The 57671-nt window shown below is 30.0% G+C and carries 49 protein-coding genes (2 of these 49 only partly in view); 47 read left to right on the forward strand and 2 right to left on the reverse strand.

Features of this window, described 5'->3' with window-relative positions; translation table 4 throughout:
* The 11 genes from prdC to SALLE_RS01130 form a co-directional block, all read left to right on the forward strand.
* A protein-coding gene (gene prdC / locus SALLE_RS01080) for a proline reductase-associated electron transfer protein PrdC (protein WP_342768165.1) crosses the window boundary here: on the forward strand, positions 1 to 349 show its 3' end. Its footprint begins 968 nt before the window's first position; the window shows 349 of its 1317 coding nt (coding positions 969-1317); its start codon lies off the left edge, out of view; it ends in the stop codon at positions 347 to 349.
* Between the two features lie 43 nt (positions 350 to 392).
* Positions 393 to 2261 carry a D-proline reductase (dithiol) proprotein PrdA gene (gene prdA, locus SALLE_RS01085; RefSeq protein ID WP_115557795.1) on the forward strand — a complete coding sequence of 623 codons (1869 nt, stop codon included), beginning with the start codon at positions 393 to 395 and terminating at the stop codon, positions 2259 to 2261.
* A gap of 12 nt (positions 2262 to 2273) precedes the next feature.
* On the forward strand, positions 2274 to 2486 hold the full coding sequence (locus tag SALLE_RS01090) for a CBO2463/CBO2479 domain-containing protein (protein ID WP_115557796.1): 213 nt from the start codon (positions 2274 to 2276) through the stop codon (positions 2484 to 2486).
* 35 nt (positions 2487 to 2521) lie between these two features.
* Positions 2522 to 3238, forward strand: coding sequence for a D-proline reductase (dithiol) protein PrdB (prdB, locus tag SALLE_RS01095; protein ID WP_115557797.1), 717 nt, complete (start codon positions 2522 to 2524; stop codon positions 3236 to 3238).
* Positions 3239 to 3405: 167 nt separating this feature from the next.
* Positions 3406 to 4428: a proline racemase family protein gene (locus SALLE_RS01100; RefSeq protein ID WP_115557798.1), complete on the forward strand. Its 1023-nt coding sequence runs from the start codon at positions 3406 to 3408 to the stop codon at positions 4426 to 4428.
* A gap of 14 nt (positions 4429 to 4442) precedes the next feature.
* A complete protein-coding gene (locus tag SALLE_RS01105; RefSeq protein ID WP_115557799.1) occupies positions 4443 to 6077 on the forward strand; it encodes a sulfite exporter TauE/SafE family protein in 1635 nt (544 codons plus the stop codon).
* A 6-nt stretch (positions 6078 to 6083) separates the two neighbouring features.
* Entirely contained in the window at positions 6084 to 6827 is a 744-nt protein-coding gene (locus SALLE_RS01110) for a hypothetical protein (RefSeq protein ID WP_115557800.1), read from the forward strand.
* Between the two features lie 28 nt (positions 6828 to 6855).
* Positions 6856 to 8733: a selenocysteine-specific translation elongation factor gene (gene selB / locus SALLE_RS01115; RefSeq protein WP_115557801.1), complete on the forward strand. Its 1878-nt coding sequence runs from the start codon at positions 6856 to 6858 to the stop codon at positions 8731 to 8733.
* A 164-nt stretch (positions 8734 to 8897) separates the two neighbouring features.
* Positions 8898 to 10727: an ABC transporter ATP-binding protein gene (locus SALLE_RS01120; protein WP_115557802.1), complete on the forward strand. Its 1830-nt coding sequence runs from the start codon at positions 8898 to 8900 to the stop codon at positions 10725 to 10727.
* 289 nt (positions 10728 to 11016) lie between these two features.
* Positions 11017 to 12513 carry a glycoside hydrolase family 1 protein gene (locus tag SALLE_RS01125; protein WP_115557803.1) on the forward strand — a complete coding sequence of 499 codons (1497 nt, stop codon included), beginning with the start codon at positions 11017 to 11019 and terminating at the stop codon, positions 12511 to 12513.
* A 1-nt stretch (position 12514) separates the two neighbouring features.
* Positions 12515 to 13138: a hypothetical protein gene (locus SALLE_RS01130; protein WP_115557804.1), complete on the forward strand. Its 624-nt coding sequence runs from the start codon at positions 12515 to 12517 to the stop codon at positions 13136 to 13138.
* A gap of 30 nt (positions 13139 to 13168) precedes the next feature.
* Here SALLE_RS01130 and SALLE_RS01135 read toward each other — a convergent pair whose 3' ends face one another.
* Positions 13169 to 13540, reverse strand: coding sequence for a hypothetical protein (locus SALLE_RS01135; protein ID WP_115557805.1), 372 nt, complete (start codon positions 13538 to 13540; stop codon positions 13169 to 13171).
* Positions 13541 to 13673: 133 nt separating this feature from the next.
* Between SALLE_RS01135 and SALLE_RS01140 the strand changes: the two genes are divergently transcribed.
* The 5 genes from SALLE_RS01140 (at position 13674) to SALLE_RS01160 (ending at position 18261) form a co-directional block, all read left to right on the forward strand.
* Positions 13674 to 13907 (forward strand): hypothetical protein, encoded by a 234-nt coding sequence (locus tag SALLE_RS01140; RefSeq protein WP_115557806.1) that lies wholly within the window; start codon positions 13674 to 13676, stop codon positions 13905 to 13907.
* Between the two features lie 220 nt (positions 13908 to 14127).
* Positions 14128 to 15135, forward strand: coding sequence for a DUF3137 domain-containing protein (locus SALLE_RS01145; protein WP_115557807.1), 1008 nt, complete (start codon positions 14128 to 14130; stop codon positions 15133 to 15135).
* Positions 15136 to 15249: 114 nt separating this feature from the next.
* The gene (locus SALLE_RS01150; RefSeq protein WP_115557808.1) at positions 15250 to 16254 is read left to right on the forward strand and encodes a DUF3137 domain-containing protein; all 1005 of its coding nucleotides are present in this window, start codon (positions 15250 to 15252) and stop codon (positions 16252 to 16254) included.
* A 79-nt stretch (positions 16255 to 16333) separates the two neighbouring features.
* Positions 16334 to 16948 (forward strand): LemA family protein, encoded by a 615-nt coding sequence (locus SALLE_RS01155; protein WP_115557809.1) that lies wholly within the window; start codon positions 16334 to 16336, stop codon positions 16946 to 16948.
* Positions 16949 to 17073: 125 nt separating this feature from the next.
* Positions 17074 to 18261 carry a DUF2130 domain-containing protein gene (locus SALLE_RS01160; RefSeq protein ID WP_115557810.1) on the forward strand — a complete coding sequence of 396 codons (1188 nt, stop codon included), beginning with the start codon at positions 17074 to 17076 and terminating at the stop codon, positions 18259 to 18261.
* 801 nt (positions 18262 to 19062) lie between these two features.
* On the opposite strand, the gene SALLE_RS01170 is transcribed toward SALLE_RS01160, so the two are convergent.
* Positions 19063 to 20595 carry an ABC-F family ATP-binding cassette domain-containing protein gene (locus SALLE_RS01170; RefSeq protein ID WP_115557812.1) on the reverse strand — a complete coding sequence of 511 codons (1533 nt, stop codon included), beginning with the start codon at positions 20593 to 20595 and terminating at the stop codon, positions 19063 to 19065.
* 101 nt (positions 20596 to 20696) lie between these two features.
* Between SALLE_RS01170 and SALLE_RS01175 the strand changes: the two genes are divergently transcribed.
* The 31 genes from SALLE_RS01175 to SALLE_RS01325 all read left to right on the forward strand — a co-directional run.
* Positions 20697 to 21392 carry a hypothetical protein gene (locus tag SALLE_RS01175; protein ID WP_115557813.1) on the forward strand — a complete coding sequence of 232 codons (696 nt, stop codon included), beginning with the start codon at positions 20697 to 20699 and terminating at the stop codon, positions 21390 to 21392.
* An 84-nt stretch (positions 21393 to 21476) separates the two neighbouring features.
* On the forward strand, positions 21477 to 22517 hold the full coding sequence (locus tag SALLE_RS01180; protein WP_115557814.1) for a ribose-phosphate diphosphokinase: 1041 nt from the start codon (positions 21477 to 21479) through the stop codon (positions 22515 to 22517).
* Complete coding sequence (gene pth / locus SALLE_RS01185; protein ID WP_115557815.1) at positions 22518 to 23078, forward strand: aminoacyl-tRNA hydrolase; 561 nt, start codon at positions 22518 to 22520, stop codon at positions 23076 to 23078. It begins immediately after the preceding gene.
* Positions 23079 to 23084: 6 nt separating this feature from the next.
* Positions 23085 to 24377 carry an adenylosuccinate synthase gene (locus tag SALLE_RS01190; RefSeq protein ID WP_162807975.1) on the forward strand — a complete coding sequence of 431 codons (1293 nt, stop codon included), beginning with the start codon at positions 23085 to 23087 and terminating at the stop codon, positions 24375 to 24377.
* Positions 24377 to 25684 carry an adenylosuccinate lyase gene (gene purB, locus SALLE_RS01195; protein WP_115557817.1) on the forward strand — a complete coding sequence of 436 codons (1308 nt, stop codon included), beginning with the start codon at positions 24377 to 24379 and terminating at the stop codon, positions 25682 to 25684. The genes SALLE_RS01190 and purB overlap by 1 nt, the downstream gene beginning before the upstream one ends.
* Entirely contained in the window at positions 25668 to 26213 is a 546-nt protein-coding gene (locus SALLE_RS01200; protein WP_115557818.1) for a phosphoribosyltransferase, read from the forward strand. Before purB ends, SALLE_RS01200 begins: the two co-directional genes overlap by 17 nt.
* A complete protein-coding gene (metG, locus tag SALLE_RS01205; protein ID WP_115557819.1) occupies positions 26214 to 27734 on the forward strand; it encodes a methionine--tRNA ligase in 1521 nt (506 codons plus the stop codon).
* 116 nt (positions 27735 to 27850) lie between these two features.
* The gene (gene mnmG / locus SALLE_RS01210) at positions 27851 to 29725 is read left to right on the forward strand and encodes a tRNA uridine-5-carboxymethylaminomethyl(34) synthesis enzyme MnmG (RefSeq protein WP_115557820.1); all 1875 of its coding nucleotides are present in this window, start codon (positions 27851 to 27853) and stop codon (positions 29723 to 29725) included.
* An 18-nt stretch (positions 29726 to 29743) separates the two neighbouring features.
* Entirely contained in the window at positions 29744 to 31198 is a 1455-nt protein-coding gene (locus tag SALLE_RS01215; RefSeq protein WP_115557821.1) for an APC family permease, read from the forward strand.
* 119 nt (positions 31199 to 31317) lie between these two features.
* Positions 31318 to 32028, forward strand: a complete 711-nt coding sequence (gene rsmG, locus SALLE_RS01220; protein ID WP_115557822.1) for a 16S rRNA (guanine(527)-N(7))-methyltransferase RsmG — start codon at positions 31318 to 31320, stop codon at positions 32026 to 32028.
* 36 nt (positions 32029 to 32064) lie between these two features.
* Positions 32065 to 32835: a ParA family protein gene (locus SALLE_RS01225; protein WP_115557823.1), complete on the forward strand. Its 771-nt coding sequence runs from the start codon at positions 32065 to 32067 to the stop codon at positions 32833 to 32835.
* Positions 32825 to 33703 (forward strand): ParB/RepB/Spo0J family partition protein, encoded by an 879-nt coding sequence (locus SALLE_RS01230; RefSeq protein ID WP_115557824.1) that lies wholly within the window; start codon positions 32825 to 32827, stop codon positions 33701 to 33703. The genes SALLE_RS01225 and SALLE_RS01230 overlap by 11 nt, the downstream gene beginning before the upstream one ends.
* Positions 33693 to 33878, forward strand: coding sequence for a DUF951 domain-containing protein (locus SALLE_RS01235; protein WP_115557825.1), 186 nt, complete (start codon positions 33693 to 33695; stop codon positions 33876 to 33878). The genes SALLE_RS01230 and SALLE_RS01235 overlap by 11 nt, the downstream gene beginning before the upstream one ends.
* A 2-nt stretch (positions 33879 to 33880) precedes the next feature.
* Positions 33881 to 34978, forward strand: coding sequence for a redox-regulated ATPase YchF (gene ychF, locus SALLE_RS01240; RefSeq protein ID WP_115557826.1), 1098 nt, complete (start codon positions 33881 to 33883; stop codon positions 34976 to 34978).
* A 79-nt stretch (positions 34979 to 35057) separates the two neighbouring features.
* Positions 35058 to 35522 (forward strand): 2-C-methyl-D-erythritol 2,4-cyclodiphosphate synthase, encoded by a 465-nt coding sequence (gene ispF, locus SALLE_RS01245; protein WP_115557827.1) that lies wholly within the window; start codon positions 35058 to 35060, stop codon positions 35520 to 35522.
* A 1-nt stretch (position 35523) separates the two neighbouring features.
* Positions 35524 to 36975, forward strand: coding sequence for a glutamate--tRNA ligase (gltX, locus tag SALLE_RS01250; protein WP_115557828.1), 1452 nt, complete (start codon positions 35524 to 35526; stop codon positions 36973 to 36975).
* A gap of 8 nt (positions 36976 to 36983) precedes the next feature.
* Positions 36984 to 38195 carry an HD domain-containing protein gene (locus SALLE_RS01255; protein ID WP_115557829.1) on the forward strand — a complete coding sequence of 404 codons (1212 nt, stop codon included), beginning with the start codon at positions 36984 to 36986 and terminating at the stop codon, positions 38193 to 38195.
* Between the two features lie 26 nt (positions 38196 to 38221).
* Positions 38222 to 38701, forward strand: a complete 480-nt coding sequence (gene rpoE / locus SALLE_RS01260) for a DNA-directed RNA polymerase subunit delta (protein ID WP_115557830.1) — start codon at positions 38222 to 38224, stop codon at positions 38699 to 38701.
* Positions 38702 to 38755: 54 nt separating this feature from the next.
* Positions 38756 to 40348 (forward strand): CTP synthase, encoded by a 1593-nt coding sequence (locus SALLE_RS01265; protein WP_342768167.1) that lies wholly within the window; start codon positions 38756 to 38758, stop codon positions 40346 to 40348.
* A gap of 58 nt (positions 40349 to 40406) precedes the next feature.
* The gene (gene fba, locus SALLE_RS01270) at positions 40407 to 41297 is read left to right on the forward strand and encodes a class II fructose-1,6-bisphosphate aldolase (RefSeq protein ID WP_115557832.1); all 891 of its coding nucleotides are present in this window, start codon (positions 40407 to 40409) and stop codon (positions 41295 to 41297) included.
* Between the two features lie 127 nt (positions 41298 to 41424).
* Positions 41425 to 41721 (forward strand): 50S ribosomal protein L31, encoded by a 297-nt coding sequence (rpmE, locus tag SALLE_RS01275; RefSeq protein ID WP_115557833.1) that lies wholly within the window; start codon positions 41425 to 41427, stop codon positions 41719 to 41721.
* Positions 41722 to 41800: 79 nt separating this feature from the next.
* Complete coding sequence (locus SALLE_RS01280; RefSeq protein WP_115557834.1) at positions 41801 to 43660, forward strand: hypothetical protein; 1860 nt, start codon at positions 41801 to 41803, stop codon at positions 43658 to 43660.
* Positions 43661 to 44605 (forward strand): DHH family phosphoesterase, encoded by a 945-nt coding sequence (locus tag SALLE_RS01285; RefSeq protein WP_115557835.1) that lies wholly within the window; start codon positions 43661 to 43663, stop codon positions 44603 to 44605.
* Positions 44595 to 45194, forward strand: coding sequence for a thymidine kinase (locus SALLE_RS01290; RefSeq protein ID WP_115557836.1), 600 nt, complete (start codon positions 44595 to 44597; stop codon positions 45192 to 45194). Before SALLE_RS01285 ends, SALLE_RS01290 begins: the two co-directional genes overlap by 11 nt.
* 9 nt (positions 45195 to 45203) lie before the next feature.
* Positions 45204 to 46286, forward strand: coding sequence for a peptide chain release factor 1 (gene prfA / locus SALLE_RS01295; protein WP_115557837.1), 1083 nt, complete (start codon positions 45204 to 45206; stop codon positions 46284 to 46286).
* Positions 46287 to 47135 carry a peptide chain release factor N(5)-glutamine methyltransferase gene (gene prmC, locus SALLE_RS01300; protein WP_115557838.1) on the forward strand — a complete coding sequence of 283 codons (849 nt, stop codon included), beginning with the start codon at positions 46287 to 46289 and terminating at the stop codon, positions 47133 to 47135.
* 10 nt (positions 47136 to 47145) lie between these two features.
* Positions 47146 to 48621, forward strand: coding sequence for a hypothetical protein (locus SALLE_RS01305; RefSeq protein ID WP_115557839.1), 1476 nt, complete (start codon positions 47146 to 47148; stop codon positions 48619 to 48621).
* Between the two features lie 40 nt (positions 48622 to 48661).
* Positions 48662 to 49168 (forward strand): L-threonylcarbamoyladenylate synthase, encoded by a 507-nt coding sequence (locus SALLE_RS01310; RefSeq protein WP_115557840.1) that lies wholly within the window; start codon positions 48662 to 48664, stop codon positions 49166 to 49168.
* A 98-nt stretch (positions 49169 to 49266) separates the two neighbouring features.
* Positions 49267 to 50649 (forward strand): hypothetical protein, encoded by a 1383-nt coding sequence (locus tag SALLE_RS01315; protein ID WP_115557841.1) that lies wholly within the window; start codon positions 49267 to 49269, stop codon positions 50647 to 50649.
* Positions 50650 to 50687: 38 nt separating this feature from the next.
* Positions 50688 to 51317, forward strand: a complete 630-nt coding sequence (locus SALLE_RS01320; RefSeq protein ID WP_115557842.1) for a hypothetical protein — start codon at positions 50688 to 50690, stop codon at positions 51315 to 51317.
* Positions 51318 to 51349: 32 nt separating this feature from the next.
* Positions 51350 to 57671: the 5' portion of a hypothetical protein gene (locus tag SALLE_RS01325; protein ID WP_115557843.1), read on the forward strand. 3521 nt of this gene lie beyond the right edge of the window; 6322 of the gene's 9843 nt are visible here — the first part of the coding sequence; it begins with the start codon at positions 51350 to 51352; its stop codon lies off the right edge, out of view.

A 57671-nucleotide genomic window follows, 5' to 3' on the forward strand; every position in this document is an offset into this window, starting at 1 on the left:
AAAATTTGGTTTAATTGGGTGCGAATGTGGTGCTCAATTACCAGAGCTAAGAGACTTAGCTCAGCTTATGAAAGCAGAAGTAGTGGGAGAATTAAATTGTAAACGTATGGAACCAGATGAAAATGGTCGCTTACGTTGTAACTTGCCTGGAATTTGTCCAGGGCAAGCCCCTACAGTATTAAAATTAAAAAAAATGGGAGCCACAACAATCTTAATTGGAACTTGTGAGTCCCGGACTAATACCGTGGCTAGGGTCACACCAAATATGGGATTAAAATTAATCCATAAATCTGACTTTACTTTAAGAGCGACAGGTCATAGCCTTTATCGAAGAATTGATAAAGCTTAGGTCTTTTGCAAAAGTAAGTTATAAAAGAAGGGAAGTTGATTAAATGTCAATGGACAAAGAAAAAGCTTTAAAACTTAAAGATAAAAAAGCTTTTACTTGTTGTCGCTTTGAAGCGGGTTCAACAATTGACGCCTCAATTCTTGAAGATCCAGCATTATTACCAGATTTTGTTGATTCAGGATTGATAAGTGTCAGTGATGATATGCTAACAATTGGTCAAGTTTTAGGAGCTAAACTAAAGGTCACTGTTGATGCTTTAACTCCATTAACTCCAGCTAATGTTGAAAATTATTCAAGTGTTGAAGAAGCACCAAGCACAGCAACACAAACTGTAGCACAAAGTTCAGACCAACCAACTAAATATATCGCCCCAACCAACTCAGTCAATGATGGAATGGTGCGAATTAATATTGGTTTAGGTACAAATATCAATATTGAATTCCCAATGGGTTCAGCTTCTGGAAATGTATCGGGTATTGATAATATTGTAAAAAATATGTCAGAATCAAATAACTCAAATCCAGTATCGGGAAATAAAACTTGTGAACCAAAAGTATTAAGAACATTAAAAAAAGAATACGTAAATATTAAAGAAGTTAAGATTGGCAAAGCTTTTGAATTAAAGGATGGAATCTTGACAATCGATAAAGGAATAACTCAAAAATGTTTAGCTAAGGGTGACTTGGTAACTAAGTTTGATTTTGAAATAATTACTCAAAAAGATTACTCAAAAGATTCAGATACAATTATGGATGTCCAACCAATTGCGGCTAAAATTGAGGATGAATTAGGTAGTGGAGTGACTCGAGTTTTAGATAATGTTGTTATTGTCTTAACCGGGGTGGATGAAAACGGAAAACAAATTGGAGAGTTTGGTTCAAGTGAAGGTCCATTAGATCGCAACATTATGTGAAATCGTCCCGGAGCTCCTGACTTTGGTGATATATTTATAAAAATAAATACTGTCATAAAAGCAAATGCAGGAATGGAACGTCCAGGTCCTCTAGCAGCTCACTTAGCAGCGGATGTCTTAACTCAAGAAATTAGAAAAGTTTTAACAGAGGCTAAAGGATTAACTGTTGTTAAAACTGAAAATTTAGAACACAAACGTAATTTTGGAAAGCCAAAAGTTGTTGTGGTAAAAGAAATTATGGGTCAAGGAGCAATGCATGATAATCTAATTTTACCAACCGAACCAGTTGGTACAATTGGGGGAGTTCCCAATGTTGACTTAGGTAATTTACCAATTGCAATTTCACCATTAGAATTACTAGATGGAGGAGTTCATGCCCTAACTTGTATTGGACCAGCTTCAAAAGAAACTAGTCGTCACTATTTCCGTGAGCCTTTAGTTGCTCAAGCACTAGTTGATGAAGAGATTGATTTTGTAGGTTTAATTTTAGTTGGTTCACCTCAAGTAAATGGAGAGAAATTTTATGTTTCAAAACGTTTAGGAATGATGGTTGAGTACATGGGAGTTGATGCAGCCATTATTACCACTGAAGGATTTGGTAATAATCATATCGACTTTGCATCACATCATGAAGAAATTGGTAAGCGTGGAGTTAAAGTTGTTGGATGTACTTATGCAGCTCAACAAGGAGCCTTGGTTGTTGGAAATCAGTACATGGTGGCCATGGTTGATAACAATAAATCAAAACAAGGAATTGAAAATGAAATTCTTTCAAATAATACTTTATGTCATGAGGATGCAATTCGTGCACTAGAAATGATTAAAGCTCAAATTGATGGAACCGAAATTCAAGAGGCAGAACGTAAGTGAGATCCAAATATTAAACAAAACAATATTGATCAAATTAAATCACAAGCTAATTTAAATTTTGAATTAGTTAAAAATGAGCAAGTTTTAGAGAAATCTCGTAAGCGTGCTGAAATTTACGAAAAAGAATAATTAAGGAGAACTATGTTAATCGATTCAGACCAAGCACGTTTATATCAAGGTGTCATTACAAAATTTGATGACGTCTCAGTTTCAATAGATCTATTAGGTCGAATGGGAGAAATGCGCTTCCCCTTAAGAATGATTATTACCGACTACCCTTTAAAGGTTGGTCAGTTAGTATCAATCTCACTGAGTTACCCTCAAGTAATTAGTGATGAAATTTATCAAAAATAATTTTAAAAATTTTTTACAAGAAAGGAGAATCTAATATGGGAATCAAAGGATTAAAATCTGAAATTTATGTACCAATAACCCCACCACCAGTTTGAGCTGAAGTTAAAAAGCCGCTAAAAGAAATGCGTATCGCTTTGGCAACTGCGGCTGGAGTTCACCTAAAAAAAGATAAACCATTTAATCTAGCTGGTGATACTTCATACCGAATTATTCCAGGAGATGCACCGGTTAGTGACATGATGGTATCTCACGGTGGTTATGACAATGGTGATGTAAATAAAGATATCAATTGTATGTTTCCAATTGACAGAATTCGTGAATTAGCTAAAGAAGGTTTTATAAAAGAAATCTCACCAGTTAATGTTGGATTCATGGGAGGTGGAGGTAACCAACATGTGTTTACCGATGAGACCGGACCAGCAATTGCTAAAATATTAAAAGATGAAAATGTTGACGCCGTTTTGCTAACCGCAGGCCGGGGTACCTGTCATAGAACTGCAGTTATCGTTCAAAGAGCAATCGAGGCATTAGGAATTCCTACTATCATCATTGCAGCACTACCACCAGTATGTGCACAGAACGGCACACCAAGAGCGGTTGCTCCCCTAGTTCCTATGGGGGCAAACGCAGGTGAACCTAATAATAGGGAAATGCAGTACAATATTTGTAAAGAGTCATTAGAATGATTGATTAAAATAGATCAACCAGGAAAAATAATTCCACTTCCTTACGAATATCACGCAAACATCTAATTAATATTTTTAAGGAGAATCAATATGCTTCAAATCAAAACTTATCTCAAATTTAATCCAGAAATCAGTAATGCTTTCTTTTGATTTTTTGAGTAAGCTAGATTTGAAGCATTTTTTATTCTAAAACTTTAGTAATAAAATTACTAATTTAAAATTAGGAGGAAAGTATGAAAATTAATAAAGGTGCTATAATGACAGTTGAGTCACACACTGCTGGTGAACCAACTCGAATTGTCTTGTCAGGAGTACCCTTACTTAAGGGTAAGAATATGTCTGAGAAAAAAGAAGACTTATTAAAAAATTATGATGATTTTAGAAAACTATTAATGCATGAACCTCGCGGTCACAACGATATGTTTGGAGCTTTATTAGTTCCTCCATGTAATCCTGAGGCAGACTTTGGTGTAATTTACACTGAATCTGGGGGTTGTTTGAATATGTGTGGTCATGGAAGTATTGGACTGGCAACTGTTCTTGTTGAAAATGGAATGGTTGAAGTTAAAGAACCAGTTACAGAAATTAAACTAGATACACCCGCTGGTTTGGTAACAGCCTATGTGGATGTTAAAAATAGTGAAGTTCAATCTGTGAGAATAAAAAACGTGCCTTCATTTTTATATAAAGAAAACATTGAGGTAATGGTCCCAGATTTTGGTAAAATAAAAGTGGACATTTCATTTGGTGGTAGTTTCTTTGCTCTAGTTGATATGGAGCAGCTAAAGACAACTAACGAAATGAAAAATGTTGACTTCTTAGTTGATATTGGAATGAAAATTCTGAATGCTTGCAATGAGCAAATAAAAGTTATTCACCCAATCAATGAGCATATTAAATCAATCGATTTAGTAGAGATGTATGAGAAACCAAATTCTCGCCATCCAAAAAATTATTCAAATTGTGTAGTTTTTGGAATGGCACAATTTGACCGATCACCTTGTGGAACTGGCACTAGTGCTAAAGTTGCTACATTATTTAAACGCAAGGAATTAAAACTAAATGAGGACTTTGTTTATGAATCAATTATGAAAACTAAGTTTATTGGTAAAGTTTTAGAAACAACTAAGGTTAAAGAATTTGATGCAGTAATTCCTGAAATTAAAGGTAATGCTTATATTACTGGATACGCAAATTGAGTTCTCCAACCAACCGATCCATTTCAAGAGGGATTCAATCCTAAAACTCACAAATAGAAAAGGGTGGAATTATGAATGTAAAACAGAAAACAGTTTCTTCAGAACCTGATTTTGAAAAAAAGCTCTTTTCCTTTGATAAAAAAATCGATGAGGTAAGTTTTGAAATTGATAATTTAAGCGAGTTATTAATTTCTAAACGTACAGCTTTTAAAAATGATTTAAAAGAAAATAAAGCTCTTAAAAAAAATAATCAAATGAATGAAACTGATTTTGAAAGCAGGAAAAAAATTCTTATTGAAACATATAGCAGTGAAGTTAAAGAAATAAAAACTAAGCTGGATTTATTAATTAATCAAAATGCAGCTGAGTATGAAAAAGTTGTTCAACTTAAAAGCGATCCGCAAAGTGCTGTATTAAAAAAACAGTTTCAACAAGAATATGTCGCTCTCAAGTCGGAATATAAGTTAGCAATCATAGAAATTAAGGAAAAGAAATTAGCTAATAAGGAATTAGAAAAATCAGCAATCACTGAGGTGAAAGAAAAGTTTCTACCCCAACTTGCTGAGAAGCGAGATAAAATTCTGACAACTAAAAAAGCAATTTCAGCTAAACTAATAACAATTTTATTTGTAACTATTGCCCCGGTGGCTTTGTTGATTACCTTATTGGTTAACTATTTGGTTTACTATCCATTAACAAATCTGGATGAGAACGGTAATCCCACAGCGTATGATTTTAGCAAGTATGAAAGTATTGTTGCAGTTGTTTTAGCAGCTATTCTTATAATAATATCAATTGTTTTTGGTTATTTCTTTGTCAGAGATGCCACAAAGCGATCAGTATCAGAAAGAAAAAAATCTTTTGGTAAGTCTGCTGTAATCGGTTTAGTTACTGATTTCTTTGATACAATTGGTGTTGGTAGTTTTGCTCCAACTTTGGTAATGATGCAAGCAATGGGGGTATCGGATAACATTAAAAAAGTTCCTGGAACTTTAAATGTCTCCCATACAATCCCTGTAGCAATTGAGGCTGCTGTATTTATTGCTGCTGTTGATGTTGAGATAATTACTTTATTAAGTTTAATAATTTGTGCGGTAATTGGTAGTTATATCGGTGCTGCGCTAGCAAATAAATTTAATTCGCTTTGGATTAAATTAATTATGGGAATAGCTTTATTTATAACCGGAATTATGATGATTCTAACCCATAATGATGTTCAAGCTATTAAATCTATGGGTCCGGGAACTAATGGATTAGTTGGTGATGGTATTCCGGCTTGAAAACTTCCAACTGCAATGATTATTTTTGTAATACTAGGAGCATTGATGTCGCTTGGAGTTGGACTTTATGCTCCTGCAATGGCAACTGTTGTTTTGATGGGTATTAACGCTGATGTCGCCTTTCCGATAATGATGGGGAGTTGCGCATTCTTGATGCCGGTAGGATCATTTAAATTTATTCAAGATAAAAATTATTACCCAAAAGTTTCCATTGGGATAACTATTGGGTCTAGCGTAGGAGTTCCTCTAGCTTTCTTAACAGTATTTGTTGGTCTACAAGTTGGATTAGGTTTAGATAAAACTCAATTTATTAATGTTTTATTATGAATTGTAATTGCGGTTGTATTTTATGCTTCAATTACAATGGTGTATGACTTTTATAAAACTAAAAGGAAGTTAAACTTTCAAAAACTACAAATAGAATAGGTAAATATGAAAAAAAATAAAAAATCATTACGAGTGAAGCAAGCATCAAATTTATTTGCAAAGCATCGCAGTGCAATCTGAATTCAGTTGTTAACAATAATAGTTCTGCTAATATTTTTACCATTTGCAAAGGATTTTATTGCTGTGTTATTTTCAACATATGTTGCGTGATCTGCTCCAGTAACGGTTTTTTATTTTTTATTTTTCAATTTAGCTTATGTTGCAATTTACAATGTTTCTAAAAAATCTCTAGTAACTAATTTAATTGCAGGTTTCTTAATATTATTAAGTGGGACTATGGCAATTTTATTTATACCAACAAGTAGATTTCAAGCAATTATGTTTTCCTTAGGAATTTATTTGAGCTGCATCCCGATGGTGGTCGCTACCTGATTTTCATTTATCAGAGGTAATCAAGTTGATAAATATTTAGGATTTAAAGAAACACTTTTTGACTTAAAAAATTTTAAGTTTAAAGTAAATAACCAAGATGTAAAATTAGAACTTTATATTGGAGTTGGCCATGTAAATGTTGAAATTAATAAGACAAGAAGGAAATTTAATGTTTCAAAAATACATAGTTTAGAATTTAAGTGCGCTTCAGTTTTTAATAAACCAGGAACAATAAGTTTCGCAATTGGTGAGGACATTTTTAGTTATTCTTACTATTCTGCTTTAGAAGATGCAATTATGTTTGCTTTGGCATATAATTTAATTCGCGTTCAACCAAAAGCTTTTGAAAAAAAGTAGATAATTAGATTTAATAAGAGGTGAAAATATGAAAGAAATTTGTTTGGGAGTTCTGGGACATGTAGATCATGGTAAAACAACTGTGGTTCAACATATAACTAATAAGGATACAGATCACTTAAAAGAAGAAAAAAAACGTGGCATGTCAATCAATATAGCTTTTTCATTTTATCAAGCTCCTAAAAAATTAATTGGATTTATTGATTTACCAGGTCATGAAAAATTTATTAAAAATATGATTGCCGGAGCTAGTAGTGTCAATGCAGGATTATTAGTAGTGGCTTGTGATGATGGAATGATGCCTCAGACATTTGAACATTTGCTTATTTTTAAAATATTTAAAATAACAAATCTAATCGTTGTTTTTACCAAAACGGATTTAGTCGGATTAGAACAAATTACTAAAATCAAAAAAGACGTACAAGATTATTTGAAAGAAAATTCATTTAAAATTTTTGACTCAGTGGAAGTTAGCAATAAAAATCCTGACTCATATGAAAAACTTAAAATAGTTTTAGATAATTTTAGTAATTGATTTTCTGAAAATATTCCTGATAAAATAAATTATTCAAATAACTACCGCCTAGATATTGATAGGTCATTTACAATTCAAGGAAAGGGCACTATAATTACTGGAACAACCAAAACTGGAACAGTTTGTGAAAACGATGAACTAGAGATTCTTCCTAAAAAAATTATTGTGAAGGTTAAAGAAATTCAAGTTAATGACCAAAGAGTCGCCAATGCTAAAACCGGTCAAAGAACGGCGCTAAGAATTGGAAATATAAACTTCAACGAAATAAGTCGAGGAGATATTATTGCAACTCCAGGAACTTTGCTGAAATCAAAATTGATTGATGTCTATTTAAATTATGATAAGACTAACATTTCAGAATTAAAAAATAAAAGTAAGGTTAAAGTATTTATTGGAACTAAAAATTATTTAGCAAAAGTAAAAATACTTGTTAACAAAAAAGCGATGCCAGGAGAAATGGTTTTTGCACAATTAGAATTTAGTGAACCAATATATTTTCAATTGGAGGATATTGGATTAATAAAATTAATTTCTGAAGAAAATATATCCGGAGGATTTGAAATATTAAGAGTTAGCAGTAAAAGTGTTAAGTCTAAAAACCAAGATTATTTAACCGAACTTGAGAAAATCAAATTTGGTGATTTTATTGAAAAAACAATTATTGAAATTAAAAATAATCCTGATAAAGTTGTTGACCTTTTTCAATTTGGTCTGAGAGAAACTAACATCAGTCACGAAGAGTTGATTATTTATCAAAACAAAGTTATACATATTAGTAATTATTTTGATTTACGTGATAAAATTTTATTTCAAATTAAAAAATATCATGCAAATAACCCTTTGAAAAAAGGAATTAATTTTCTGGAAATTAATTCAACACTAAAAGAAGAGGTTAATAGCAAACACCTTAATTTTATTTTGTATCTAATGATTCAAGACGGTTTAATTAAAGTAGAAAACCAAATGTACTCTCTGAAAAATTTTGAGTTAAAACTAACTAAAGAGCAACATGCAATAAAGAATTTGATTTTGAGAAGAATTAAGGATTGAGATTTGAAGCCAAAAGAAATATCAGTTATTAAAGAAAAGGTAGTTGATACAAAAACATTCAAGGAGATGTTGAAATACCTAATTTCAAATAAAAGTATCGTTCAATTGGATGAAAATAACTTTATTACAGCAACAAATTATCAAAAAGTTATCGATAAAGTTGACCTTTTCTTTAGCAAAAATAAATCACTAAATATTGATGAAGCCAAAACCTTGCTTGATCTAAACCACAAATATGTAGTTTTAATTTTAGAAAAAATGGACTACGATAAAATAACACTGATTAAAAATGAAGTTAGAGTAAGGAATTTGATTTTATAAAGTTAGAAAAGCTGATAAGAATCAAAATCTCTCAATTGATGTTGGGAGATTTTTAAAATTCATTAAAATTATTTTTTCTTTGTGAAATACAATTGTAATTAGTTAAATAATAATTTAAAATATACTAAATAAATCATAAAATACATTATGAGAAGGAGAAAATAATGGCAAAATTTGTAAATGATAAGGCCTTTACTTATTCAAAATTTAAAGGTTTTTTAAGGCCGATTTTTGTTGCGGTTAAAAAAAGTCCGTGACTTTTTACATTTATAGTTCTTTCAGTTGCTTTTGATGCCATTGCCTTCTCATTCATTCCTAAATTCTTGCAAATGATGATTCAAAAAGTATTGCTAACAGCTCAGCACGAAGTTGACCCAAGTGTTAGTTTAACTCAAGATTTATTTGGTTGAAGCGTTACCATCCCTTGATTAAGTTGATTATGAGTAATTCTTGGAATTTTCGCATTTATGGTTGCTTGTGAGTATTTTGGTAACTATACTTCAGCTTTGTTTGCAAAACAAATTGAAATAAACCTAAGAATTGAATGCTTAGAGCGATTGGTAAAACAAGATGTAAGTTATTACTATGACCACCAACTGGGTTTAATTATGTCAAGAGTAATTGGTGATACAGAAGGAGTAGGATTAGGATTAAATGACTTCTTTTTAAATGCCGTTTACTTAATTTCGATGTACATCACAACTAGTTGTTTAATGTTAACAATGGATGTTCCAATTGCTCTAATCGCAATATCATATACAATGATAATTTTCATCGCAACTTGAATAATATTTATTTATTATCGTAGAGCTATTTTTGTTTCAGTAGATATTAGACAATCTATTGATACCGAACTAACAGATCGCTTGATGAATGTTAGATTAGTTAAGGCCAATGGGACTGAAAACTATGAATCACAAAGAGTAATTGAAAACCATGAACCATATAATAAGGCAGCAAACAAAGTGGTTCGCTTACAAACCACTTTACAAATGTTTAACGGATTTGCGGTTTCAATTCTATCAAGTATTATGGTTATATCTGCTTTTTTACTTTATAGTTCAGATCCCGATAAGGTTGTTAACTTAATTGTTGGATTTACAACTTCAATTTTCGCCTTAGCAGCACCAATTTCGTATGCAACTATGACATTCAGAGGGGCTACCAAGGCTGCGAACTGTGCCATGAGGTTATCTGATATTATTGATCCAGTACCATTAATAATTCCTGATCCTAACGGAATTAAAATTGATAAAATTAAAGAAGTTAAATTTGAAAATTTAGGTTTTGCATACCCAACTAAGCCAGATCGTCAAATTTTACCAAATATCGATTTTGTCTTTGAGAAAAACAAAAGCTATGCTTTTGTTGGTGAAACCGGGGTTGGAAAATCAACTTTTGCTCAGTTACTGTTAAGATTTTATGATCCTACTCAAGGAAGAGTCTTAATTAACGGTATTGATTTAAGAGAACTACATTTACCAAACTATCTAAGCAAGGTTGGTTATGTCGAACAAGAACCACAAATATTATATGGGGATATCTATTATAATGTTGCTTATGGATTAGAAAATGTTACTAACGAACAAATCGAAGAAGCCTGTAAAAAAGCTCAACTTGATAAGTACGTCCAAACTTTACCAGAAAAATACCACACAATTTTAGGTGAACACGGATTAATGTTTTCTGGAGGCCAAAAACAAAGACTAGTAATTGCGCGACTATTCTTAAAAGATCCGCAATTGTTAATTCTTGACGAAGCTACGAGTGCTTTGGATAATATTGTTGAACACGAAATTCAAATGGAATTAGAGAAATTGATGAAAAATAGAACTAGTGTTGTTATTGCCCACAAACTAAGTACAATTAAAAATGTTGATCAAATTATTGTTTTAGATAAAGTTAAAGGAATTGCTCAGATTGGAAGCTTTGAAGAACTTAAAGACGTTCCAGGAAGATTTAGAAAACTATACCTAGCGGGACTAATGGAATAAAAAAATCTAGGAAACTAATTTAAGTTTCCTAGATTTTTAATTTAAAACCACCGCTAAGACAACTAGAATGATAAAAATAATTCAGCATACCACAAATGATGATATGATAAAGTTTCTGTGTCAAAATTTAAACTGCTGACGCATTTTATCGTTAAACCTAATGATTGTTCAAACCAAAAAAGGTAAAAGAAAAAAAATTGCCGCAAAAATTGCATAAATTTCCATAAATACCTCATTTCTATATTATTATATAAGAAATGGGTAATTAATCCAATTAGAAAGAGGAATTATGAAAAAAAGAGATTTTATATTTAGTGCATCAACAAATGCATTTCAAATTGAGGGAGGAAGAAATTTAGGAGGAAGAACTGATTCAATTTGAGACGAGTTTACTAAGAGAAATTTTGTTATTCCACCAGTTGGTGTTGCTGGAAGAGAAATTAATTCAATCGAAATTGCAGCAGATTTTTATCACAAGTATAAAACAGATGCTAGAATTATGAATAAACTTGGACTTCAAGGGCTGGTTTACAATATGGATTGAACAAGAATATTTCCAAAAGATGGAGAAACTATTAACCCAGAGGGGATTAAATGACATGATGATGTTTTTAAAACCTTAGTGGAAAACGGGGTTCAACCAATTCCGATTCTTTATCACTGAGACACACCACTTTGAGCTCAGCTACAAGGTGGCTTTGAAAATCGCGAAATTATAGAATGATTTAGAAATTATGTTAAAGCCTGCTTTAAATATCTAGGTAAATATACAGATATTTGATTTGTAAATGATGAAAATTCGACTTTTACTTTAAGTGGTTATTTATCTGACTATATGCCGCCCGCTAGAAAAGACAAAACTGCTTTTGTAAAAGCGTTGCACTTTTTAAACATGACTGCAGCAATAACTAAAGAAGAATTTGTAAAGGCAAAAGATAAAGGTTATCTTTCAAAAGATGCAATCCTGGGAATTGATCATGATTGAAATCCACCAATTCCTTTAAGAGAAAATAATCCTGAAGATATCAAAGCTTGTGAAGTTTATAATCAATGATTCAAAAATTTATACTTAGACCCTAATTTAAAAGGTAGTTATCCAGAGGTATTTTTAAATTGAATCAAAAACGAAAAAATTGATTTTGTAATTTCAAAGGAAGATATGGAATTTATGAAAAAAAATCCAATGGACTTTATTGGTTGAAATTATTACCGTCCATGTTACATTAGTGCATACAGTTTTGATGATAAAACAATTAAACTGCAAAAACCTAGTGAAGAGTTTTTTGTAAAAGAATTTAAACAATTGTATCCTGCAAAAGATGTTAAGTATACCGATTGGAATTGAATCATTGATCCTTCTCGTTTAGTCTCCGGAGCATTAGAATTAAAGGCTGAATATGGAGATTTACCGTTCATGATTATTGAAAACGGTATGGGAGATTTTGATGACAAATCACAAGATTTAATCATTGATACAAAAAGAATTGAGTTTTTAAAAATTCATATTGCAGAAGTTATGAAAGCTAAGGATGCTGGAGTTAACTTTATTGGTTACTCACTATGAACTTATTGTGATATTTTTTCTCCAAGTGGTGGATATCGAAAAGATTACGGACTTGTTAGTGTTGATTTTAACTCTCCAATTAGAGAGCGTAAACCTAAGTTGAGTTATGCTTGATATCATCAAGTCATCAAATCAAAGGGGAAAGATTTAGATATTGATGATGTAAAACTTAAAAAAGATCTAAAAAATATTTTAGAAGGTTGAGATTTATTTTACAAATAATATGGCAAAAGAATTAAAGAGTGTTAAAATTTTAGACCAAAAAGTTATTGAAGAAAATCAAATTGAGTTTGAAAAAAATAGAGAAGAAATTAATAAACAAGTTTATACATCTGTTATTGAAGAGAGGGCTAGAGTTAAAAAAATAATTTGCCGAGCAAAAATTAAAAAAGAAATTGAAAGTGTTTTTCATCAATACTTAAATATAACAGCCAAGGACTTACACCCTAATCTAGAGGTTGACCAACTTGAGGAAGGCGGGTTTTATGTTACAAGTAAAAGCAAAAATCGTATTACTTTTTTAGTCAAAAAACTTGAGATAAATAAGGAAATAATGGTTGAATGATTTTCAAAAGACCAATGATTTACCAGAACTATTGTTTTTTCGAGCAATTCAAAAAATAATGTTACAAAAATAAAGTATATGGATATTAGCAAAGGTAAACGAAGCATAGCTGGATTCATGGAAAGACATGTTGCTGGAGTTTATACCAAAAGACAACAACTAGCTTTTATAGTTAGTATGTTTCAATTAAAAATTGATCTAGGAATTTATCCAAAAAGTAAAATCCCAGCTATTGAAAAAAGAATGGAAAGAGCTTTGAATTACTCAAGAGAACTATATTAAAATGAAAAAAATTCACTTTGGTGAATTTTTTTAATCTTCAAAAATGTCGCGCATTCTGTTTTTCATTTTACTTTCGTATTCACGCATTTCATCGGCACTAACTTCTTTACCGTTGATTACGTATTTAGAATTACCATTGTCTTTGAAATCCATATTTCTAAATTTATCAAAACCTTGCATCATGTCGCCATTTTTTCTTTTATAAGCTTCATATTCTTCGCCAGTCATCTTTTTACCGTTTACTGTAATTTCTTCTTTAACTTCTACGTTACGTGAATTTTTACCCAACCCACTCCCTAGTGGGTTGTTGCTAAAAAAATCTCCTCCAAATGAATTATTGTGTAATAAATCATCAATCTTTTCACTAGAAACTGCTTTTTCTTTATTTTTTTTCTTAAACATAATTAATACCTCCTATACTACTTAATTATACTTGTTTTTGAACTTTTAATTCTTTTAAAATGAAATTGATTTAACTTTATAAATATATTTATTAAAATATTTCGATTGTTAAACAAAAAAATAACTGGTGAAAATGAAAGAGGCAAAAATTTTAGAAAATTACGTATCAAATGATGTAAAGAAAAAATATAAAGAATTTGTCGGTAAATTTAAAAAGCCAAAGCATAGTTTTAAGAGTTTTAAAATTAAAAAAACTTTACGACCACTAGTTAAAATTATTTGCAAAAAAGTTAGAAATGAAAGCAGAGATTTTTTTGATTTGCTCAGTTATCTTGATGCCATGGGTCTATTTACAAATCAGGACTAGGTTGAAGAAAGTTTATAAAATAAATTTTAACAATATATAAGAAATTAATATGGTCAAGTATTGGTGCTTATTTGCAACTTTTTTAGCATGATTAAATTTTAAGCAAATTTTTTAAAATAATAATAAATATATTTATTGTATAAAATAATATAATACTATGTGATAAAATTTACTAAGCATATGTTTAAAATGCAAAATAGAAAGAATTTTTTGAGAAAATATGGAAGAATTAAAAAGTGGTGATTTGCTAAAGCAAATTAAAGAAGAAGTTTATAGCAAATTTGAAAATTATAAATTAAAAAATAAAAAACCTAATACAAAACTTTCTATCGCACTTTGAATAATTCCTGCAATTTTATGACCAGTTGGATCGGTATTATGATTTTTTGGATTGTTTTTGTTTCAATCGATTTTATTACCAATTGGCACCGCAATGGTTTTTATTTCTATTCCATTATTTATATCGGCCGTGATTTACACGATTGTTGTAAATAAAAATAAAAGCAATTATATAAAGCCTTTTCTTGAAGAGTTTGAAATTTCCTCATATTATAAATTAGAAATGAAGAGACTCTTTGGTGAATACTTAAGTGATTTGCGTATTGAAAAAAATTTCTTGACAACAGTATTAAAATTAGGTCCTTTTTTATATGCTGATGATCCAAAAGTTAAAGAGGTAATGACTTTTTCATTGGAAGGTCAAAAATTTTCCTATGGAGTTGTTACTTCGCGAAAGCTTGTTCGCACACGCCATGGTTGAAGATATTGATATTTCCACCAAACATTTATAGTTGCTAACTTTACTAAAAGTTTTTTAGAATCACCAACAAATATGTATTTTTCAAGAACCCCATTTTTACTTCTAGATGATGCTAAAAAAATTGATTTTGAGTCACCAGAATTCAATGATTATGCAAATGTTTTTTCAAGTGACCAAATTTTTGCACGAAAATTTATAACACCAAAGAGAATGTCGAATATATTGGAGATTAGTAAAAATAATAATAGAGCAAAGTTGGAGTACTTGTTTTTTCACAAATCTGCTTTGGTAGGTGAGGTAAAGACTTTTAAATCGTATCATTTTAAGTACCATTCCTTTACTTCTTTGAGTAATATTTCAAAAATTGATGAATTGGTCAATCAAATTTATAACAAGGTAACATGTGAGGTCTCTGACCTTCGCGATGTCTTAAAATTCTTTCAGGTGATGGGATTATTTCCAGACTAAAAATAATTAAAGATATATACATACTTGTTTTTAAAAATAATAATACAATATGATAATATTAAAAAAATGGTAATTAATTAATAAATTTTAAATAGAAGAGGTTTTAACAACGAAATGGAAGATTTTAATAGTAAAGATTTTTTTAAACTAATCAGTCAAGACGTTAAAAGTGCTTTTGAAAAATATAAATTAAAAAATAAAAGACCAAAAGTAAAAATTGTCACAGCTCTTTGAATAATTCCTGCGATTTTAATTCATATCATGATTATAGTATTCTTTTTTTCATGAATATTAGCGTCTTATTTTGGAATTCAAGTCGCTGTATGAATGTTCTTAATTTCTATTCCTCTATTTATAGCGGCAATTACTATGACATCTTCAATATCAAGAATTAAGCATGATTATGTAGCGCGCTTCATTAAAGGATTTAATATTTCCAAATACTATAAATTAGAAATGGACAGACTCTTTGGCGACTACTTAACTGATTTTAGTTTTAAAAAGAGTTTTTTGACATCGGTTTTGAAATTGCGACCATTTGCATTTTCAAAGCGTTCAAGGGTTAGAGAGGTAATGACTTTTTCCTTAGAGGGCCAAAAATTTTCTTATGGAGTTGTTAGTACGTTGATTCCATCACAGGGTAATTCCCATATAAATCGCTATATAGGTCAGACATTTATAGTCGCAAATTTTACCAAAAATTTTCTTGAATCTCCGACAAACATGTATTTTGCAAAAGACCCATTTTTACTTCTAGATGATGCTAAAAAAATAGATTTTGAATCTCCGGAATTCAATAATTATGCCAATGTTTTTTCAAGTGACCAAATCGCTGCTAGAAAATTTATAAATCCAAAAAGAATGTTGAATATCTTAGAAATGAGCAGAAAAAATAATAGAGCAAAACCAGAATATTTATTTTTTCATAAATATTCCTTAATTGGAGAGTTTAGGACTTTCAGATCAAAACATGATGAAGATCACGATTTTACTTCGTTGGAATTTGTTGAAACCCTGGATGAAGTAGTTGGTCAAATATATAACAAGGTAAAAAATGAGGTTTCTGATCTTCATGATGCTTTAAAGTTTTTTCAAATTATGGGATTATTTCCAGACTAAAAATTATTAAAATAATCAAAAATTCATAGAATATAATTATTAAAAGTGCTAAAATTTCATTATAGAAGAGGACAAAACAATGGCATATAATCCAACACCAAATAACACAATAGTAATAGCTAAAACTAGTTTTTTAAGTAAATTTGTAGTTTATTTATCTTTTATTTTAACGCTAACAATTACTTTATGAATTTACATCGGTACAAAAAACAATTTTATTCGCCAAGAGCAAGAAATTAACGAAACAGCATCAGGAATTGATGTTCAATTACAAAGAAGAGCTGACGCTCTACAAAAACTTGTGGAAACAACAAGATCTGCAATGAATTATGAAAAATCAACATTAGAATCAGTTGTGGCTTTAAGAAATTCAGGTAGAATTGACCCAAAAGATTTTGGAGAATTTGATGCTAAAACCTCAAAAGTATTAGGTCAAGTTAACTTAACTTTAGAAAGATACCCAGAATTGAAAGCTAATGATAATGTGAAAAAACTTCAAAGTGCAATCGTTGATTGTGAAGATAATATCGCAGCTGCTCGTCGTTTTTATAACACAGCAATCAGAAACTTCAACTCTTCTATTCAAGCTTGACCAGCAGTTGTTGCAGCAAGTAATTTAAAATTAGAAACAAGAATGTACTTTGAAGCTTCTGAACAAAGTCGCCAAGATGTAAAAATGGATTTAGGATTCTAGGAATCCTTTTTTTATTTCATTTTAATGATATTATTTAATTGTAAGAAATAATTGAGATTTTTTAGGGTGAGAAGTTACCTTTCCCTAAGACGCTACAATTTTCTTATAAAAGAAAGAGAGAAAAAATGACTGGATTTATTTTTACCTGCCCAAACTGTGATTACAAAATTACAGAAAAAGATTTTCAAGAAAATGAAAACATATTATCAAACTTAAAGGAAATTTTTAGAAAGCATGAGCAAGATTATATAAGCATTATTGAGAAAACCTTAACTAAACAATTAGGAGAGCAAAATGAATTAATAACAAAACAGAGACTTGCTGAAGCAGAAAATGCCTTTGAAAAAGCAAAGCAAATTGAAATTGAAAAATTAAAAGATATTATTAGCAAACAAAATAATGATCTTTCCAATTTAGATTTAAAACATAAACATGATTTAGAAAACCAAAGTCATAAATTAGAGAGTGAATCTAATCAAGAGATTTCTAGACTGATGACAAAACTTGCAACTCTTCAAATGGAACTAGAGTCAAATCAAAACCTTGTAAAGCAAGCCAGACTCGAAGCTGAACAAGAGGGACTTAAAAAATTAGTGGAAATGGAAAAAAGCCTTAACAATGAAATTTTTAACCTTAATAACCAAATAACTGATTTGAAGCATGCCAACGATCTTAACAAAGTCATTCAAAATAAAACAAAAGGGGAAAACTTTGAGCATGAAGTTGAAGCTGAATTAAGAAAAGTTTTTGAACCTCAAGACATAATTGAAAAAATTACAGCAATGGACAAAAAGGCTGACTACCTGCAAACTATTAGAGAAAACGAAAAAGAAATTGGCAGAATTGTTTATGAAGTAAAAAATGCAGAGTGAAGTAATGCTTGGGAAAAAAAACTAACAGAAGATATGGCGCGCCAAAAATCTAAATATGGTATTTTGGTTTCGACTTCTTTTAATAAAAAGTATTCAGGAATACCGTTTAAAAGATCTGATGAAAATCCAAATATTTATTTAAGTGATCCAGAAAGTTTCATTTTTGTGGGACAAATTTTAAAAACTATTATCTTCGCTGAAAATAAATTTGTGGAAGAAAAAGATTTTGAAGGGCACGAAGAAAAAATAAAAATTTTTAATCAGTGAAAAGATACTCAACTACCAGTGCTAAGTAAATTATTTAACGACAGCTTTGAAAGAATTAAGAGCGCTGAATCAGGAATTGCTAAACAAGTTGACGAAGTTAGAATTGCGCGAGAAAAAATGCAAAGTCACTGAATTAAAAATATTAAAGATTATTTAGAAAAATTAGTTTTTTAGGCATTAGAAAAAACTTCGACTGAGAGTCGAAGTTTTTAAATTATTATAAATTTTTTATTTAATGCTAAAAATAAAATTGGTCCACATAAAATAAAATTAAGAATACCCGCTACTTAAAGCAATTTTTTCTTTTGTTGAAAATGACCGGTACCAATTAATATTGCAGAAAGTAATTCTAAAATAGCTGCAATCGCAAATATCAAAAACCATCATTCGAATAGACCCAAAATTCAAGGTACCAAAATTCAAAACACCTGCATCATTAGGACGATAAAAATAATAAATTCAAACGTAAGGGTATCGCTATTTTTTCAAATAAAAATCCTCCCATTAATAAACTCTCTGTCTTTAATATTTTTTTCAATTATTAATAATGGTATTCCAATTGGAAAAATAAAATAAGATAAAAAATAAAACTTTTCAATAAATCCATTTCTGAAATCTAAAAAACTAAGTATTGCAAAAATAAATATAATTGTTAAAACCGTAATTATTAAAATTATTATTGATGCTTCTCATAATTTTAAGGCGATCAAATTCGGAATTATTAGCCAGGGTAATAAAGTTATTATTAATAAAAATATGACTGTTAAGTTAATAGATTCCAAATAAGACTTGCACTTTAACAATTTAAAACCTCCTTAAATATTTTATTTAAATAAAAATCAAGTTCACTCACAGTTTAATCCTTAATTATAAAAATACAATAGTAGAAGGTTGTTTTTATAATAATAATTTTCCATTTTTATTTAAAAGCAAAACCCGACTAAATAGTTAGTCGGGTTTTGTGATATTTTTTAATTAAATTAATTTTTCAAAATCAAGAATTTTGTCGGCTCATTTGGTTGAAAAATTAATGTCGTGAGTTGTAAGTAAAACTGTACCCTCAAATTTTTGAATACTTTCTAGCAAAGCTTCTTTAGCTAAAACATCAATATGGTTTGTAGGTTCATCTAATATTAAAAGACTGCAAGGCACTAGACTGGCTTCTGCCAATCTAACCTTGGTCTGCTCTCCCCCAGACAAAAGACTCATCGGGTTATTCATTAATGCACTTTTTAGCCCAAATTTTGCAATAGTTCCACGAATTACTGATTCAGTCATGTCTTCGTGTAAATTTTTTAAATATTGGACAGGAGTTAAATCGGTATTTTTTTCAACTTGTCTAAAGTAAGCAACCTGAACTCCGTTTCCTAATTCACAAGTTCCGTTAACTGCCGGAATTTCGTTAGCTAAGGTTTTTAAAAAAGTAGTCTTCCCAATCCCATTATATCCACTAACGATACATTTTTCACCTTCGCGTAACTCAAAGTTTAGTGGATGGATTAAGGGAAAGTCATAACCAATTTCTAAGTCAGTGGCTTTAACAATAACTGCACTGGCTGGTCGTTTGTATTTAAAACTAAAGTGAGGCTTGGCTTGTTGATTTAGTTCCTTCATCACATCCATTTTGTCAAGTTGTTTTTGACGAGATTGTGCAGATTTGGCAGTAGAAGCTCTCGCTGCATTCTTAGCAACATAAGTTTCCAATTTCTTAATGGTTTTTTGTTGACCCATATATTCTTTGGTATATTGTTCTTTTCTTAATTCAGATTGCTCGATGTATTTATCAAAGTTACCAACATAGCGATTAATTTTTAAGTTTTCAATTTCATAAATTATATTACAAGTTTTATTAATGAAATCACTATCATGGGATACCATAATAAATGCTGGTTCAAAAGTTTGTAAAAATTTAGCTAATCAGTCAACTTGCTCAATATCTAAAAAGTTGGTTGGCTCATCTAAAAGCAGATAGTCATTTTCGCTTAATAACAATTTAGCTAAAAGGACTTTACCACGTTGACCCCCAGAAAGGCTGCCCATTTTCTGTTCTAGTCTTTCGTGCTCGATTCCCAGACCATCAACTAAACTACGAATTTTTTTACCTATAATTTCAAAGTCATTTAAATCTAAGTGTTCTTGAAGTTTTAAGGCTCTAACTAATTCGTCTTCTTTATACTCAACCGCCATGTCCTCGTAAATTTTGGCAATTTGTGCTTCAATATCAAATAATTCTTTGTAAGCACCTTCCAAATAGGCGTTGACAGTTTGTTCCCCGTCAACTTTTTGATGCTGATCTAAATAACCAACTGTAACTCTGGGGTGAACTTCAATATTTCCGTGATCGGGTACAATTGAATTGTTGATAATATTTAAAAGAGTGGTTTTACCAACCCCATTGGCCCCGACTAAAGCGATATGCTCGCCTTTATTAATTCTTAAAGTGGCATTTTCATATAATTTTTTACCACCATTAGCGTGGGTTAAGCCTTCAATGTATACTAAACTCATTATTATTTTCTCCATTCATATAAAATATTCATAAATCTAACCGTATTATTATATACTAATAGTAGTGGTAAAATAAAGGTCAAATCCACTATTTTGCAAATATGAATGAAAAGACAGTTTATAAGAATTTTAATTTTAAAACTCAAAGTTATCAAAGTGATTTGAAAGATTTTGATAGTGCAACAAAACTTAAACCCCAAGAATTAAAGTCTATTTTGCTAGAAATTTTTGAAGTTCAAAAGGAGTTATTAGTGCAAAATCAAACTATTAATCAAAGAAATAACTGATTAATAACATTTTTGGCGAGTCTTATTAGCTTTATTGTGGGATTCTGCCTAAATATATTTTTGAATATTTCATTTACAAATTGAGTAGCCTGATTTTTAATGGCGGCTTTAATTTGCTTTGGCGCAATAATCGCCGGTCTTTTAACTTTTGGATCAAAAGGTTATAAAGAGTTTGATAAAATCACTAAAAATCTTGATATCTTCATTCTTAAATTAAGAGGAAATTTTCAAGAAAAGTTAAACCCTTACTTATTTGAGGACCTAAAAACATATAAAACAATGATGAATGGAATTCTTTTGAATAATAAAGAACTAAGCAACATAGTTGATGGTTTGAATAAATATAAAAATCAAATGGAGTTTAAGGAAAATGGTAAAATATCAACCAAACAAAACCACTTATTCTTGCAAAAAAACGCTTATATAGTTTATCGAGATTGCAAAATTCAAGTAAATGACTGAAAGATTACCTTAATGTTAGTTGAACGATATAACGAATTATTTAACTAAAATAAAATTATTTTTTGCCTGAAAGTGTGCTAAAAAAGACTATTTTTAGGTTATATTTATATTAGAGAGAGAGATTCCTTTAAAATGTCCAAAGAAAAAAATGAAATCAATATTTTTGGTTTGTCAGCAAGCCAAGAATTAACAAACGAAATATGCAAAATTCTTGAAATTGAGCAAAAAAGAGCAAAAAAAATAGTTTTTGCTGACGGAGAAATCCTAATGCAATCAGAGGATTCGGTACGAGGTAAAGAGGTTTATGTCATCCAATCAACTAGCCAACCAGTAAATGAAAACTTGATGGAGTTATTGATTGCTGTTGATATGTTCAAGAGAGCTAGTGCTCAAAAAATTAACGTGGTAATCCCGTATTTTGGTTACGCTCGCCAAGACCGAAAAGCTAAAGGACGCCAACCAATTACAGCCAAATTAGTGGCTAATTTAATAGAAAAAGCAGGGGCTGACCGAGTAATTATTGTAGATTTACACTCTGCTCAAACAATGGGATTTTTTGATATTCCAGTGGATAACTTTCACTCTGCACAGACAATGGCAAACGAGATCATCAACACAATTATTGAAAATAATTTAGACCAAAATAAATGTATTTTAGTTTCCCCAGATCATGGTGGACTTACTAGGGTACATGAAGTTGCAAAATATACAGCAGGTCTTACAAATGGTATCGCGGTTATTGCTAAACGTCGACCTGAACCTAATATGGCAAATGTGGAATTTGTCCTTGGGGATATTCAAGATAAGGTTTGCTTTATCGTTGATGACATGATTGATACTGGGGGAACCATTGTTGCTGCTGCCACTGCTTTAAAAGAAAATGGAGCTAGAGCAGTATATATATTTGGTGGTCATGGATTATTCAATGGAGAAGCTGTTAAAAAAATAACATCAGCAATTGACTCTAAGGTAGTAGAAAAAGTTGTGGTGACAAACACAATTGAAATTCCAAAAGAAAAACGCTTTGAAGGTTTGAAAATTATTTCAGTAGCAAATCTATTGGCAACCATGATTAAAGCGTCGGTATCAAGAGACTCATTATCAGAGGTTTATGGTGATTTCCAAGAAGAAACTTTATCAAGAATTAAAAAGTTTTTAAAGGCTAAAAAATAAGTGAAAATAATTTTTGGCTTAGGAAATCCAGGAACTCAATATTTACAAACCCGTCATAATGCAGGATTTCTCGTATTAGACCAATTAATAGAATATTATAATGCAGAATCAATTGGGCAAAAATTTAAATCCGAAATTTACTCAACTCAGATACATGGTGAAAAAGTATTATTTGTTAAACCACTAACATTTATGAATCTTTCGGGAGAAGCGGTTCTCCAAATCATGCATTTTTATAAAGTTGATTTAAATCAAATTGTCATAATTCATGATGAAAAAGATTTCCCAATTGAAAAGCAACAATTTAAAAATTCTGGTAGTGCTGCTGGCCATAATGGTCTAAAAAATATCATAACTCATTTTCATACAACCGATTTTCAAAGATTAAGAATCGGAATTGGTAATCCTGAACCCGGCTGAAAAATAGTTGATTGAGTTTTATCAAAAATGAGTACTGAAGAAATTAAAAAAATGAATGAGATATTTAATTTTAAAATAAATTGGGTCAAAGAATGAATCTCAGGAACGGATTTTAAAAATATAATGAACAAATACAATTAGGAGGTAATTATGGAACAGTATAAAAGTTTAGTCATTGTAGGATCTCAATGAGGTGATGAAGGAAAAGGAAAAATAACAGATTATTTTGCCCAAAAGGCAAGTATGGTTGTTCGTTTTTCTGGAGGAGATAATGCTGGACACATTATAGTTAGCGAAGGTGTCAAGCACAAGGTTACTATCGTGCCATCAGGTATTTTGAATCCAAAGGTAGTTAATGTAATTGCGAACGGAGCCGTTGTTAATTTACCCAGATTAGTTTCAGAATTGGAGATTTTGAAAAAAGCTGGAATTGATACAAAAAATTTATTTTTATCGAACCGTGCACATGTTGTTTTACCTTATCATATTGCAATTGATGAGCTACAAGAAGAATCTCGTGGTGTTAATAAAATCGGAACAACAAAAAGAGGAATTGGACCAACTTACCAAGATAAAGTAGACCGTCTTGGAATCAGAGTTTGTGATTTATTTGATAAAAATTTTAAAACTAAACTAAAAGAAATTGTGGAGTTTAAAAATAAATTAATTACTAAGGTTTATGATGGAAAACCGTTAGACTTTGAAACTATCTATAAAGAATTAATGGATAATTTTGAAATAATTAAGGGTCAAGTTGTGGAAACATCTACTTTAATTGAAACAGCAATTAAATCAAAACAGTACGTTTTATTTGAAGGTGCTCAAGGAGCGCTTTTAGATATTGATCACGGAACTTATCCATTTGTTACCAGTTCAAATACAAGTGCCAATAATGCATCTCTAGGTTCTGGTATTAATCACAACCTAATCACTACAAGTTTAGGAGTTGTTAAAGCTTACTGTACAAGGGTTGGAACCGGAGGTTTTCCTACTGAATTAAATAATAAAATTGGAGAAGGCATAAGAGAACGTGGACATGAATATGGTTCAAATACAGGAAGACCCAGAAGAGTTGGTTGACTTGATATTGTTGCCTTAAAATATGCAATCCGCACAACAGGTCTAGATAAAATTTTTATTACTTTACTTGATGTGTTATCAGGAGAACCGGTTGTAAAAATTTGTACTAACTACTTACTGAATGGTGAAAAAATATTTACAATCCCTCCATTGAATGGTGATTACCAAAAATGCGAACCTGAATTTATTGAAATGCAAGGATGAAAAGAAGATATTACTAAAGTTAAAAATTTCTCAGATTTACCAACTAATGCTCAAAACTATTTAAATAAAATTAAAGAACTTTGTGGTATTAATATTGTTGGTTTCTCAGTTGGGCCAGACCGATTACAAACCATTTTAATGGAGTCAGAGTTTTAATGGTAAATCGCTATGAAGTTGCAGCAATTGATAAAATTTGAAATGAGAAAAACAAGTTAGAAACTTGGTTGCTTGTCGAAAATAAAGTTGTTGAAGCTTGATCAAAACTTGGTGTAATTCCGGCTGCTGATTGTGAAAAAATAATTAAGAAATCAAAAATTGATCATAAACGAATGTTAGAAATTGAAAAGGAAACTAAACATGATGTCGTGGCCTTTACAAGAATGTTATCTGAAAATTTGGGTTCGGAGAAAAAATGAATTCACTTGGGGTTAACTTCAACAGATGTAGTTGATACAGCTCAAAACTATTTAATTGCCCAAAGCAATATTATTTTAAAAAATAGTTTGGACAATTTGCAAAATGAACTTTTAAGTAAGGCTTTAGAAAATAAAGAGGTTCTTATAATGGGTCGAACCCACGGAATTTATGGTGAACCAACTTCACTGGGATTAAAATTTCTGCTTTGATTTGAAGAAGTAAAGCGCCAACAAGAAAGATTTTTATTAGCCCGTCAACAAATTGAGGTTGCTAAGATTTCGGGAAGCATGGGTAATTATGCTAATCTTGAATTAGAAGTAGAAACATTTGTTGCTAAAGAATTAAAGCTTGGAATCGACTCATTATCAACACAAGTTACTCAAAGAGATCGTCACGCATTTTTAATTTCAGTATTTGGAAACATTGCCTCAACATTAGAAAAAATTGCAATTGAAATTCGTAGTTTTCAAAGAAGTGAAGTTCAAGAAATGATGGAAGGTTTTGCCAAGGGACAAAAAGGTTCTAGTTCAATGCCGCATAAAAAAAATCCCATTAGTTCTGAAAACATTTCGGGATTAGCGAGATATATTCGCACATTTGTAAGTATGGGATTTGAAAATAATCTTCTATGACACGAGCGAGATATTTCTCATAGTTCTAACGAAAGAATAGTTTTACCAGACTTATTTCATAGTATAATTTATGCAGTAGAAAGATTAACTGAAACAATTAAGAATTTATTTATAAACAAAAAAAGAATGCAAGAAAATATTGATTCGCAGAATAATATTTTTTACTCTCAACCAATATTAACCCACATTATTAAAGAAACAAATTTTTCTAGAGAACAAGTTTATGACTTCATTCAAAATTGTACCTTGGAAACTCAAGAGAAGCAATTAAATTTTAAAGAAGTATTAATAAAAAATGGTGTTGAAAAATATATCAACAATTTAGATTTTGAAAAATTATTTGATCAGAATTATTTTTTAAGAAACGTTCAAAAAATTTATGAAAGGATTTTAAACCATGAAAGAAGTAACTAAATTATTAACTGTAATAACTGAAGATGAAATCAAGAGTGCCATTGCTAATGAAGCAAGAAACTTATCAAAAGCTTTTGAAGGCCAAGCTTTAGTAATAGTTGCAAAACTATCGGGAGTATTTATTTTCATTTCAGATTTAATCCGTCAATTAAAAATTGATGTTGGAGTTCAATTTGTTGTTAACTTAAGCGAAGATGTTAATAACGAAATTAAAAAAGAAAAAGTTAAATTTGATATCGGGATTCAAAATAGTTTAAAAGATAAAAATATTTTAATTGTTGAAGATATCCTTGATGCTGGAACTTCGATTCAAGCGCTATATGATTTTGTGGCAAAAGATAAGCCAAAAGAAATTCGAGTTTTAACACTTCTTGATAAATTTAAAACAAAAAGAAATATTAGTTTCGACTATAATACTTTATTTAAAGTTGAAAATGATTTTTTTGTAGGTTATGGTTTAGATTACAACGAAAGTTATCGAGGTCTAAGAGATATTTATAAATTTACAAACGAGAATGAGGGCAACTAAATGAGTAAAACTTTTTATGTTACAACCCCAATATATTACGCCAGTGGTGACTTGCATATCGGTCATACCTATACTACAACATTAGCAGACATTTTAAATCGCTTTAAAAAATCAGTTGGAATGGAAACGTTTTTTCTTACTGGTTCAGACGAACATGGTCAAAAGATTGAAACTAAAGCCAAGGAAGCGGGAATGAAACCCAAGGCGTACGTTGACCAAATTGTTGAAAAATTTAAAAATCTTTGAGGGCTTTTGGATATCAAATATGATAAATTTATTAGAACAACGGATTTGGAGCACAAAAAATCTGTTCAACAAATTTTTACAAAATTACTTCATAAAGATTTAATTTACAAAGGAAATTATGAAGGACTTTACTGTGTAAGTTGTGAAGAATTTTTAATTGCAGACCAAATTGATGAAAATGGATTGTGTAAAGTTTCCCAAACAAAACCTAAAATGTTATCAGAGGAAACTTATTTTTTAAGAGTTTCAAAATTTTCAGATTTTTTAACAACTTTATTTGATAATGATTTTCTAACTCCTGACTCAAGAAAAAATGAAATGTTTAAAAATTTTATTGAACCAGGATTGGAAGATTTATCGGTTACAAGAATTTCTTTAAAATGAGGAATTCCTACGACAGAAAATCCAGAACATGTTATTTACGTTTGATTAGATGCTCTATCAAACTATATTACTGCATTGGGATATGCACAAAAAGATGAAACACTTTTAAATAAATTTTGATCGGCGGATACTGAAATTGTTCAGTATGTGGGAAAAGAAATTACAAGATTTCACTCAATTTATTGACCAATTATTTTAAATGGTTTGGAATTGAGAATGCCGAATAAATTAATTTCTCATGGATGAATTTTATCAAAAGATACCAAGATGTCTAAATCTTTAGGAAATGTGATTGATCCTATCGCTATAATTAATGGTTTTTCCAGTGATGCTTTAAGATTTTACATTGCAAAGGAATTGCCGACTGAAAGAGATGGTAACTTTACAGAGGAATTATTTGTTGAGTGCTTTAATACTAATTTAGCTAACAATGTTGGTAACTTAATTTCAAGAACAAATAATATGATTACAAAATATTTTTCAGGTATTATTTTGGAAAAAACAAACATAGAAAATCACTCGCTTATTATATCTGGTAAAAAATTGATTGATGATTATATTTCTGACATGAACGACTACCAAATCAACAAAGCAGTTGAAAAAGTTATGAAATTTGGTCAAGATTTAAATAAATTCATTGAAGAGGAAAAACCTTGAGTTCTAGACAAAGAAGGTCAAACTGAAAAGCTTGCAGAAGTATTAACTATTTTACAAAAAAATATTACAATTATTTCTCATTTGCTTGCACCAATTTTAACTAAAAGTTATGAAGAAATGCTAAGCCAAATTGGATATAATCAAAAATTATTAAATCTACAAGAACTAAAGAAAAACGATATAGAATTTGATAAAATCACAAGTCGAAAGATTATTTTCGAAAGAATAAACTAAAATTCAAATCAAGAATTATCTTGGTTTGAATTTTTTAATACTATTCTTAATTTTTTCAATTATAATTAAATTAGTTAATTTGATGTCAAAGATTTTATTAACAAAAGGAGAAGCTTATGGAAAAAAATATTTTTGACATCATCGTTATTGGGGCTGGTCATGCCGGAGTTGAGGCTGCCTTAGCTGCTGCTAGATTAGGAAAAGATGTCGGTCTGTTTAATTTATACGAAGATAAAATAGCGGCAATGCCTTGCAATCCTTCAATCGGAGGACCAGCAAAAGGGATTGTTGTTAGAGAAATTGATGCTCTTGGTGGAGAAATGGGAAAAGCAGCTGATGCGACTGCATTGCAAATGAAATTGCTTAACTCATCGCGAGGTCCCGGAGTTTGGGCATTAAGAGCGCAATCAGATAAAATTGAATACTCAAAGTACATGCAAAAAATAGTAAAGCAACAAAAAAACTTAACAATGATTGCTAAAATCGTTGAGGACTTTATTATCGAAGAAAATCAAATAAAGGGAATCGTAACTGATAAAAAAGAAATATTTTTAGCAAGTGTAGTAATCTTAACAACTGGTACTTACTTAAAAAGTCAAATATTACGCGGACAAGAAAATTATACAGCTGGTCCAAATGATGAAAAAACAACAACAGGAATTAGCTCAGCTTTGAAAAAGGCTGGGTTAGATTTGATGCGTTTCAAGACTGGAACGCCTCCAAGAGTTAAAAAAAGTTCAATCAATCTAGCAAAACTAACCGTTGAACCAGGAACTGATATGCCTTTGAGTTTTAGCGAAAGCACAAAAAATTACTTGAAAATTAATGACCAAGAAGTTTGTTATTTAATTCATTCAACTCCAGAAACAAAAAAAATTATTCAGGATAATTTGGAATTCTCAGCAATGTACTCAGGAGAGGTTCGCGGAGCTGGTCCAAGATATTGCCCAAGTTTTGAAGACAAAATTGTGAGATTTTCAGACAAAGATCAGCACCAAATATTTTTAGAACCAGAATCAAAATCGATGGACACATTTTATGTTCAAGGATTTTCTACTTCAATGCCAATAGCAATTCAAGAAAAAATGCTAAAAAGTTTGCCTGGTTTTGAAAATGTGGAAGTTGATAAATGAGCTTATGCGATAGAATATGATTGTCTAGATCCAATGCAACTAAATTTGAGTCTTGAACTTAAAAAAATAAAAAACCTATTTACTGCGGGACAAATAAATGGAACAAGTGGTTATGAAGAAGCTGCAGGTCAGGGACTAATTGCGGGAATTAATGCAGTTAGAAAGTTAAATAATGCGGAGCCATTAATTTTAGGAAGAGATGAAGCTTATATTGGAGTTATGATTGATGATTTGATCAACAAAGGTACTATTGAACCATACCGTCTATTAACAAGTCGAGCCGAAAGAAGATTGCTTTTAAGAAATGATAATTCAGAACAGCGTTTAAAAAAATACGGTTATGATATTGGTTTAATTCCTGAATTAGAATGACAAAATTTTTTACAAAGCGAACAAGTGAAAGCTAATGCGGTGGAAGCTTTAAAATCAAATAGATTTGGACCAAAATCAGATTTAGCGATTGAATTAGCCACAACAAATCAGGCTAACTTAGTTAATGGTTTGAGTGGTTATGAAATATTAAAACAACCTGGTGTAAGTATTCAAACTTTGGTAAAATATATAAGTGAATTAAAAGAACTATCTCTAAATTGTCTTCAAAGCGTTGTTATAGAATGTCGATTTGAAGGATATGTTAAAAAAGAACAGCAAACAGTTGAAAGATTAAAAAAATTAGAAGCTAAACAAATTCCACTAGATTTAAATTATGATTTAGTTGAAAATTTAGCAATTGAAGCAAAACAAAAATTAAAAAAAATTCGACCACTTTCGATTGGTCAAGCTAGCAGAATTTCGGGTGTGAATCCAGCAGATATTCAAATGTTACTATTTTATTTAAAAAAACAGTACAATAAATAATTTAGAAAAGGGGTTTTTATGTCGAATCTTACCAAAAAGCAAAAGTCCAATAAAAGAACAAATAAGGTATTTGAATTTTTAACTTTGTTTAGTTTGGTTTTCGGCCTAATGGTAGGATCTGGTATCTATTTAAAAAACAGGAATACCGCAGGAGGCGTTTTAGGAGAAGCGGGACAAAATCCTTATTTAGCGATTACAATGTGATTGGTAATAGGATTGGTTTCCACTTTAATGATTTTAGTTTTCGTTGAAGCGGCTTCATCTACAAAAAATCAAGGTCACTCAACAATTCAGACTTGAGGTTCAAAATTTCTTGGTAGAAGAGTGGGTTCTTTCTATGCAATTTTTTTCATAATGTTTTATGTGCCTGTTCTCTCGGGAATTGGGGCTTTGTTCTCTGTTAAGACAATAATTGATGCAACAGATAAATTGGTTGGTGAACAGTGACTAAGTCACGAAGGTAAATTGGCAATTCAAGGAAGCTTTGCTATTTTAATGATGATCGGATTCATGGTTTTAAATATGTTAACAACCAAACCGGGTCATTTGATTCAAACTATTTTTACATTTTTTAAATTTATTCCTCTTGCTATTGTGATAATCGGTGGATTTATTCTGAATTTTCAAGGAAATGACAATGCTTTTGATAACAGCAGCGGGGAATGGAAAACTGAATACTTTTTCTTAACGATGGCTCCAATATTGTTTTCTTTTGATGGGTTTATCTTTGCCGCAGCCCTTCAAAAGGATGTTGAGCACAAGGAAGTAGTAGCTCCGGGATTATTTTTTGGAGTACTTGGAGTATCATTGTTCTATGTTTTAATCTCGATTGCAATTTTCTTCGGTAGTGTTGATGGAAATGTTTTTACACTTTTTGATAACCTATTTCAAAAGGCTCCTGGTTGATCTTTCTTCTTTAAATCAGTAGTTGCTTGTACTATTATGACGATTGTAAATGGATATAGTATAGTTGGACCAAAGGGGGTTCAAGCAAGTATGGATGATAATTTAATATTTAATAAGAAAGATAAAATTGTTTCCCATAGAGTTGCTGCTGTCATTCAAGGGATTATAAGTTTGTCTATCGTCTCTTTATTGATTACTTGCTCGGTTATTATAAATAATAATCTAATTGATATCATTGATTTCACTTCAAATACTATAACCGTGATGGCTTTTACGATTTATCTATCGGTTTTAATCGGAGTGCTTGTTAATAGAAAAACAAAAAGGGTTGAAGTAGAAAAGGTCAAAGGAGTTTACTGATTTGCCGCTTTTCCAATTTTGTTCTTAACGGTTTCGATGAGTTATGTCTATTTTGATTTATTCAAAAAATTTAGCAGTGTTGAAACAATGTTTGACCCCCTATTTTTCATATTTTCTTTAGTAGTAATGTTTATTTTGTGGGGGGCAAATGAAAAGCTCTTAAAAAAATATAACAGCCAAAAAGAAATTTCAAAATTAGTTAAATAATCAACTTCTAATTATTAATATTTTAAAAGTCCAAAAGGGGCTTTTTTTCATTTTTTTAAGATTTATTCGATTACTAATAATTGTTGGTAATATAATGTTTTTTTTGATAAAATTAAATTATGAGTAAATTTGAAAATTGAGGACTGTTTGATAAAATTTTAAACGTCCAACTGAGCGAAAAAATAAAAGAACAATTAAATAAATATTTTGATTTTTTAGTTAGTGAAAATCAGAAATATAACTTAACATCAATAACGGATTCAGAAGCCGTTTATCAAAAGCATTTTTTAGACTCGCTCTTTTTTTCAAATAACTTTTTACTAAAAAATCAGAAAATTTGTGATATTGGAACGGGAGCGGGATTCCCTGGGGTAGTTTTAAAAATATTTTATCCCGAATTAGAAGTTCACTTAGTTGAAAGTAACAATAAGAAAATTCATTTTTTAAATGAGCTTATTAAAATTTTAGATTTAAAAAATATTACAACTCATTACGAACGAGCAGAGGATTTTTGTATTAAATTTAGAGAACAATTTGATGTTGTGATTTCAAGAGCGGTTAGCGAATTAAATGTACTTTTAGAATTGGGATCTCAACTTATCAAGATTTCTGGTAATTTTATTTGCTTGAAGGGTCCTAGAGCAGAAGAAGAAATTAAAAATTTAAATAATAAAGAAAAAGAATTAGGTTTACAATTCGAGTCAAAAGATTTACAAAATGATGATTATTTAGGAACAAGAATAAATTTGGTTTACAAAAAAATTAGTCACACCCCAAAAAATTATCCTCGTCAGTATGCTCAAATTAAAAAGAAACCGTTAGGAAAATAAGATATAATAAGTATGTTATGTAAGAGAGGATAAAATATGGGAAAGATAATTTCGGTTGCTAACCAAAAAGGTGGAGTGGGTAAAACTACTACATCAATTAGTCTTGCGTGTGGTCTAGCAATGCAGGGCAAAAAGGTCTTATTAATAGATTTAGACCCACAATTTAATGCTTCAACTGGAATAGGGGTTGATATTGATAATTCAACCAAAAGTATGTACAATGTTTTAATTGGCCAAGAAACCTTGGAAAATATTATAATTAAGAATCTTAAGCCGGGAGTGGATCTAGCACCCAGTTCAATAGATTTGGCTGCAGCAGATCTTTACCTTTTAGAGCAAAAGGATAATAATCAAAATATTTTAAAAAAACAATTGGAAAATATTAAAGATAATTATGATTTCATAATTATTGATTGCCCACCAAGTTTGGGTTTAATAAATAGAAACGGTCTTTCAAGTAGTGACTCTGTTTTAATTCCAATTCAAGCCGAACATTATGCCATGCATGGTGTGGCCCAGCTTTTAAGAACAATAAAAAAAGTAAAAGAAACAATAAACCCTAGATTAACAATTGAGGGAGTTTTAGTGACGATGTTCGATTCTCGTACTAGACTGGCACATGATATTTTAGAAGAAGTTAGAAAAACTTTCGATACAAAAGTATATAGTTCATATATTCCAAGAAATATCAGAATCTCAGAGTCTTCCCTAGAAGGTAAATCAATTTTCGAACACGATCCAAAAGGTCCTGGGGCATTAGCCTACGGCGACTTTGTCAGAGAGGTAATAGAACAAAATGGCAAATAAGAAATATAAATTTAAAGGATTGGATGAAATTTTTGGCGAAAGTGTTAGTGACATGGTTAACAATATTGAGGGAAATCCCAATAATACAACTGTACCTAAGACAAAAGTTTTACTAGATAATTTAAAAGTAAACCCCTTTCAGCCAAGAAGAATTTTTAATGATACTGAAATTAATGAATTAGCTGAGTCAATAAAAATTCATGGAATTATACAACCAATTATTGTTAGAAAGCATAAGAATGATTATGAAATAATTGCTGGTGAAAGACGAAGCCGTGCTGCAAGAATTGCTGGATTAGTAGAGGTTCCTGTCGTAATATTGGAAATTGATGATAAGCAAATGCAAGAGTTTGCTATTATTGAAAATATTCAAAGAGTTGACTTGCTAGATATCGAGGAAGCCATTGCTTACAAAAAATTAGTAGATATTTTAGGTCTAAAGCAAGAAGAAATTGCTCAAAGAGTGGGAAAATCAAGAAGTCATGTCGCTAACATAATGCGTCTTCTAAATCTGCCACAATATGTTCAAGATGCTTTAATGGCAAACGGTATTTCGATGGGTCAAGCCAAACCGTTATTAACAATTTTAAGCCAAGAAGATAAATTAAAAACTATTTTCGAAGAAATCATGGCTAAAAATTTAACTGCTCGTGATGTTGAAAATTTAGTAAAAAAAGCGACATTTAAAAATGAATCATCAGAAGAGCAAAAAGAAAAAGATGTTCATTTAGAAGCAGTTGAAAAAATTGCGATGCGAAAATTGGGAACCAAGGTTACTATTGATAGTGGCAAAATTACAATCCGCTATGAGGGTAATCAAGATCTAAATCGAGTTCTAGAAATATTGGGGTTAAATAATGAAATTTAAAATCGGAGACATTGTCACTTTAAGAAAGCCTCACCCAAGTAAAACTGAAAAATGAGAAATAATTAGAGTGGGCATAATATATAAATTAAAGAGCCTTTCGGTTGAAAATTTGATAATAGAGTTAAAACCAAAGGTTTTTGAAGGTAATGCCACAATAGTAGAAAGTAGTGAATAAGTATGAGTTTAAAAGTTGGTATTGTTGGTTTGCCTAATGTTGGTAAATCGACACTTTTTAATGCAATAACAAATTCAAAAGTTGAGGCCGCTAATTATCCATTTGCAACTATTCAACCTAATTTTGGAACAGTTGCTGTGCCTGATTCAAGACTTGATAAAATGGCTGAAATTATGAATAGTAAAAAAATTGTCCCAACTACAATTGAATTCGTTGATATCGCTGGATTAATTGCTGGAGCAAGTAAAGGTGAAGGTTTGGGGAATGCATTTCTTGCAAATATTAGAGAAACAGATTTAATTTGTGAAGTTGTAAGATGTTTTGATGATAAAAATATTACTCACGTTGAAGGTAGTGTTGATCCAATTCGCGATATTGAAATAATCAATTTAGAGTTGATTTTAGCTGATGAAGCAACAGTAAAAAAACGTCTTGAAAGAATTGAAACAAAAGCCAAAAGTAGTAAAGATAAAGATTTAATTGCCGAAGTTGAACTGTTAGTTCGTTTACGTGATTGTCTAGCAGATGGTAAATTATTGAATACTTTAGAATACAACGATGATGAAAGTAAAATTCTAAGATCATTTCAGTTGCTGACTTGTAAAAAATTTATTTATGTTGCCAATGTTGCTGAGACAGAAGTTCAAACAGAAAATGCATATGTTAAAAATCTTAGAGATTTTGCATCTCAAAATAATGCTTCAGTAGTTAAAATTAGTGCTCGAATTGAAGAAGAACTTTCTGAATTGGATGCAGAAGACAAAAAAGCATTTTTAAATGAACTAGGAATTGAAAATTCTGGTCTTGATGATTTAATAGCAATGGCTTATAAAACTTTGGATTTACAAACATTTTTTACAGTTGGTCCTCAAGAAGCTCATGCCTGACAATTTCCTAAAGGTTCAACAGCACCTCAAGCAGCTGGAATTATTCATACAGATTTTGAAAAAGGATTTATTAAAGCAGATGTTTATAATTGTGAAGATTTAATTAGTTTGGGTTCAGAACAAAATGTTAAAACTGCCGGTAAGATGAGACTTGAAGGAAAAACTTATATTTTAAATGATGGAGATGTTTGCTTCTTTAAATTTAATAATTAATCCACAAGGTGGATTTTTTTAATTTAATTTGGTTTTTAAGATTAAATGTTTATAATTATTTAAAAGAAGAGGTATTTTAATGTTTCGAATCGGTCAATCAACAGATATTCACAACCTAGTAGCTGGTGATCATATAATTTTAGGTCAAACCAAAATTACTTGTCCCTTAAAAGTTGAAGCCATCAGTGATGGTGATGTTTTAACCCATGCGATCTGTGAGGCTATTATTGGAGCTCTCGGCCTTGGGGATTTAGGAGATCACTTTCCTGAGGGCGAACAGAAACAGGGATTTTCGTCTATTAAAATTATAGAATATTGTAATAAACTTTTAGAATTGCGAAATTATGAAATAGGAAATATTGACAGCTTAATTATTTTGGACTCGCCAAAATTAAGCGAACACAAAATTAATATAAGAAATAATTTGACAAAGCTTTTTAAATTGAAATCAGAGCTTTTAAATATAAAGGCAACAACAAGTGAGCGGAATTTTACGAATATAATTCAAGTCAACGCCGTTGTAATACTAAAGGAGATAAAATAAAATGAAAAAAGTAAGACTAAGATATGCGCCCAGCCCAACTGGATACTTACACATCGGAAACACAAGAACAGCACTAATGAACTATTTATTTGCAAAGCATTATAAAGGTGATTTTATTGTTAGAATCGAAGACACTGATTTGGAAAGAAATGTTGATGGAGCAATCGAATCTCAGTTTGATAACATGAACTGACTAGGAATTTTTGCTGATGAAAGTTTTTTAAAACCAGCTGAAGGTTTTGGTAAGTACAAACAATCTGAGAAATTTGAACTCTATGAAGAAATCGCAAATCAACTACTGAAGGATAAAAAAGCATATAAGTGTTTTTGTTCATCTGAGGAGTTAGAAGCTGATCGTGAAAAACAATTAAGTTCAGGTAACCCTGCACCTCAATATAATAAAAAGTGTGCTAATTTAACTCAAGAACAAATCAATGAGTTTGAGCAAAAAAATATTTTACCAAATATTAGATTTTTAGTCCCAAGTAACAAAGAATATAAAACTATTGACCTTGTTCGTGATGAGGTAACTTTCAATTCTAAAGAAATTGGGGATTTTGTAATTTTAAAATCAAACAAAATAGCCACATATAACTTTGCTGTTGTCGTTGATGATATTGACATGAAAATAACTCATGTAGTTCGTGGAGAGGAACATATTTCAAACACTCCAAGACAATTGATGATTTATGAGGCCTTAAACGCCGAACCTCCGGTGTTTTGTCACCTTACTTTAATTGTGGATGAAACTCACAAAAAGCTTTCAAAAAGAAGTGGTAATGAAATGTTCTTTATTTCACAATATAAATCACAAGGTTATTTGCCTGAAGCTATGTTTAACTATATTGGATTACTGGGTTGGTCGCCACCAGGAGAAGTTGAAATTTTTTCAAAAGAAGAGTTTATTAAAATTTTTGATGAAAAACGTTTTTCAAAATCTCCAAGTACTTTTGATGTTAATAAATTAAAATGAATTAATTCCCAATATATGAAAAAAATAAGTGATCAGGATTATTTATTATTTATCAAAGAGTTTGTCGATGAAAAAAGATTTAATTTATCAAAATATGATACCAATACAATTGATAAAATAATGTTATTATTTAAGCGAGAAATTGATTTTGGAGTGCAAATTAATGACCATTTAGACCTATTTTTTAATGAACATTCAAAAATGGATGAAGCAACAAAAGATACTTTAAAAGAATTGGGAAATATTAATGAAGTGAAAAAATTCATTTTAGAAGAATTTGAAAAAATTAAAGACTGAAATGAAGAAGCGATTAAATTAATTATTAAATCCACCGGAATTCAATTAAATCGTAAGGGCAAAGAATTATTTATGCCTATTAGAATTTTAACAACTGGTTTTGAACATGGACCAGAACTTGCTAAAACAATTGAGATTTTGGGAAAAGATAGAATTTTGGCAAATATTGCCAAAAAATCATAAGGAGTTCAATGAGTAATTTCAATAAATTTATCAGAGATAGTGTGCACGGTGATATTCATTTACAAGAAAAAATTATTTATGAATTAATAAACACCTATGAATACCAAAGATTAAGAAGAATTACACAGCTTGGTGGAGGACAATTTGTTTTTCCTTCCGCCAATCACACCAGGTTCTCTCACGGATTAGGGGTTTATCATTTAATATGTAAATTTTTAGAAAATAGTGGTTTTGACACTTTACCCGAAATGCAAAAAATTGAGGTTAAAGTTGCGGGATTGCTTCACGATATTGGTCATGGACCATTTTCACACTCTTTTGAGGGTGTAACTGGAACAAAACACGAAGAATTTTCCCAAGAAATAATTACTGGGGCGACCGAAATTAATGAGATTTTATTAAAATATAAAGTAAATCCCGAAAATGTCGCCGCAATCATCGGAGGGGTTCATAAAAATCCAATTTTAAACTCACTTGTAAGTAGCCAACTTGATGCTGATCGCCTAGATTATTTGACTCGTGATAGTTATAATTGTGGAGTTAATTATTCAAAATTGGATATTGATTGAATTGTTCGCCATGCAACAGTGGTTGATGATAAAATAGTTTACCCCCAAAAAACAGTTTATGCAATCGAATCTTATTTATTGGGTCGTTACCATATGTATCAACAAGTTTATCGACACCCAGTTTCGATTTCGTTTGATGTTATTTTAAAAAAATGATTCAAAAGATTGACTGATCTATTTAATCAAGGATTTAAATTTTTAAACCAAGAAGATGTTAAATTATTTGAGGCATTCTTTTTGAAGCAAAAAATATCTCTTGAAAATTATCTAAAATTGGACGATTATACTTTAATTGATTTTATTAAGAAATGTTCAAAAGAAAATGATAAAATATTAGCGGATTTGAGCCTAAGAATCATTAAAAGAGATTTTTTTGGTTACTTTACCGAGACCGAATACCAAAGCGTTGAGGATAAAATTCAAAAGTTGAACCTTGACAGTGATTATTATCTAGAAAAATTAACTTTAAGTTCAGTAGCAATGTATAATCATGATAATAAGGTTTCAAAAGATGAAACAATTTATATTGTTGATAAATTTGGCAAAATAGTTGGTTTAGAAAAAGTTTCTCAAATCGCTGCAATTAAAGACTTTAGTAAAGATAAAAAATTAAATTCAGAAAATATATATATTTTTCCTAAAATAATGTAAAATAGTGATTGTTAGAGGTGTAAAAAATGGCTATAAAATTATCAAATATTGAAATGGCATACGAGTATTTAAAAAATAATAAAGAAAGTGCTAATTTTGAAGAAATTTGAAATAGTATCGCAAATGAAATTCATGAAGACAATGTCAAAAAAAATGAAATCATTGCGGAATTATATACAGACTTGGTTTTAGACAATCGCTTCGCATTAACTTCTTCGGGAGAATGGGGATTACGTGATTATTTAAAATTTGATGATGTTAAAAAGCAATACGACTATGTAGATAAATTTGAAACAACTGAGGAATTTGAAGATTTAGATGCTTACTTAGCGACTGATATTTATGATACAGATGACAATGAAAATAGTGGTCCAAAAGTTATTAGAGAAATAGATCATGACGATTTAGATATTGATGAAGACTATTTAGACGATGATGATGACGATGATGATGACGATTCAGATGAGTCAATTGACGAAGATATCTATGATGATATTGATAACTAATTATTAATTTTAATTGTCGTAATTTTTACGACAATTTTACTTTTATAGGAGGAAATTATGACAAAGTATATTTTTGTAACCGGAGGAGTTGTTTCTGGATTAGGAAAGGGAATTACGGGTAGTTCTCTTGGAGTTTTATTAAAAAGTAGTGGTGTGAAAGTTTTCATGCAAAAATTTGACCCCTACTTAAATGTAGATCCAGGAACCATGAGTCCTTACCAACATGGTGAAGTTTATGTTACCGAAGATGGGGCTGAAACAGATCTTGATTTAGGCCACTATGAAAGATTTATTGATGAAAATCTGAGTAGAAATTCAAGCGTAACTTCAGGAAGAATTTATCTTTCGGTATTAGAAGCTGAAAGAAGAGGGGATTGAGATGGAAAAACTGTCCAAGTTATCCCTCATATTACAGATGAAATTAAGAAAAAAATCTATTTGGCTGGAAAAACTGGTGCCGATGTTGTGATTACTGAAATCGGGGGAACGGTTGGTGATATTGAGTCGCAACCTTTTATTGAAGCTATTCGTCAAGTAAGAATGGAATTGGGAAAAGAAAATGTAATGTTCATTCATGTTCCGCTTCTACCTTACTTAAGAGTAAGTGGAGAACACAAAACCAAACCAGTACAACACTCGGTAAAGGAAATGCTAAAATTAGGAATTCAACCAGATGTCATTGTAGCAAGAACCGAGACAACTATTGGTGATGAAGTTAAAGAAAAAATATCACTATTTTGCAACATTCCATTTGAAAATGTAATTGTGGCCCCTGATGAAAGTTCCATTTATAAAGTGCCAATTACTTTATTTGAGCAAAATCTTCATAAAATTGTTGCCAAGCAACTGGAAATAAAAATGAAAGCTACTAAAATTGATCACTGAAATAACTTCTTAACTAAGTTAAAAAACGCTAAAGAAGAAGTTGAAGTTTTTGTAGTCGGGAAATATGTGGAATTAAAAGATGCTTATTTATCGGTAATTGAGTCTCTACATATTGCTGGATTAGAAAATGGCTATAAAGTAAAAATTAGCTGAATTCAGTCAGCTGATTTAAACGAAAATAATTATAAAGAAATTTTAAAAAATGCAAAAGGAATTTTGGTTCCTGGTGGTTTTGGAAAAAGAGGAATAGTTGGTAAAATTTTAGCAGCTCAATTTGCTCGCGAAAATGATATCCCTTATTTAGGAATTTGTTTAGGAATGCAAGTTGCCACTGTAGAATTTGCCAAAAATGTTTTAAATTTAGAAAGCCCAAATTCTACTGAGTTTGATGCCAATACACCAAATCCAATAATTGATATTATAAAAGGTAAAGATATTCAAAATTTAGGTGGAACTTTACGCTTGGGATTATACAAAACTAAACTTAAACCAAAAAGTTTAGCTCAAAAGCTTTATAAAAATGATTTTGCATTTGAAAGACATCGTCACCGCTATGAATTTAATAATGATTATCGTAAACAATTTGAGGCAGCAGGAATGGTTTTTTCAGGAGAATTTGTCGACCAAAATTTGGTTGAAATAATCGAAATTCCGTCTAAAAAATTCTTTATTGCGGCCCAATATCACCCAGAATTCACTTCAAGGCCTAATAAACCAAATCCGTTATTTAATGGCTTTATTCAAGCAATAATTAGTAATTAATATTGTAAATTTATTATAAAAAAGTTTATAATTAAAGAGATGAGAAAAGAGGAAGAAAATGTCAAAAATTTATCACAAACGTCTAGTAAATGCAGACGCAATGGTTAAAGCAGCTCACAAAAACAAATATGCAATTGGGCACTTTAACATCAACAACTTAGAATGAACAAAAGCAATTCTAAGTGCAGCTCAGGAAACAAAAACTCCTACTATTATTGCAACTTCAGAAGGTGCAATGAAATATATGGGAGGTCCAGCAACTGTTGTTGGGTTAGTAAATGGTTTATTAGATGAACTAAATATTACTGTACCAGTAGCTTTACACTTAGATCATGGACAATCAGTTGAAATGGCTAAAAAATGTATTTTAGCTGGTTATTCATCAGTAATGTTTGATGGAAGTCACTTCCCATATGCTGAAAACTTAGCAAAAACAAAAGAAGTAATTGATTTTGCTAAAAAATACGAAGTATCAGTTGAAGCTGAAATTGGTTCAATTGGTGGAGAAGAGGATGGAGTTGTTGGAAACGGTGAACTTGGAGATCCAACTGAAGCTGGAGAAATGGCTAAAACAGGTATTTCAATGCTTGCTGCTGGAATCGGAAACATTCACGGAAAATACCCAGAATGATGAACTTCACTATCTTTTGAAACTTTAGAAAAATTGCAAAGCGCCGCTAAAATGCCAATGGTATTACACGGTGGAAGCGGAATTCCTCAAGACCAAGTTAAAAAAGCAATTTCACTTGGAATTTCAAAAATTAATGTAAATACAGAATTACAATTAGCATTTAGAGATGCAACAAGAAAATACATCGAAGAGAAAAAAGATTTAGATGACGCTGGAAAAGGATTTGATCCACGTAAATTACTTGCCCCAGGTTACAAAGCATTAGTTGATACTTTTAAAGAATTAACCGGATGATTTGGAAGCCAAGGAAAAGCTTAATTAAAAAACAACTTTTAAAAGTTGTTTTTTAATGTAACTTAAAATTTATTAAATTTTTTATAGAAATATAACAAAAAAGTGGTATTATTAATTTTGGTACTATAAACATAGTTAAGGAGTGTAAACTATGCCAAGAAAAGATATTCATCCAAAGTATTTTGATGCAAAATTTATTTGTACAACTTGTAGTAACGAATTTGTTGGAGGTTCAACAAAAGGGGAAGAAATCAGATTAGATACTTGTTCTAACTGTCACCCTTTCTATACTGGAAACCAACAATACAGTAATGCTGCTGGACGTATTGAAAGATTTAACACAAAATTTGTGAAAAAAGAAGAAACTGCTAAAAAAATTGCAATGGATTCTGAAGCTCAAAAAGCACAAAATGCTAAAACAAAAAAAGCTACAAAACCAGAAGCTTAATTTTAAAGGACCTAAATTAGGTCCTTTCTTTAATTTAAATGCAAAATCCAAGTTATAATAAGAATGAAGGTGGTTATCTATGAGTATTAAATTTGAAAATGTTAAAGTTACGACAAAAAAACAAAAACAATGATACTTGAATTTTAAGGCTGACTCAGGCAAGGTAACCAGTTTTATTTGCGATGATCGTTTAATTAAATCAGAGTTTAAAAATATTATGAAGGGTTTAGGTCACGTAAGTGCAGGAAGAACCCTAATTAATGGTAATGATATGATTAACTATAAGTTGAATCGTAACCAAATTTCTGACTTGACAAAAGATAGTTATATTGAAAGGATTATTCCGCCACGTTTAAATCTTTTTCTTTCCTTACTTTTCAATCGAGATTTTATTAGGGATAGTAGAACTAAAATAATAAAAGCGCGTTATGACTATTTGTCATATAAAACTTCAAAAAATAATCAAACCGACCTTAAAATGCGTCAAGAAATTCAAAAAATCATTACTATTTTTATTGAAAATTCTATTAAGGTTGAAAAAGAATTGCTGGAGATATTTTTTAAGCAAATTACAGATTTTAATAACCAAAGAGCTGACAGTAAGATTAGTCAAGTAAGTGGTAATTTATCAATATTACTAAAAAGATTCAACCTATTAAAAGAATTAAACGCCAATAAGGAGCTTTACCTGACATTTATGCAATCTTTGTGGGATAAAGTTTACGCCTTTATTGAATTGAGATATTCTTGTAACTGTGAATACAATAGCGGTAAAATTAAGAAAAAAGTTTCAAGAAAACTCCGCTTTTATGAGCACGAATGAATTGTAAAAGAACAACTAAAGTTAATTGATTTAGAAGTAACCCAATTAAAATCTTCAATTCAACATAATAAAATTGAAATAAAAAATTTGGCCAGAAAAATAAATAAAATTTTAAATGGTTATAAAAAGCTTGATGGGCAGGTTGGAATTCAATTAGTTGCAGACTTAAAAGTTTGAAATAACCTATCAGCTGATCAAAGATTTGAGTTTCGTCGTAAACAAGAAAACCTATTTTTTAAAATACTGCTAGATGAATCTAATATTATCAAGGGTAAAATTGTTGAAATTATTCATGATTACCATGAATTAGTTTTAAATAATCAAACCGAACAAGGAGATAAAGCAAACTTTAAATCAATTTGTAAAATTAAAAGATCACAAGTTCCTAGTCTTTATTCGCTTTCTCACTCATGAACAGAAGATGTTTTAAACAAATTGGAAATCAAATTTGACTGGTTTATTAGTTCGTTTAAGATTAGTTCTTTAGCCCAAATCTATTTGCAAATTTTAAGAGCTATCCACTTAAAGAAAAAGAATATTATTATTGATAATAAATTTCATTTGCTTACTAAAAATGATGCAAATTTGTTAACAAATACCATTAAGAGAATGAATGCTTTCTTCCCAAAGATATCGATTATAATTTTGGAAAATAATTTTAAGAATCTAATTAATCTTAAAGATGAATTTTATCTTATAAATGAAAATGACCTAACTAAAATTGTTTTAGAAGATGAATTTAATAATCCCGAAAGCCAATATTTATCAGAATTTGATGAAAAGTATTTCAAAATTCCTGCTACCTTACAAAAAAACAATTTAAATATTGTTGACCAAAGTATGAAATTATCAAAAAAATATTCAGATCAAGAATTTAATAAAATTAATATCAATCCATTTCAAGTATTATTATTAGAAGATAACAAGGCTAAAAATTTTGTATCCTTTATTGCAAAAATAAAAAATGTTTCAGAATTTATCGATTCAAACCTTTATGTTGCCGAGATTAGCCCTAATGTTTCAACTTATTTTTACCAGAAAGAAAAGATTAATGAAAATAAATCTGTGAAAATAGCAATTCCTGAATCTGCAGTTATTTTACCTAAGGAGAACTAAATGAGAGAAAATTATAAGATTTTAGAAGAGAAAATAAAAAAATTTAGAACCATAATTATTGCAAAACACGTTCATCCAGATTTTGATGCAATCGGAAGTGCCTTTGGTTTAAAATCAATTATAGAAGATAACTTCGAATCAAAAGAAGTATTTGTAGTTGGTTCAACAATTGATGGTGGTCTTTATGAAAATCCAAAATTGAATGACCAATTAATCAGCGAATCACTACTGATAACTTGTGATACCGCTAATCGAGAAAGAATTGATTTTGATTCATTTGATAGTGTAAAAGAAGTATTTAAAATCGATCATCATGTTGATGGTGATGATTTTGCCAGCAACGAATTAATTGATAAAACAGCAATTGCTTGTTGCCAAATGATTACAATTTGAGCTAATTCGTTAGATTTAATTATTTCCCCAATTGCTGCAAATCACTTATTTAAAGGAATAATAACTGATTCAAATAGATTTATGTATGAAAATACGAACGCTCAAACTTTTGAAGCTGCAGGTATTTTGATTAATGCCGGGGCAAAATTTACAGAAATTTACGATAGTCTTTATATTAGAAATTGAAAAGTTCAAAAGTGAATAAATTATTGCTTTGCAAAAGCAGAGTTAAAAAATGATATTGCTTATATCAAAGTTTTAAGAAAAGAATATATTGATTTGGGTCTTTCCTTGGAGGAAGTTAAATCTTGCTTAGGGAGTATTTGTGGTATCCAAGAAGTTAAGATTTCTATTTTAGCAATTGAAGTTGAAAATGATATCAAACTTTCTCTTAGAAGTTCAATTTTTTCGGTTAACCAGATAGCAAAAAAATTTAATGGTGGAGGTCACCGTTTGGCAGCAGCATGTAAAATAAAATCTTGAGAAGAATTTGAAGAGGTTCTTCAAGAAGCACAAAAAATTATTAAAAGTGAGGAAAAAAATGTTAAATAAAAATTTACAAAAAAAAGTCGGATGAATTGAATTAATAACTGGATGTATGTTTGCGGGTAAAACCGAAGAGTTCATTCGTCGTTTACGCCGTCATAGTTATGCTAAAAGAAATGTTATAGCTTTTAAACCAATTATGGATGATCGATATTCAGTTGATAAAATTTCGTCTCACTCCGGAACCCAATTGGAGTCATACCCTGTTAAGAATAGTTTGGAAATTATCAAGAAAATAAATGAGCTAGATAAGACTAAAAAAATTGATGTAATTGGAATTGATGAAATTCAATTTTTTGACGAAGGTGTAGTTAATTTAGTGCAAGAATTTGCAGACAAGGGTATAATAGTTATTGTTAATGGATTGGATAAAGATTTTAAGTGCGAACCATTTAAAAATGTAGATCAATTACTGGTTCAAGCGGAGTTTGTTGATAAATTATTAGCTATATGCCACAGTTGTGGTTCGAATGCAAATAGAACTCAAAGAATAGTTAATGGTAAACCAGCGGCAGCGAATGAACCTATTATTTTAGTTTCAGGTGAGGAACAATATGAAGCTCGTTGTCGTCACTGTTACATTAGACCAAAATAAGGAGAAAATATGAATAGTAAGACACTAGAAGCATTACAAGTAATGCAGAAACGAATGCAGCAAATTGATGCTGATTTACAAAATGAAGATATCCTAAGAGATATTAAAAAAATTACAGAACTTAACAAAGAACGTTCAAACCTCGAGGAACCTGTAGAATTATTAAAAAAATTCGAAGCAAATATTAACAACATTAAAGAGGCTCGCGAAGTTTTAGAAAATGAAAAAGATCCTGAATTAAGAGAAATGGCAAAAGCTATTTTAGAAGAAGAAGAGGTAAAAACTCCTGGAATAGAATCGGAAATTGATTTAATTTTAATGCCAAAAGATCCAAATGATGATAAAAATGTAATTGTAGAAATCCGTGGAGCTGCTGGTGGAGATGAAGCCAACATATTTGCCGGGGATTTATTCAAAATGTACACAAAGTACTGCGAAAAAAATAATTGAAAAATTGACTTGCTTGACACTTCTCCATCAGAAGCGGGAGGATTCTCTCAAATTTCTTTCATGGTTAAAGGTAACAAAGTATTTTCAAAATTAAAATTTGAATCAGGAAGCCATAGAGTTCAAAGGGTACCGAAAACTGAATCAAAGGGAAGAATTCAAACTTCTACTGCAACGGTTGTTGTCTTGCCCGAGGTAAGTGATATTGAGGTTGAAATTAAACCATCAGATCTTAGAATTGATACTTATCGTTCTGGGGGAGCTGGAGGGCAACACGTTAATACAACTGATTCAGCTGTAAGAATTACTCATATACCAACAGGGGTTGTTGCATCTTCTCAAGACGGAAGAAGTCAACACGACAATAAAGACATTGCAATGACAATGCTACGTGCAAGAATTTATGAAGCAGAATTAGAAAAACAAAATTCTGAAACTGCTGGAATGCGTAAAAGTGCAGTTGGTACTGGGGCTCGTAGTGAAAAAATTAGAACTTATAACTATGCCCAAAATCGAGTAACCGACCACCGAATTAATTTAACTCTTCAAAAATTGGATCAAGTTATGGAAGGCGCGATTGAAGAATTTATTTCAGAATTAATAAACAATGAGCAAAAAGAGAAAGTGGCTCAACACCTCCAATAGATGTTAATCAGTGAATTTGCAAAAAATAAGGACATTGATTTTAAAAATAAAGATGAAATCAAAGCTTTTAATCAGATTGCCTCTCGAATATTAAATTTTCAAGCAAAAGATTTAATAACAAAATGAGATTATGAACTTTCAAAAAAAGAAGTTACTAATTTTTCAAAATACTGACATCGTTTTCTTCAAGGAATGCCGCTAGCTTATATAACAAATACTAGTTATTTTTACAATAGTGATATTTATGTAGATAAAAGAGTCTTGATTCCGAGATTGGAGACCGAACTTTTAGTAGAGGAAGCCATTAATTTCAGCAAAATCCATTTCAGCAAAGAAATTCCAATTTTGGCAGACATTTGCAGCGGCAGTGGAGCAATTGGTGTGAGTTTTTTGACCGAAATCGAAAATGCTTTTGTTTTTGCAAGTGATATATCAAAAAAAGCGCTGAAAGTAGCTAAAAAGAACTATGAAAGATTTGATAAAGAATCGTATTCAATTAATCATGGTGATTTTTTAAAACCCCTTATTAAATCTCAAATTAAAGCCAATATAATAATAATTAATCCCCCATATATTAGTAGAAATGATGTAAATATCAGCGAATCAACAATTAAATTCGAACCTCATCTTGCATTATTTTGCGAAGATGAAGGCATGTTTTTTTATAATCAATTTTTTAAATTATGAAAACAGGTAGTTAATTTGGAGAAGCCATTTATGATTGCTTTAGAATTCGGTTTTAATCAGAAGGAAAAAATTGAAACTTTGGCTAAAAAACACTTGAAAGATTTTAAATGAGAAATAAAAAAAGACTATTTTAAAAACTGGAGATATTTAATAATTAGTTAGGAGTGATAAGATGGAAAAAATTGATTTGGAAAATATAACTCCAAGGAAAAGTTATTTCAGCATTATCACTCTTATTATTTTTTTCTCAGTAATAATTTCAGTTCCTTCAATTGTTTTTATTTATATCACATATGCCAACATAAACTTAAAGCTATATACTGAAAGTTATGATTTAATTAAACCAATTATTTCACCAAGATTATTAAATCCTGATAAAATTTTTATTTTTCAATGAATAGGATTTTCTTGCTTTTCATTCTTCTTAATAATGATGTTATTTGTTGGAGTTTTATTTAATAACCGAAAAATATCTGTTAATAAAAAAATCGTTTATATTTCTTTTATACTTTTAATGTTGATAGCATGAATTTCTTTTATTAGTGTTGCTCAAAATGAATATGCCAATTTTCAACTTTTTTTTAAATATCAGAATCTAACAAATTATTATGAAAATAGCAATTATCCTGAAGATAATCGAGAAGCATGAATTGCCATGGAAAATATTAAAAAACAATTTACAATCAACTATGATAATAATTATATATTTGGATGACTTTCAAATAACAATGTTTGATGAATGCTATTTGCTCAACTCTCAGTTGCAATTATTTCATTTATTACTTTGCAAGATCACTTGTTTAAAAAGACAGATATTGAAGAAAACATTGATAGAATAATTAAGATAAATATTAAAAAAAGCGAATTTGGAGATTCATTTATCAAAAAAATATATAATCGTTTATTTGTAGTAACTGAGAAAAATATTTCCTTGTTAATGATTATTTCTTCGACTCTGTTAATTTTGCCACAGTTAATTTACACAATCGCAATCTCTTCGGGAGAAAGTGCGGTTTCTAGTTTTGCAAATTGAAATTACTTAGTTCCCAAAATAGTTACTGACGACCAAAATTTTCAAGAATATATTAAGTTAGCTGAAAATCAGCCGTTCTCATTTTTTACCCTAATTCAGTTACCGGTAATTGCGGTTGGCCTAACAATGTCGACAATGATAATTTTTATAGCAATTTATTTTAAAAATGACAAATATACTGATGGTCTCTACTTGGCGCAATTTGTAATCTTTATTGGGGAATTATTTTTCACAATAATTGTTACAGTGATTTCAAAATATCAATTACAGCATCTAGAAAACATTTGAAACCAAGATTCAGGAATCAAAAAAAGCTTTTTAGATTTGTACAATAGTTTTCAAAAATCAGAAACATTAGAAGGTGATCATAAAATTTTTTATAACAACTTTTTTAACTTAGTCTTTGGTAAAGATGCCATCTTTAGAATACTATTTATTGATTTAAAATCAGATTCACCAAAAATAAATAGCTTATGACTAAGCTCTAGTCAATACATTGCTGAATCAATAATTTCATTTTCATTTGCAGTTGTTGCAACAGCGGTTATTGGTAATAAGATGCATTTAATCCGTAAAGAAAAAAATAAATTATTACAAGAACACGGGACCGAATAGGTCTTTTTTTTGTATAATATTAAGAGATTGAGGAATTTTTATGAAAAAATCGGATATAAAGTTAGCAATTAATCTTTTGAAAGAAAATCAGGTAGTAATCATACCTACAGACACAATTTATGGTATTTCGGCTTTAGCAAGTGAAGAAAACCGAGTTAAAATAAATAAAATTAAAAAAAGCGACCTTAGCAAGCCTTTAATTACTTTAGTTAGTAGCATTAAACAAATTCCAGAGAGCGTAAAAATATCTCAGGAGCTAATTAATATTTTAAAATCAAAAGAACCCACAACTGTTATTATCCCTTTAACGAACTCTAAAAATACCTTAGCTGTAAGGCTGGTTAAAAAAAAATATTTGAAGAAAATAATCAAGAAGGTTGGACCGATATTTTCAACAAGTGCTAATTTTTCAAAAAATGATTATGTTGAAGATAAAGAGATATTTGAGAGTTTAGGAATAAAAATTGAAAAGGTGTTTTATTCTAAAAAGCTTAATAATAGGCCCTCTACAATAATAAATTTTATAGATAAGTCTAAAAAAAGATAAAGTATATAATACCAAACATTACTACTCATTGCAACAATAATCGTTAAAAAACGACAAATATATGTTATAATTATAAATGAAGTATGGAGGGTCTATCTATGAATAATAAAACTAAAAAGGCCGCTTTAGAAAAGAATTACAAATACAATCGTCCTGAAAACGAAGTTAAAAATTCAAAAAGTGGTTTTGATAAAAATAATAAAAATTCAGATAAAACTGCTCGTAATGGAGGTTTAAATTTGAAAACAATTTCAATTGATGAGGTAATCGATTCTTTAAGAAGTGTTCACAACAAAAAACAATTTTTTGCACTATTGGGAAACCAAGAAGAAGTTGGCAATGAGATATTTAACATTAAATCAGGAGCTGGATCGGTTAACATAATTAATATAGAGGCTAAAAAAGTTTATCTGTATAACGGACCTTTTTCTTTTTTCTTAAAACAATTTATAAATCACATGCCTGTTGTAAAAATTGAAGATAAGAAAGTTCTTTGGGAAAGAATCTCGGTTTTACTATCAGCTTTAAACTATGGTAAGGGAGACGCTGACTTTTGTTACGATTTTGAAGAGAGCCTGGATTTTGATGACCCATTAGAGGCAATTAGACTTGAATTTAACGAGGTATTTGAGGCCTATGCTTATCGTGAACCACTAGTAATTTTAATTCGCGATTTCAGAGGATTGGAATTTGAAGATGTTAATTCAATGGTTTCTTTTGTAACAACAATTTTTAGCCGCGTACCAAACATAAAAGTATTGATCGAAATTAACCCTAATTTAATCACAGCTCACTATCAAAATTACATAAGTGATTATATTCAAAATTGATATACACTTTTTGACGGTTTAATTGACTGCCGCAATATTTTGGAGCCAGCAGAATTTGATAATAATGAAACTATTTTCTTTGAACAATTTGATGACTTCATTGAAAAAACTCAACCAATGAAATTAGAAGAAGAAAAAGTTAGAGAGCCAGTCTTGGCTGTTTGTCCTCCAAAACCAGATTGAAAAGAAGATGAAATTGCAAAAGAAATTGCAGATCAATTGGTCCAAGAAACTGTTGAACTACCTAAGAAAAGTCCTAAAATCGAAAAAATATTGAATGTGAAAATACCTGACTTTAGCGTCGAAAATACTATAGAGATTCCTTCAGAAAGTATGGAGAGATTTGAGGAATTAAAAGCCCTAGAATCTGTTAGAAACAAAAAGCAAAATATCAAAAATAATCAAGCAGAAGAAGAAACAAAAACTATTAGCAAATTGAATCTAGGACCTCTATTTGGGGACTACACCATGGAAATGGATGACGAAGAAGAATTACCGGTTATAAAAGAACCAAAAATTGCCCGTTCATCATTCCTGCGACGTAGTGACGGAGTTGAGCAAACTATATTTGACCCTGAAATTTTAATGGACTCAGTAAACACAGACAATGGTCGTGCGGGATTTCAAAATCCTTTTAAAAACAAAAAATAAAAGTAACGTTAAATTATCATTAGAAAGGTAAGATTTATATGTTTGTAGCTGTAGCGGTGATTTCATGAGTAATTGTATTTATTGCATCTATAATTTTCATTGTTGGTGGAATTGTTATTTTGATATCCGGAAATCTTGAAGAAGGAAATTTCTTAGAATCTTGAAAAAACTTTTTATATAATCAGGTACTTGGAGTCAAAGCTTTAGATCCTGGAACAGACCCGGCATGAGGATATGAATTTTTCAACTTTATCTTACCAATTCTTTATGTAGTATTTGGGGCAGTTTTGATTAGCATTTGCATAATAGAATTTGTTAGAATTAAAAAACGCCAAAAAATATCATTACCTTTTATTAAGGTTTTAATAATACTTGTAATTATTGTTTGTTTCATTTTTGGAAACCTATTTGCAATTGTATCAGCAATTTTATTAATAGTTGCTCTTGTGATGATGGAGATAATTTTATTTGATGTAGAAGCAATTAATAACTATTCAGAAGAACGAAATTTAATGATTATATACAAAGAAGAGAAGAAGTTTGAAAAAGAAGTTAACAAAGAGGGGCGTCGAAGCTGGAAAAAACGTTTCGGTACTTGAGATTCTAAAAAAGAAATGGGAACTAACAAATACAAAAAAACTTATTTCGAAGATGAAAAAGAATGATAATTTCGATTTTTGTAAGAAAGGAATGCTAGAAAATGAAAAATTCACCAATCAAAGTTTATACAAAAAATTTAATTAAAGAAGCTAATGAAAATAGCAATGATAAAGTTAGTTTAAAAGATATCAAATGACCAGTAAATGAACCGTGAAATGTTAACAATTCACGATATCAAAAATTGTACATTAGCTGAATGGACAAGGTTGAATTTCTTCATATCTTAAATAATAAAAATATTGCAAAAATTAAAATTCAAAATTTAAAAGTTAACCAATTAACCAGAATGCAAAACAATCATAATGATATGGCGTATGCCGTTAATAAGATTGCTAAGTCATTAAAATTGGCTGACTCTTTTTTAATTGCCTATGTTGATTATGTAAATAGTATTTTTTCAGTTGGAAATGAAATGATTGCCACAACTGCAACTTATGTTAATCGCCGAGTGGCCTTCGAAGATATAAAAGGTCCAATTTATGAACCTGGTAAAATTTTATGTCATAAGTACCAAAAGGTTTATATTGATTGATTAGAATTAATTAATCAAATTAAGAAAATGAATAACTATAATTTAACCATGATTCGTCAGGGAAAATGGGAATTAATGAAAATTCGCCGCGAGTCATCGTTATATAACCAAAAAGTTAGCAAGGTAAATAGTATTGCAAGATACTTACAATTAGCTGACAATTTTATAGTTGCAAAAGTTGACTATTTAAATGAAGACTATATTAAAAAAGCCCAGATTGATAATACAGTTGTTTCTTCAAAAGAAGAAATTAAATTTAGAGAAATTATCGGACCAATTTTTGATCCTTCAAGAGTTAATAACAGAAAGTACCAACGCCTATATTCTTACTGATTAGAAGAAATCAATAACTTGAAAATTATTCATAATCGTAACATAGATTTAATCAGCGATGGATTGATTTCAGAAAGAAAAATTGAAAAACTTCAAAATGAATATAACTATTTGGTAAAAGATGTTAATGAATTATTTGAGGAATTAAAACTTGCAGATCGATACCGCGTTGCTCGTGTTAATTACTTTATTAATGTTTATGAGAAAAAATACTATCAAGAAGACGCTGGAGAAATGACTTATAACGAGATTGATGTTAAAGAATCAGGAGTTCCATTCTTAACTGTTGATAAACCTCTAGAATTAGATTTATCAGAAAAAAATTATGTCGAAACAATGGAAGCTCAAGAAGTTGTTTACAAAAAAGTTATTAAAGACATTCAAGATACTCAAAAAGTTCTAGACGACTTTGTTAATTTTGAAGAATTTACAGAAGTACTTCAAGAACCTGAAGCAATTGTTGAAAATAAGACTAATGAAATAATCGAAGAAGATGTTGATGGTGAAGATTACACCGACTACACAATAACAGATGATGATTTTGATGTGACATTTCAAAATATTAATGATACAGTTGAAGGTAAACCTGTTCAAATCGAAGATACAAGTACAGCTAACTTCATTAAGGAGCATGCACTATTTGATTGAAATGGTCGACCAGTTTATAATGGTTTAAAAGAACAATTAATTGCGAGTCCAGAAATGAAAAAATTAAACATTAATAATGTTTATGACGAAGATTTTCAACCTCTATTTAGTGATGACAAAGAACTTCCATACGGATACTCTTTATTTGATTGATTAGGCGATCAAGTTTATGATGAACTTGGTAATTTTATAGTGGAAGAAGTTAAAATTAAATTTGAAGACCAAAAACCAAAAACCAAAAAAGATGATACCCAATATATCAAATTTATTCCTCAACCAAAAGATCCAATAGGAACTAAACTTTATGACTGACATGGAAACCCGGTTTTTGATGCAGACGGAAAACAGTTGGAAACTGATGGAGTTAACGCCCAAATTCCAGAAACAGAAGTATTTGATATCAATGGAGATCAATTTATTTTGGACGCTGAAAAACTTCCTTATACAAAAGCTTTATTCAATAAAAACGGATTTAAGTCACTTGATGTTTTAGAAGATGAAGAAAAACCCTCAACCCCAATAAAAGGAATTCCTGCAGCTGAATATTATGCACAAATAAAAGAATCATTACCAGTTAACTCAACTGAATTAGAAGTAATCGAAGAGGATATTGCATCTGTACCAGTTAAGCAAGAAGAGCCTTTAATAATAATCAAAAAACCATCTGGAAACAATGGAACGCTACTTTTTGATAAAAATGGAAAATTAGTTTTTAATGAAAGCCGTGAACCTTTGGAATTTAGTGAAAACTTAGCTGCTCTAGACTATTCAGGTGTATTAAACAGCAATGGTAAACCTTTAACTAAGGCTAATAAATCAGACATTGAACTTTTTGATAGCCAAAGAAATCTTATTTTTGATAAGAATGGTTTTATAGTTGAGAAAGAACTCTCGATTCCAGACGAATTTAAAGAAGAAGTTAAATTCATTAAAAAGCCAATTAAGGAAGATGGAATTCTTTTATTTGACTGCAATAATAGCCCAGTATTTGATAAAAATAAAAATCGTCTTTTATTGGATACAAAAATCCAAACATTAGATCCTAAAAATGTTTTTGATAGCAAGGGTAGAAGTATACTTAAGAATAAAGAAAATCAAGTTTTTGGACTGGCTCTTTTTTCAGCTGACAAAGAGCAAGTATTTACAAGATCAGGAGAATTAATCTATAAAGATGTTTTGGTTGAATATCATGATGATAATTTACAATCAATAAAATTAACTGAAGAAACTTTAGCAAACACTAGTAATTTAGAAAAACCAATTTTATTATTCGATAGAAACAATGAGCCTTTATTTAATGAAGAGGGAGAACAATTGGTTGCAAATCCTGGATTTGAAAAAATTGATCCATCAAAAGTATTTAATGCAAAGGGTAAACCAGCATTTAAAAAAGAAAAGCATCCCGATCTTTCGGCTTTTGATCGTAATAAAAATCCAATATTTAATTCCGATGGAAATTTATTAGACGAACAAAAAACAATTTGCAGTTTACCAATTGAAGTAAATTCTAATTCTGAAAATGCTTCAGAAACCCTTGTTGAACCAAAAACGTTGGGCACAGAAAAAAAACTTGCTATGATTGGAACGCTGGTTTTTGATAAAAAAGGTCGACCAGTTTATGGCAAAAATAAAGAACAGTTTGTAATCGAAGAAAATATAAACTCTATTATTTACTCGAACTTATTTAACGAAAAATCTCAACCATTATTTAGTGAAAGTGAAATTAAAAAATCCGATTTATCTTTATATGATTTTAATAAAAATAAAATTGTAGACAGCGATGGGACACTGGCAGAAGTTAATATTAAAGAGATTTCAAAGCCAACCCCAGTTTTTGATATCGATGGTAATCAAATTTTTAATGCAAAAAAAGAACCATTACTTGTAAGGGAAAATAATATTAATGAAGTTATTTTAGAGAAAAAATTTGATAAAAAAGGTAAGCCTTTAAAATTGCAAGAAAACAAAAAAGCATTATTCACTAAAGAAGGAAGACAGATTGCTAATAAAAACGGGGAACCACTAAAAGAAAATATTAATCCAAACTTATTAAATAAAACTAATTTAGCTAATGGTACAACAGAGGGCACTATTCAAACGACTGTTTTAGCCATGATCAGCGAACCCGTTGTTAAGGCTGGTACTCAATTATTTACCGAAAACCAAGAACCTGTGTTTACAAAAACTGGGGAACCATTTATAACTGATGGTTCAATTTCTGCAATTCAAGAACCACTTTACAATAAAGACTTACAAATTTTGATTGACCCTTTAAATAATGAAAATAATAAATCGCTGTTTGATAAAAATGGTAAGGAAGTTTTCACTAAGAAAGGTCAACCCGTTTTAGAAGTTAAAGAGATTGAAATTGTCGCCGAAGAAATTAAGACAAAAACTTCACAAAATGGAGAAGAAATTAAATATATTGAAAAACCAATTGTAAACTTAAACGAACAATTGTATTTAACTGACGGCACTCCGGTTTATAAAGAAGATGGGACCCCATTAACTTTACAAAAATCTGAAAAAAATTCACCAGAAAAAATATTTAACAAAAATAATAATCAAATAAAATACCCAGAAAATAAAAAAGTTTTAATTGATGAAAATGGATTAGTAGCCTTTGATGAAAATGGTAATTTAAAAGTTGCACAAATTACTTTAGAAGAAAAACCTGTAAATAAATTAAACGATAAAAATAAATTAAACGATGAAAAAATTGCTAATATTTTAGAACCAAACTTTGAAAAACCCATTCTTGTTCAAAGGGAAGTCAAAACTCCAATTGCAAAAGAAGGAGAACCTTTATTTACCAAAACTGGTAAACCTGTTTATGATATAGATGGAAATCAATTATTAACAAGTAAATCGGATTTAAAAATAATTGATCCAGTTTTTGATAAAAAAGGAAATGTCATATTTAATCCAGAAGATTTAGAAACTGATAAATCTCTTTATAGTAAGAAGGGACAACAATTATTTGATAGAAACTTTGAAGCAGTTTGTGACACTCAAACTACTTCGTTTAATCCAGAAACTATTGAGACAAAAACCTTAGAAAATGGACAAATTATTGAAGTTGTTAAAACTCCAAACGTAGATGCAGACCAACAATTATTCTTAAAAGATGGAACGCCAGTCTACAACCAACTAGGAGAACCGCTTGTATCTAAACCAAATAATGAATTAATTGATCAAAAATTATTCAACAAAAAAGGTAAAGATATCACCAGGGACATAGAAAAATCTAAAGACGGAAAAGTTTTATTTGATAAATTTGGAAAAGAAGCTTACAGCGAAACAGGTCAAAGAATATTGAAAGAAGATATCCTTGGTAGTGTTGAACCAGAAAATGATATTCAGTTAAATAAAATTGATAAACCATTATCAGATTCGAAAGTTTTAAATCATGAAGATGAAGAATTTATTGCGATAGTTAAAAGTCCGGTGGCTCCAACAGGAACACAGTTATTTACTAAAAACCAGGAACCTGTATTTAGTAAAAATGGTGAACCAATTATGACTGATGGACAATTGGCTAAAATTTCTGAAGTTCTTTACACAAAAAATGGTGAGGTATTATTTGCTCCCACTGATGAAAGTACAGATAAATCATTATTTGATAAAAATGGTAGTCAGATTTATCAAGAAAATGGTAAACCTGTTTTAGAAAACAAAGAAGTAAAATTAAGAAGTCAAGATATCAAAATCAAGAAATTACCTTCGGGAGAAGAAATTAAATATATTGAAAAACCAATTGTAGAATTAAACGAACAATTGTTTTTAGCTGATAAAACCCCGGTTTATAATGCTGATAAAACCCCGCTGTTATTATCAAGTGAATTAAAGGCAGCTCCGGAAAAATTATTTACAATTTCAGGAAATGAAATAAATAATAAGAATGAAAATCAAACTTTAGTTGATAGCAATGGTGTAGTTGTTTTTGATGAAAAAGGAAAGTTAAAAACAATTAAAGAGCCGATTACAAAAGTAATTTCGGGTAAAAGTGATTTTGTAAGCGAAAATGAAAATAAAAATTTATCTCTTGAAAATGATTCAAACATGGTTTCTGAAAAAGATGAAAATGGATTTATCGAGGAAGATGCACAAGATTACAAACAAGTAGAAGAAAGCGCTTCAAAAAACTTAGAACAAGTACCTCCAACTAAGGAATCATTTGACGAAAAAGAAATTATAAATAAAGATAATTTGAGTGAAAATGATAAATATAGCTCAAATAAATTGCAAAAAAATGAAACAGTAATTGCTAAAGTTAAATCACCTGTTGCATTAGTAGGCACTCAGTTATTTACTAAAGACCAGGAACCAGTTTTTGATGAGAAAAATCAACCTGTTTTATTTAATGGAGATTTAGGAAAAGTTAATTATCCAATTTATGATAAAAATAGACAGATTATATTTGCTCCTGACGATGAATCCATAGATAAATCATTATTTAACAATGTGGGTCAACAAGTATATAAGGATAACGGAAAGCCCGTTCTAGAAACAAAAGAAATTAAAGTTGATCCAGAAGAAATTAAAACTAAAGTTTTACCTAGTGGTGAAAAAGTCAATTATTTAGAGAAACCGATTATTAATTATGGTGAACCCTTATTGCTAAAAGATAAAACCCCGGTTTATAATGCTGATAAAACTCCATTAATCTTTGATAAGCAACTTGCAATTGCTCCAGAAAAATATTATTCAGAAAATGGGAACTTAATTAGCAATCCTGATAATTCAAAAATTTTAACAAATGAAAAAGGTGTAACCGTTTTTGACGAAAAAGGAAAACTAAAAACTATTAAAGAACCTATTTTGGAAACAAAAACTGATTTATCTCAGC

The sequence above is a fragment of the Spiroplasma alleghenense genome, assembly GCF_003363775.1.
Lineage (GTDB): Bacteria > Bacillota_I > Bacilli_A > Mycoplasmatales > Mycoplasmataceae > Spiroplasma_B > Spiroplasma_B alleghenense.